The sequence below is a fragment of the Streptomyces fuscichromogenes genome (genome assembly GCF_014645815.1).
Lineage (GTDB): Bacteria > Actinomycetota > Actinomycetes > Streptomycetales > Streptomycetaceae > Streptomyces > Streptomyces fuscichromogenes.
This window is the reverse complement of sequence record NZ_BMML01000012.1, coordinates 250,298-290,694: the sequence shown is the minus strand read 5'-3', so window position 1 is coordinate 290,694 and position 40,397 is coordinate 250,298. Positions and strand designations below refer to the sequence as shown.

The window sequence follows — 40,397 nt, the reverse complement described above, 5'->3', positions numbered from 1 at the left end:
GCCAGCACACCCGCCCGCCCCGCCAGCACACCCGCCCGCCCGGCCCGCCGCCCGCCCGCAGGCGGGCCGGCAAGGGGCACCGCCGGCCGTCACCCGCCGGCCGTCACCCGCCGGCCGACGCCTGCACCCGCGTCCCGGTGAACACACGGATGTTCTCCGCGACCGCCTCACACACCTCAGCGACCTGCCCGCCGAGATAGAAATGCCCCCCGGGAAACACCCGCAAGGAGAACACCCCCTCGGTCAGCTCCCGCCACGCCATCGCCTCCTGCACACCCACCCGCGGATCGGCACTGCCCGTGAACACCGTCAGCGGACAGCTCAACGGCACACCACCCGCCGCATCCGGCACATACCGGTAGGTCTCCACAGCCTCGAAATCCGCCCGCAACGCAGGCAGCACCATCGACAGCACCTCCCGGTCCCCCAGCAGACCAGGATCCGTACCCGACAGCACCCGCACCTCCTCCACCAGCGCATCATCACCCAGCACATGCACACGCCCGTCCCCGCACACAGCAGCCGAACGCCGCCCCGAAACAATCAGCCCCAACGGCTGCGCACCCTCCCCACGCAGCACACGCGCCAACTCGAAAGCAACCACAGCACCCATACTGTGCCCGAACAACACCAACGGCAGATCATCCCAGCCACGCAACGCCTCACGCACCCCCCCGACCAGCCCCGCCACCGACGTCAACGCCCGCTCCCCCCGACGGTCCTGACGCCCCGGATACTGCACCGCCACCACATCCGCACACCCCACCAACCGCTCAGAAAACGGAAAAAAATACGACGCCGTCCCACCCGCATGCGGCAAACACACCAACCGACACAACCACCCCCCACCCAACCCACCCAACCCACCAGACCCACCAGACCCACCAGACCCACCAGAATGAAAACGCCGGACCCACGCCCCACCATCACCACCCCGACCACCCGCCATACAACACACCCCCACCCATCGACACCAACCCCGGCCACACACCGAGCTGACAACACCCACCCTCACCACCACCACTAAAGAACCCCCAAACTTCACCCCCCAACCCACACCACAACCACAACCCACCCAGCCCGGCCCGCACCGCCGGGGAATCCCTTCACGTCACGGCGCGGCGGAACTCACGGTTTATGGGTCACCCAGAGCAGTTCCGCCGGCCAGCGGTGTGCCCAGTCGGGTGGGTCGGTCTTGTTGTAGCCGTTGGGTGTTCCCGGTTCGGGCCGCGGCTCGATGAGGTCGTCGATGATGAGACCCGCGCCGCGCAGGACCCTGACCCAACCGCCGTAGGTGAGCTGATAACTACTCGCGCCATCGCCCTCGGCGATGGCGCCCAGCCCGAAGTAGTCCTGCTGCAGCGTCGTACTCACGCGGCCGGCGACTTCGTCGTAGCAGGCTTCGAACCATGGACTGGCGACGTTGAACACCAGCCGCCCGCCCCGACCCAAGACACGTGCGGCCTGTGGGACGGCCAGGTGCGGGGGAGCCCAGCTGAGCCCACCGAAGTCACAGAACACCAAATCGAAGCTGCCGGCGGCGAACGGAAGCTTTTCAGCGGCGCCTTGCACCAGCGGATAGCGGGCCGTTCCCATCGCCCTGGCCGCTGCAGCGAGTTGCGCTTCGGACAGGTCGAGCCCGACCACATTGGCGCCCTCGGCCGCGAGCGCCCTGGACCACTGGCCGGCGCCGCAGCCGAGTTCCAGGACGCGCTTACCGGTGACATCGCCCAGGGCATGCAGGTACTCGTCGGGGATCGAGTACATGCCCCACAGCCGGGGCGCGGCGCCGATTTGCGGGTCGTGCTCGTGCTGGTAGGCGCTGCTGATCCGGTTCCAGAGCCGCCGGTTGGCGGGGATGCTGTCCACGCGCCGACTCCAGCACTGCCTGCCCCGAGCGGTCAACACGATTAAGGCACCGGCCGGCGCTCAGCCACGGCCCATGTTCCGCCGGACGAGCCCAACACGACACCGTCAAAACCACCCGCGCTCCACACCACCCGAACCCCACACTCCCCGCAACACACCACACACCTCACCCACCGTCGCACCCGCAGCCAGCGCATCCTTCATCGGGAAAAGGACATTCCCACCGCCCTCCGCCACCACACCCACCGCCCGCAAAGCACCAGTAACCCGCTCAGCACAACGCCACGCCCGAACCTTCGCAAGACACTCCACCTGCCCCACCACGCCACCACCCACCCCACCCCCCACACCCCGGCCGCACCGGCACCCGCCACGCGCAAGCCCGGCACCGCGAAAACCGCCCCGGGCCGCACCCCACACGCCACCCGCCCGCTCCACCCCCTCCACAAGGCCAAAGGCGGCCCCGGCCACCTCCCCAGCCAGCCGCTCAACAGCACACAACCCGACGGACGACCGCGCCCGCAACACCGTCCGCGACACACTCCACCCGCCGTCAGCACCCAGGGAACAGGTACCGAACCGCGCACCACACAACACCCCAACACGCCCACCGAACTCACGCGCCACCAACCGGGCCCAGACCCGACGCGCGGCAAGAACCTTCGCCGCACCCTCAACAACCGTGACACCCGCCGCGAAAACAAATGACAACCGCGAAACAGCCACACCCGCATCCAGACCCCCCGCCACAGCCGCCCGCACATACGCAAGACCGTCAGCCACCGTGAAAGCAATCTCCTGCGCCGCAGACGCACCCACCCCGGCCAGCTCACAGCCGGACAACCCGGCAGACACCCAACGCGGAAGCTCAGCCGCGCAATAACACAGAACATCCGCGGCCAGCCGCACCGATGGCCCGGGCGGGAACACCCCGACACCCCGCACCACAAACCCACGCAACGGATCATTACCCACCCCACCAGCCAGCCGGCTCCCCGCCACCCCGCGCTCCTCCGCGACCAGCTGATACAGCAACAGCAACGGAGCAGCCACCGCGTCAGCAGCCAACACCACGGTCACACGGCCGAACGGCACACCCGCGAACAGCACCCGCATGTCATCAATCGAGTCGACCGCCACACCCCCCACACCCACCCCACCCCCGACACCCGGCACATCAGAATCACAGCCACGCCCCGTCGGCACATCGAAATCAACCACCAGATCCCTCACCCCCCGCCCCACGGCCCGCCGTAGAACAGCATTCGCCTCGACCACCGAACGCCGCCCGCCCCGCACATCCGACACCACCACACGCGAACCAGCCACAACCAACCACCCCACCATCCAGCACACCGTGAGCACGCCTCAGACAGCCACCCTCACCCACACCACCAAAGCCCCACCAAAGAAACCCGGACACAGAACACCGGAACATGCCGGCAGGCGATCAGGCGGCACCGACGAGGGGTGGAACGCCCGGGCCTGCCACCGGTCGGGTCCGCCGAGGCGGGCGCCGGCCCTTGTCGCGCGCGGGCGGGGCACGGGCCTCGCCCGCCGCACAGACTCGCCCCAGACCGCAGCGGATGACGCGCCGCAAGGACACCCGGGTCCGGGCCGAGCCGGTTGGGTGCACAGGCCGGCCATGCCATGCCCCTCCTCACGCGCAGGTTCCCCACTCTCCAGCGGACCCGGCCGGATCTGCGCCTGACCGGTTCCCTGCCCCTCCCCCAGTCGGCGAACACCCCGCACCAACAACCGGGCGGGCGGAGCCATCTACGCACGCCAGGAAGAGCCAGGACGAACCACGGCCCAACGACCCGGCAGCCGCGCCGCGGTCCCGGAACCCAGGACGACCCCGGCCGGGCCTCCGCCCGAACAGCCGCAAAGCATCCTCCACACCAGACCCACGCACTCCCGACCGCCCTACCTCCCGGCCCTCACTGCCAGCACCCTGCCTCTTCGCCCGGCCCACCCGCGACGCCAGGGCCCAGTAATCCCCACGTGCGGCACACCCACGGACACCCCTGGAGATTCCCATCCCCCACGCGGGCACAGCAGACAGCAGAAAGGCCGCCGCCACGCAGCCAAAGCCCGGTCGGGCCGGATAGTCTGCACCCTCATGATGCGCGTCTGGATCCTGCCGGTACTCCTCGTGACCTGCGGTGCGGCCGTCACAGCCGCACTGGTCCTCACGGGAAGCCCCGGCACAGCCGTGGCCGAGCTGCCGGTGTTCATGGCACTCGCCGTCGTGAACTCCCCCCTGATCTTCCCGAGATCCATCGATGCGCAGGAAGCAGAGCGGCGCAGCGCGGCCGACGGACAGCCAGTCGTCTACTGGCGGCCGGGCTGCACGTACTGCATGCGGCTGCGTATCAGGCTGGGCCGCAACGCCCACCGCCTGCACTGGGTCAACATCTGGCAGGACCCAGCGGCAGCCGCCACCGTAAGAACCGCCAACAACGGCAACGAGACCGTCCCGACCATCGTCATAGCAGGCCGCACGCACACCAACCCCGACCCCGCATGGGTACGCGAACAACTCCCCTCCCACACATAATCACCCAACCCCGCACACACCACATGCCGCATGCCTCCAGAGGGGCCTTCCCAACCCGCCACCGACCACACCAGCACTGCCTCAAAACAGGACCCGACCAGGCCAGACACAGCAAACCCGCTATCACATATCAACTCGTAAGGGCGGCAGGCCCGCAAGGACCTCGTGTCAGAACACATCACACACGCGCCGGCGTCGACCGCCTGAAGCGGCCTCATCCACACCCGAGGGCCGGAGCCCGGACCCCCGGGCTACACCGCCACGGTCCCCAGCTCCAGGACCGGGACAGGGACAGGGACAGGGACCAGGTACACGTGCCGACCGTTGATCACGGTCACGCTCGCGAACACCCCGGAGCCGCCCACGAGTCCGCAGGTCACCGTTCGCAGAACCCATCCCCGGGCCCCGTTCCCGGGCTGCTGTCGGCCGTGGCGGCCGCTCAGTCGGGTGGGGCAGCTGGGCCGGTGATCCGGTACCCCACGCCGGGTGTGGTGGCGATGACCGGGGGATCGCCGAGTTTGCGGCGCAGGCGGCTGACCGTCACCGTGACGGTGTTGGTGAACGGGTCGGCGTGTTCGTCCCAGACCTGTTCGAGGAGGTTCTCCGTGCTGAGAAAGGCGGGGCTCGCGTTCAGGAGGGCTTCGAGGACCGCGAACTCCTTCACCGAGAGGTCGAGTCGGCGGCCGTCACGGCCGACGGTGCGGCGTATCGGGTCGAGTTCGATGCCCGCCGCGCTCAGGATGCGCGACCGGGCGGCGGGACGGCGGCGGGCCAGGGCGCGGATACGCAGGACGAGTTCGGGAAAGTGGAAGGGCTTGGCGAGGTAGTCGTCGGCGCCCAGGGTCAGGCCGCTGACACGGTCGCCTGGTGAGTCGGCGGCGGTCAGCATCAGGACCATCACACGGCCGTCCCGCTCGGTGATCATCTGGCAGAGGGTGTCGCCGTGGATGCCTGGCAGGTCGCGGTCGAGCACGACGACGTCGTATGCAGTGCCGTCCAGCTTGGCTGCGGCGTCCAGCCCGTCATATGCCACGTCCACGGCCATGCCCTGGTCACGCAGCCCCTCGGAGACGACTTCCGCGAGGGCGCGGGCGTCGTCGACCACCAGGACTCTCAACGCGCCACGCCCGTCTCCATGCCAGGCGCCTGCACCCTCGTCCCGCCGTCCGCAGGAGGGAGGGTGACGGTGACGCGCAGGCCGCCGTCGGGGCGGGCGTGCAGGTCAAGGATGCCGTGGTGGGCCTGGGTGACGGCAGCGACGATGGACAGGCCCAGGCCGCTGCCCTGGCCGGTGCCGGTCCGGTCGGCGCCGAGGCGGCGGAAGGGCTGCGCAAGGCCTGCCACCCGCCGCTGGTCGAGGACCGGTCCGCCGGACTCCACGACGAGGGACACGGCGTCCGCGTCGTCTTCTTCGGCCCGTACCGCGATACTGATCCAGCCCCCGGGCTCATTGTGCGCGATCGCGTTGTCGACCACGTTGTCGGCCACCCGGCGCAGCAGCACCCGGCTGCCCCACACCCACGCGGAGTCGTCGATCCGGTGGGCACGCACGGTCAGCCCCTTGGCCGCGATGTCCTTCGCCCGTCCGGTCAGAGCGGTCAGCACGAGCGGACCGAGGGCGAGCCGCGCCGAGTCGGTGAACTCACCGTGCTGGGTGCGGGCCAGGACGAGGAATCCCTCCAGCAGCCGGTCCACCCGGTCCAGTTCGGTGCGTATCCGGGTGGCCAGCACGGCCATGCTCTCCGGCACCGGTCCCGGCTTGGCGAGAGCCACGTCCAGGGAGGCCCGCATTGTGGTGAGCGGGGTACGCAGCTCGTGGGAGGCGTTGGCGACGAAGAGCCGCTGGGCGTCGAAGGAACCCTCCAGACGGCCGAGAAGATCGTCGATGGTGTCGGCGAGGTCCTTCACTTCGTCGCCGGGGCCGCCGATGGCCAGGCGTTCGTGCAGGCTGTCGGCGGTGATCCGGCGGGTGGCCGCGGTCATCACGCGCAGCGGGCGCAGCACCCGGCCGGCGACGAACCAGCCGAGAGCGACCGAGATCACCGCCATCACGGCGAGCGCGATGGCGGAGCCGGCCAGGATCTGCCGGGACTGGGTGTCATGCGCCTGGGCCAACTGCTGCTCCAGACCGGCGATGCGGCCCTTCGCCCGCGCCGCCGTGACGGGCGGCTCAGCGGTGCCGCCGCCGGGGGCGGTCCGGCTGGAACGAGATCCGCCGGACGCCACCACGGCCGCGATGGCCAGCAGCGCCGTTCCCGACAGCAGGAACAACGTCACGTACAGGACGGTGAAGCGTGTACGGGCAGTGCCACGGCGCAGGCCGAACCGAGCCATCAGGCCCAAGAACCCTCGGGGCGGACCCCATGTCATCCGCATACTCCCCTCCCGTCACCGCACCGCAACACCTACCGGGCCAGGCTAAGCCGAGACACCTAACAGCGGGATGACAGCGGCCGTTCGGCCCATGTAACCCGCCCGGTCACAGGGTGGGGCCCATGAGCCATGAGAGTACGAAGGCGACGATCGAGGTCATCGGTCTGCGCAAACGCTTCGGGCCGCAGCCGGCTCTGGACGGGATGACGTTCACCGTGCGGCCCGGACGGGTGACCGGCTTCGTCGGCCCCAACGGCGCGGGCAAGTCCACCACCATGCGCGTGATCCTGGGCCTCGACACGGCCGAGGAAGGAAAAGCCCTGGTCGGCGGGGTACCGTACCGCACCCTGCGTCGCCCGCTTCGGCATCTGGGAGCACTGCTCGACGCCTCCGCACTGCAGCCGAGCCGCACCGCCCGCCACCACCTGCTGTGGCTGGCCCACTCACAGGGCCTGCCGGCCCGGCGGGTCGACGAGGTCATCGAGCAGGCCGGCCTGGGCACAGCGGCCCGCCGCAGGGCCGGTGGCTTCTCACTCGGCATGCGCCAGCGCCTGGGGATCGCGGCCGCGCTGCTCGGTGACCCGCCGGTCGTCATGCTGGACGAGCCCTTCAACGGCCTCGACCCCGACGGCATCGTGTGGATGCGCGGCCTTTTGGCGGAGCTGGCCCGGCAGGGCCGCGCCGTCCTGGTCTCCAGCCACCTGATGAGCGAGCTCGAGGACACCGCGGACCATCTCGTCGTGATCGGCCACGGCCGGGTCATCGCGGACACCAGCGTGTCCCAGCTGCTCGCCGAGGCGTCCGGCGGCCGGGTCACCCTGCGTACCTCCGCCCCCGCGCGCGCCGCCCAGGTCCTGCACGGCGCGGGCGCCATCACCGTCGCCACCGGCCCCGACACCCTCACCATCACGGGCCTGCCCGACGCGGAGACCGTGGCCCTGCTCGCCCGCAACGGGGTGCCGTTCTCCCAGGTCTCCACGCACCGGGCGACCCTCGAAGAGGCATACCTGGAACTCACCCGGGACACGGTCCAGTACCGGGGCATCCCGGCACCGGAGGCCACCCGATGACCACCGCCCCTACCTCTCGTCCCCCGGCCACCAGGCCCGCTGAGCGAGACGGGTTCCCCAGGACGCTGCACGCCGAGTGGACGAAGTTCCGTACCGTACGGGGCTGGGTCCTCGCCACGGCGGGGGCGCTCCTGGTGACCATCGTGGTCGGCCTGCTCGGCACCGCCGCCCCCGCCCCCGGCGGTCGCGGCGCCCACTCGGCCGCGTACCCGAAGGGCCCCGGCGGCGAGGCCGTCAACGACAGCTTCTACTTCGTCCACCGGACGCTCACCGGCGACGGCACCCTCACCGTTGCCCTGCAGTCGCTGACCGGTACGGCCGACACCGACACCGGAACCGACACAGACACCGGAACCGGCACCGGCACCGGCAGAACGGCCCGGAGCGCCCAGCCCTGGGCGAAGGCCGGGATCATCGTGAAGGAAGGCCTCACCCAGGGATCCCCGTACGCGGCGGTCATGGCGACCGGCGGCCACGGCGTGCGCATGCAGTACAACTACACGCACGACACAGCGGGTCCTTTAAGCAAGGCCGCCCCGGAGTACCCGCGCCAGCTGCGCCTGGTCCGCTCCGGCGACAGCCTCACCGGCTACACCTCCACCGACGGCTCCCACTGGACCAAGGCCGGCCATGCGAAGCTGCCCGGACTCGCACGCACCGTGCAGGCCGGGCTCTTCGCCACCTCACCGGAGGCCAAGCAGAACACCGCGACAGGCACAGGCTTCAGCCCTGCCGTCGCCACCGGCACCTTCGGCCGCCCCGCCCTCACCGGCAACTGGTCCCAGAGCGCCTGGCGCGGCACCCAGGTCAGCGGCGACGCAGGCACCTCCGGCAGCTACACGAACACCACCAAGGGCGACTTCACCCCAACCAGCGGCGGCGGGTACACCGTGACCGGAGCCGGCGACATCGCACCGGTCGTCGGCGGACCCGTCATGGGCGCCGGCTTCACCGTCGAGAACTTCCTCGTCGGCACCTTCGCCGGGCTCATCGTGCTGGCCGCCGTGAGCACGGTCTTCATCACCGGCGAGTACCGCCACGGCCTGTTGCGCACGACCATGACCGCAACTCCCCTGCGGGGCCGGGTACTTGGCGCCAAGGCACTGGTGGCCGGGGGCATCGCGTCCGTCACCGGCCTGATAGCCGCCGCGATCACCCTTGCCCTCGGGGAACACAGCACGCGCGGCAGAGGCTTCCGCATCCTCCCCGTCACCTCCGCGACCGAGGCACGCGTCATGGCCGGCACCGGCCTGCTCTGCGCAGCCGCCGCCGTACTCGCTCTCGCCGTCGGCACCCTGCTACGGCGCAGCGGCACGGCAATCACCCTGGTCATCGCATCGATCGTGCTGCCCTTCCTGCTCGCCACCTCCGGTGTGCTGCCCCCGGGCGTCTCCCAGTGGCTGCTGCGGGTGACCCCGGCCGCGGGCTTCGCCGTCCAACAGACCCTGCCCCAGTACGCCCAGGTCCTCAGCGTGTACGAACCCTCGACCGGCTACTACCCACTGGCGCCCTGGGCCGGCCTCGCCGTGCTGGGCGGATACGCCGCAATCGCCTTCGGCCTGGCCGTGGTGCGGCTGCGCAGGAGGGACGTATGAACCCCCTGGGCAGTACGCGACTGGCGGACACGGCGAACGGCGCGTGGCACGTGACCTTCACCCACACCCTGCACGCCGAGTGGACGAAGCTGCGCACCGCAGGGGACACAGGCAGGCTGCTCCTGCTGACCATCACACTGACCGTGGCCGTCGGCTGCGGCACCGCCAAGGCCGTGAAGTGCCCGGACACAGGGTGCGGCCAGGACCCCGTCAAGCTCGCGCTGACCGGCATCACCGTCGGACAGGCGGTCATCGCCGTCCTCGCGGTGCTGGCCATCAGTAACGAGTACGGCACCGGGATGATCCGCACCACGCTCACAGCCGTGCCGAACCGGCTCACCGTCCTTGCCGCCAAGGCGACCGTCCTCACCACAGTCGTCCTCGCCTCCGGAACGGCTGCCGTCCTGGCCTCCCTCCTCGCCGGCCGCTGCGTCCTGCCCGGCAACGGATTCACCGCCGCGCACGGCTACGCCCCGCTCACCCTGGCCGACGGCCCAACCCTGCGCGCGGCCGCCGGCTCGGTCCTCTACCTCGCCCTGATCGCCCTGCTCGCCCTCGGCACAGCAACAGCCGTCCGGGACGCAGCAAGCGCCATCGCAACCGTCCTCGGACTGCTCTACCTGTTCCCCATCCTCACCCAAGTCGTCAACAACCCCCATTGGCAACACCGCCTCCAACAGATCTCCCCCATGACCGCCGGACTCGCGGTCCAGGCCACCGTCCATCTGCGCGAGCGGCCCATCGGCCCCTGGGCCGGACTGGGCGTCCTCGCCACCTGGGCCGCAACCGCACTCATGACCGGCAGCCTGCTGCTGCACGCACGCGACACCTAACCGAACCAAACCGACCACCGCCACGGCCGACCGCGACTTCGAGCACACCGACCAACCACAAGGCTCAGCCAGCAAGCCCGCAGGCAAACACCCCCAGCCGCCCCGCCGTACCGGACACCCACCGAGACCAAAAACACCACCAACACCCACAACACGGTGTCGACCCGGAACCGACAGAACAACTCAACGCCCACGCCCACGCCCACGACAACGCCACACTCAACGCCCCAGCCCATCACCGTCGCCCTCGCCCTCGCCCTCGCCCGCTGACCGCACAGGACCGGGCCTGCCGCTCGGAGGAATGCGGCAGGCCCGGCCTCTCGTCACGCCCCCACACCGCCACCCCCGGCGCACGGCATTCGCATCCCCGCTCCGGCCTACGGGACCAGCTGGTCGTCGGCGGGACGCCGGTCCGGATGGACAGCCAAGACCGAGACGGCTGAGCGCGGTCGCCCAGTCCGTCAGGTTGTTCACCCCCGAGCCTCGTTCGGATCGCCCCCGAACTGCAGACTGATCATCTGCTTTCCGGAGTCTTGGCCCTACATCGAGTCGTATCTCCTGTTGACAGCGTCAGCAGCGTGTCGCTGACAATCGCTCGGCGCTCCGCTGACCCCGGAGTTCCTAGCTCGGGCACCAGCCGTGAAGCGGGGGGCGTGGCCCTGCTAGCGTGCCGCCGTGCCTTCGGAGATACCCCAGCTCGTTGACGAGCTTGTCGCGCAGATGAGGTCTGGTTCGGCTTCCGGCTACCAGCGGGCTATGTCGCGATTGGGGGACACCGCGCGTGCGGGAGGCTCCGCGAGTTTGACCGCCGCGGTCGAAGCTCTTGCGCCGTGGCTGCCGGGTTTGGCGGGCGACTTCGCCAAGACGGCCGTCCTGGCGGGCGCGTGCGTCGAATGGGGCGGTTCACCCTTGGCGCTGGCCAACGTGCTGCCACGGCGCGCCGCGGAGGCGATGATGCTCAACGATCTGGTCCCGGGGTGCTGGGCCGAAGCGGCTCCAGGACGGCCGCTGCCGGAGCCGGTGAGCACCAGCACGAAGCAGCTGGTGCAGGCTCTCGTCACCCTGGCCAGGCCGGAAGGGCGCCCGGACGAGGAGGACCTGACCCGGATCGCCATGTCCTGGTTCGACATGGAGGACTGGCTCAAGGCGCTGATCACCGTCTTGGGGCACGGTCCTTTCCGTGCGGTGCTGCCCACTGAGGTCAAGACCGAACTGCGGGAGTACGCAGCAGCGGTCGCCGACCGGTCGCAGCGCGCTGACTGGGTCGGAAAATTGGCTGCCGTCCTGGACGACGAGCCTCTGGTCGTCCTCAACCCCCGTGCCTGTAGGGGGTATGTCCTCACGATGAGTGGTGTCGGGGACAACTTTCAGCTGCATACCCTGCTCGCGGACCGGCTCATCGGCGACTCCGACCAAGGCATGGTTCCGGGGGTCCGCCCCGACCGCTCGTGGGTCGAGGCAGCGACGGACGCCGACCCGCACCTGGGCCCCGACAACCCGGCGCTCCGTCGCTTCCGCCTTTTCGACGGCCATGGCGCCTATGTCTCTCCGGAAGGGGTACCCGCCGACATCAAGCCGCTCGAAGGCACCCGCGTGCTGGTACTGCACCCACCGAACGCGGACTATGGCATGGGCGTCGGCCGGATCTTCCAGAATATGGTCCCCACCCTCAGCCTTGATCGGGTCCTGGGACAGGACGAAGCCGAGTACTGGCTCACCCGCATCACCCCCGCCGTCGAGAACGACTTCCTGGCTGACCAATGAATCCGCTCCGGAGCTGTCCTCGGAGTTCGAGAAGCTCACAGTGGGCCGCGGCGAGGACGTCTTTCACCCGGGCGATGTGTTGCGGCACTCGGTGGCGAGTTGCCGAGTGAGGCGGCGAACCAGGGCACCGGTGGCTGCCTCGGTGCCGCATGGGTGCCCGTCTTCGGCGACGGAATCGCCTCGCGCACCGCGAAGGGCCTCAACCTGTGGGCGCAGGACAGGGCGCTGGCAGATGAAGCCGATGGACACGCTGGCCGCCCTGGCAATCGACGTCACGCATATGGGGTTGCGTGTCTTGCGGCCTTCCTTCGGTTTGTTCTTTCACGGCTTGTGAGCTTTGCCCTGATTGCGTTCAGCGACGCTTCAGGACGTCCGGTCGTCTTGCCCACGTCGTAACTGGTGGCAGGCCGCCGGTTCTTCGAGCCGAGTGGGCGCCCCGGGCCGGGAGTTGAGGGCTTGGGTACACAGGCCGGAATGAGCCGGAGTTGGGTATGTGCCGCGATCACGAGCCACGTCCGCCGGTCCGCGGCCTCGGGGCTGCGGAGTCTGGGGCGGGTCCAGCCGAGCGCCTGCCTTTCGAGTCGAGAGGCTGTTCAAGATCGAAGTGCCGCAGGAACGCTTGCCGGCGCAGGTCGACGTCCTTGCTGGTCATGCCGGTATGGGAGGTCCACAGCCAGACGGGCAGTCGGGCAGTCGGGGACCTCTACCGGGTAGACGATCCACCGCCAGGCGGATCAGGGTGTCCTCGATGACGGGGAGTTCGCTTTCGTGGTCGATCCGCGTGCCGCGGGCGGGGAGCCTGAGGTGGATGCGGTCCCAGGCCATCGCCTGGGCGGTGCCGTAGCGGTCGGTGACCTGCACCGTCTCCGCGTCGGGCTCGCCCCAGGTATCGGGCCCGGCACAGCGGAACTCCTGGCCGTGCTTCGGCGGTCACCCAACCTGGGGATAGGACAGCGCATACTCCCCGAGCGCGAGTACCGGCCGTCGCATCACCCGGTCCGAGCGCATCCTGCCGAGGATCTCGATGGGAAGGCATTCCAGGAAATGATCCATGCTCGGGGCGTCGTAGCCGGCATCGCATACGACCAGGATGTCGTCGGTACCCGCCTCCGACGGGCCTTGGTCGATCAGGTCGGTTACCACGCGGCGGACCTGAGCCGCGGTGACTTCGGCAAGGTCGTCGTAGGAGCCGAGCCGGACCGCGTCCAGCAGCTGACACCACGACGTCCGCCCCGTCTCCAGCATGGCGACGAAGAAGTACGGCCAGCCGGGGATGAACTGGTCGCTGGAGCGTCCCGAGCGTCCCGAGCGTCCGCAGACGTGACAGGACAGGCGGTCTGGTCTCGTCTGGTCCGGTCCGGTCCGGTATTTTCTGGTCTGGTCTGCTCTGGTCAGCGCATCCGGCCGCGGCCACGCGGAGACATCGACGTCCGGGACCAGGCGCCCGCCGACGGCCTTGGGCTGCTGCAAGCATCGACACGGCCGTGCGCAGCCTGACCACGTCGATACGCCCTGATTGAGCGCGTCGTACAACGCGCCGTGCCCACGCCGGTGCTCGGCCAGCAGCGTCAGACCGGCCAGCGAGGTCACCGGGCCGTCCTCACGGAGCATCGCGTCGCACAGCTCGAACAGGGTGTCACCGCGCCGGGTCAGGTATGTGTAGCGGTCTTCCTGGAAGTGGGACGTGATGTCGAACGCCTCGTCCCGGGCATCGTGATACAGCAGAATCTCCCCTGGCGGTCCTGGGTCCGATGGATTTGGTGGGCAGCCTGCTCTGAACATCACTCAGGATCAAGCCAAGACCGCTGTCCGCGCACACCGAACTTCCCGGTGGGTGAAACCCCTCGGGAGGTCGTTCGACCCGGCTGCAAGGCCTATGCGAAGTCGGTGTATGCGAGGTGGGCTGCGCAGACTCGGCACCGGAAGAGATATGCCGTCGCCTCACCGTCCTTGTCCAGCGAGGCGAGGAAATACTCAACCTGCTCCGACGGCCAGCCCCAGCCGTTCGCCTCCCGCCGCAACATCTCCAGTACTTCCGGATAAACCGCGAGTTCGGCGGACCCAACCGGGCCCAGGAACGCGGCGCCGTCGGCGCAGTGGAAGAACCACTGGGGTTCCTGCCACGCGGTGAAGCCCGGAGTGCGCTGGTCGACCGCTGCGAAGACCTCCAGGGCCACGTCATCGCCCAGGCATGTTCCGGCCGTGAAGTGGGCGTCGAACCGCTCGGCGGCGCCGCCGTCCGCGATGCACCACGGGCACAGCCGATACGCAAGTTCGTCGGCCGCGTAGACCGGGCCCTTGTAGACATACCCGCGCTCCCGCCCACAGCAGATGCAGACCGTGCCAGAAGGCACGATCACGCCCGTGGCGACGGGGTCGGGGTGGTACGGGAATTCAGGGAGCAGCTCAGTCACAGCCCATAACCGCAGCAATCGGCTCCTGTCGGCGAAACTCGGGGACAGCGGCGAGTGGCCGCGGTGACTGGCATCATCTTGGACCAATGCTCGGGACTTGTGGATCGGTTCCAGAAGAGCACGCGGAAGGCGTACCTTCCCGAATGATCCTTTGATGGTCACCGAGTAGGCTCGCGTTCGTAGCGCGGGTCGGAAAGGCACGCCCGTGCTCAGCGTAGTCACCGACGACGGTTCCACCCAGTCCGGCTCCTTGATCGACGAGATCGTCCGCGAGGGCGCCCGCCGCATGCTGGCCGCCGCTTTGGAGGCGGAAGTCGACCAGTACATAGCCGAGTTGGCGGCTGAAACTGACGATCACGAGCGGCGGCTGGTGGTTCGCAACGGCCGCCACCTACCACGGACCGTGGTCACCGCGGCCGGGCCGGTCAAGGTCCGGGCCCCGCGCGTGAACGACCGTCGTGTCGACGGGGCCACCGGCGAACGCAAGCGGTTCTCTTCAAGGATCCTGCCGCGGTGGTGCCGCAAGTCGCCGAAGGTCTCCGAGGTGCTGCCCCTGCTCTACCAGCACGGCCTCTCCTCCGGGGACTCCGGGCCCGCGCTGGAGCAGTTCCTCGGCTCCGCGGCCGACCTGTCACCAGCCACGGTGACCTGGCTGACCAGGCAGTGGAGCGACGACCACGCTCCCTTCCAGGACCGCGAGTTGTCCCAGACCGACTATGTATACGTGTGGGCCGAGGGCCTGAGCGAGTCAACCGAGTCGTGGGCCGACCTGCTGCGCGACTGCCGCCGGCGCCGCATGGGTGACCCCGAACTGGTTGTCGGCGACGGCGCGATGGGACTGTGGAGGGCGCTGGCCGAGGCGTTTCCGGCGGCCCGGCATCAGCGGTGCTGGGCCCACAAGGCCCGCAATGTCACGAACTGCCTTCCGAAGTCCGCTCAGCCGGGCGCGACGAAGGCGAACCTGCGGACCACGAACCCCATCGAGTCGACGTTCTCCACGGTCAAGTCGCGGACCAAGGTCACCCGCGGTGCCGGCAGCCCGGCCGCGGCCCTCGCGATGGTGTTCAAGCTCGTCGAGTCCGCCCAGGCCCGCCGGCGCGCAATCACCGGAGCTCATCTGGTGCCCCTGGTCAGTGCGGGCGCCCGGTTCGAGAACGGCGTCCTGATCGCGCGAGAGGGGACAGCCGCGTGAGCGAGATCCCCAGCCCCGGCAGCCGTCGTAGCAGCGTTGAACTGCAGATTGAACGGGTCATCGTCGCATCCCTGGAACAGGCCACTGTCAATGTGCGCTGCCTGCGGGGACCGGTCCATCGCGGCGCCCGCTTCAACCGGCTCAGCGGTTCAGCCCAAGCGATCGATCTGGCGTTGACGCAGGCCGTCATCTACGGGCATCGAGTGGCAGCACTCGACACTGGCCTCACCGCCTTCGTGACGCTCCGAGGAGAAGGCGTTCAGCATCTCAAATCGGCCACCTTGGCCTCCGGGCGGCAGGTCATCGAAGGCGCCAACCCGGCGTCCTAACCCAGCGATCCACAGGAACCGACAACAACTCCCCGTACCGCGGGTGACCGTGTGCTTCTGACGTGGACAGGCAGACTCCGGATTGAGGGCCGGATCCATCGAGGCCCTGGCTGAGAGCGTGGAAGACGGCGGCAGCACGGAATGGCTATGTGATGTCTTGGCGGATGGTCGTCCCGAGGCCTATCAGCAGTTCGCGGAGGAGTACTACGAGGTCACTACGGACATCGAGGCCATCCACCACATCCATGCGCTGCAGCCTCTCACTCAGAGTGTCGTATCGGCGTTGAATCCTGACGTCGAGCTCGTTGACCTCGCTGACGATCTGGCACAGATCGGATACCCCGTTCCGGGGGCGGAAGCCACCTCCGGAACCACATGATCACAGGACAGGCCCGCCGCTTCTGACATTGATGGTGGCAGCAGCGTCACGTCGATATCTGCACCGATCTCCCTCCCCCGAAGAACAGACCGAGACTACGTCCGCGCGATCTCCTGTCGGAGTTGATGGGTGAAGCGGCGCAGGAGATCCTCCGTTTCCCTGTGCTCGGCCCTGCGAACGTCCCTGCCCTCGCTGGGCCGGGAGTTCCAGACCCGACCCGCGAGATCGGCGGCGAGTTCGACGGTGTCGTCGTCGCTGAGCCGTGTTTGCCGAAGGTAGTCGATGAGCTGGACCACGGCGGTGTTGAAGCCGACCCCGGCTTTCAGCTTCTGTTCGCGCATCCACATGCGGTCCTGTCGGCGCGCAGTGAACCAACACCCGAACACGGCCCCTGTGAGGCCGAAACCAGCCCCGATGGCCACGGACAGGATGTTCACCACGCCCCCCCATCCCACGGCTGACAGCACGTTACAGAAGTCATCGAGGGGCCACCTCGACAAGTGACCCGAACGAAACGCCTGGTGCTGTGACCGGGACGGTTCGCCGGGGTCAGCTTGATCAGTCCGATCGTGCTGGTTCCCACCGCCAGGAGGTTTGGCGAGGGAGGTCGTCGAGGTCCCCGCGGCCGGTGCACCAGAGGAGTACCTGGGTGGGGTCTCCGGGCGGGGCGGCGGGGAAGAGCCGGTTGAGTACGGCCGCACTCAGTGGTGCTGGTGGTAGCCAGTCCACGGACAGCCCCTGCGTGATGTCGTGAGTGTGCAGCAGGGTTTCGGCGACGCCCATCGCCGCGAACCCCTCGGGGTCGCACGGACCCCAGTGCCAGGCGCGCAAGGTCGGGTCGGCTGTGGACAAGGCGCTGCTGAGCAGTCCGCCGCAGGCGGTGACGGCCTGGAGTACCGCAGCCGGTGAGGCCGTGGGGCGGACGTTCAGGTCGAAGGGGAGGTAGGCGTCGGTGGGCTGTGCTGCCAGCTGTCCTGCGTAGGCCGTCAGGTCGTGGCCGATGTGCGCTGCTGTTTGCCAGCAGGTCCATTCGAGCGGCCCCGCCGGCACCGTCCAGTCCTCGGCGGTATGAGGGCTGAGTGTCCGCAGCATCTCTGCCACGGCGGCGTCGACATCCTGGTGGTTCATGCGGAACTCCTCGCGGTTCGTGCGACGGGTGCCTTCGTTCACGTGAAGTAGCAGCGTTTGAGCACCGGTTTGGACGGCGTTGGCGATCTTGAGCGTGCGGATGTTCACGCGAAATGACGTCACGGTCGTACGGTGCCGACGGAGTACGGCAGAAGGGGACCACCCTCTTGATCATCAGTCATCAGGCTCTCCCGAAGTGCGGATGCTGTCGGTGGACTGGGAGGCCAAGCAGTGGACGACGACCATTGGTTCGGCTGGCCGGAACGGTGGGTCGGTACGGACTGCGCCGTGCGGACGGCCGTGGGCGCGATCCTGCGGGAGGTCAAGAACGGGTTCAGGTACGACGAGGTCCCTTGGCGGCGGTTCCCGCACTTCTACGGCCCGGGCGAGGAGATCCCCGGACTCCTCGCGACGCTGCGGAACCGCAGACGCCGAAGCCGCCGACAGGGCCTTGCAGCAGCTCGGCCTTGCAGCAGCTCTGGACGAATCTTCACCACCAAGGCGGCACGATCGCGGTAGGGGCGCTGGCGGTGCCATTCCTGCTCCGGATCGCAACGACCGGGTACCCCTGGCTCCGTGCCTGAACCCTTCGCCTGATCGCCAAGATCGGCCGGTGTCAGCGCATGGGGGACGGATCGCGGGAAGGCCTGCTTCATGTCGCCGAGGAGCCGTTGATGAGCGAGGGCAGCACGGGGTGCCCGGTGGACTGGACGATCCAGGCCGCCCGGCTGGCCCTCACGGGCGACCTGCACCTTCTGCTCCCTCTTCTCTCCGGCCCCGACCCCGAGGTCCGCTCCGTGACCGCCTACGTCCTGGCGGCGGCGACCGGCGACCTTTCACACGTCTCCTCGGCTCTGCAGTGCAGGCTGGCGAAGGAAGACGATGCGGTGGTCCGGGTGAGCCTGGTTCTGGCGGTCGCCCAACTCGCCCGCGAACACCAGAATGACCACGCTCCCAGGTGGGCCCGGGATCTCTGGTCGGATCCCAGGTGACCGCCCGAGGTCCGTATCGGCGCCGTCCTGGCCTGGCTGTGCCTGGTCACCGCCCCGCCCCCGACGAACTCCGCACCCTTCTCACCGGCCCCCGCACTCGTCAATACGACGCCCTGCTACAGCCGGTGCCACGGCTCGCCTGGGTCGACCCCTCCGGCGTCGGGCTGCGCAGTTCCATCGACGAAATGCCCCCGACGAACATCCCCGGAACATTGCTTGATGGCCCACTGCTCTGGGGTGGAGAACCATCAAGCTGAAGCACAGCGGTCAGCTGACCTTGGCGGTGATTCAGCCCGCGCCCGGGTGCCGGCGAGGCTCTGGCCGAGCGGGCGCCGTCGCCGGCTGAGAGCGGGAGCGGGGTGCTTGCGCGGTACTTGGGACCGCACAAGCACGTCTCATGCGCCGGTGACACCGTCGATCTGCTCGCGAATGAGATCAGCATGACCGTTGTGACGCGCGTATTCCTCGACCATGTGCAGCATGATCCAGCGCAGGGAGACCCCCTGATCGCCCAAGAAACCCGCCTCCTGTTCGGACAGGCGACCGGAATCGTCCAGCGACGCGTCAGCGATCAGCTCACGGCCTCGGGCGACCTCGGACTGCCAGGCAGCCGTCGCCTCGTCGAGCCCCCGGTCCGGCCGGAGCGCATAGCCGTCGACGTTGCTCTCCCCGAAGACTGGCGGCACATCCTGACCTGCGAATACACGCTGAAACCAGTTGCGTTCCACCTCAGCCACGTGCTGAACGAGCCCGAGCAGCGTCATCGACGAGGGTGACACCGCGGCAAGCCGTAATTGATCATCCTTGAGGCCCGAACACTTCAGGGCAAGAGTTGCACGGTGAAAGTCCAGCCATGCCTCCAGCATGGCGCGCTCGTCAGCATGTGCGGGTGGGATGGGCCGTCCGTCCGGTGTCGTGTTCATCGGCACACCATGGCAGCAACCGCCCTCGCCCACGGCCACCTTCGCGACGAAGTCCTTGATGAGCAGGTGCTGTGCCGACGTCACGCCGTACCGGTCGATGTGGTCGAACACGACCTGGTGGTCGCGGGAGGCGCGGGAGCACCAGGCCAGGAACTGATCACGGGTCAGGTGCTTGGGGACCGCCTCCTGGTCCACGAAGGCTTCCGGGTCCGACGTGTGTGCCGGGCAGGGAACGGGCAGCACAGCAGGCGCCTGCGAGCCGGCCGGCTCAGGGCCCGGTGTCCTGGCCCGGGAGAGCAGCAGGCTCGTCAGCAGGACTGTCCGGCAGCCGGTATCGCGGCCTTTGCCGACACTGCGGTAGCCCGTGCCCAGAACCTGCGCCCTTCACACGCCCGCACACCCACCTCCCCCGATCAGGGTGTTTGACCAGCAATAGCCCGGTCCGCGTCTCCCCCGCCCGACACCGTTGTGCCAGTGACGGGATGCCAACCACGCGCCCCGCACGACCATGAGGAGACACATGCGAGCAAAGACGGCCCTCACCGCCGGCGCACTGGCGCTCACCCTCGCCGCCGGTGCCGGCTGGGCCGCCCAGGCAGCCCCCGAGCACGCCCCCGCCACCAAACCCGCACACACCCGCGTCATCGACGGCTATCAGATCGTCACCCTCCCCAACGCCAACGTCCCGAACTTCCAGCGAAGGACCGTCTTCTGCCCGACCGGCAAGCACGTCATCGGCGGAGGAGCCGAAGCCCAGGGCAACGATGCCATCCTCGTCGGCAGCTTCCCCACCTCGGACGGACGGGGCTGGATCGCACTCGGGCGACAGAACGCCTACAGCAGCGTAGGCATCAGCGTCTACGCCATCTGCGCTTACTGATCCGGCCCACCATCTCCCCACGCCGCAAACCCGGCGGCGGGCACCGCACACCGGGCTCGGCGGCATGACTGTCCGAGCTTTCGAAAGTCGTGATGCGGGCTCGTGCCGGCCGCGGTGAGGGAGGCTGCCGGGAAGTGCTGGCCCACCGCTACGGAGGGAGGCGACGGGCCAGCACTTCCCCTGCCACAGCAGGCACCCCGTCGTACGGCATGACAGCGAAACGAAACCACCGCTGCGATCACCGGCTTGGACGTGGCCGCGGGCGAGGAAGACGATGCACCTGGACGAACTCCGGGACGGCGGTCTTTCAGGCCGTCATTCAGGCGGTCTTTCAGTGGTCCGCGACGTGACCGATTGCCGGGAGCACTCAGGCTCCTGAACTTGACTGAGTGATGTCGGAGCCGGTCGCCTGACGGGAGAGGCCCGTGTCCGTTCGAAGGGATCACCGGGGTGCCGACCGCACGCCGTCACGCCCGGGGCTACGAACGGCTCATCCAGCACTCGGAATCGCTGATCCGGCCGGCCCGCCTCCCGAGAAGCCGCATGGGACTGATCTTCCTCAAGGACAGTGTCATGTCCTCGGCCTGCCCCGGCTCAACCCGCGATGTCGACCAGTCCTCCCACCGGAGAACGAACTGAGACTACGTCCTGGCGGTCTCCCGCCGGACCTGGTGGGCGAAACGGCGCAGGAGACCCGACGCGCCGGAGCGGCGGCGAGCTCGGCGGTGCCGTGGACCAGCTCGGCAGCGGCAGGCTGGATGTACGGATCGGGGGCGTCTACGCACTGTGGCGGATCGCCGACCATTCCGTCCGCGATCACGAGGCGGTCGTCTCCATCATGGCGGCGTACCTTCGTGCGCACCTGCCCCGGCCGCCGCGGGAGCCGGGATCTCCGGCGGCGGAGGCGTCGATCAATTCGGTGCGGCCCTTGGAGACCCGCGGCGCGGATGCTCAGACGGCGCTGACGTGTCTCGGGGTTCTTCGCCGGGAACCGCGACCGGACTGGCTGAACGTCAGCCTCACCGACCTGCGAAGAGCCGACTGTGACGGGCTGTGGCTGACCGGAGTCAACCTTGACGGCGCGTGCCTGGAGGCGGCAAGCGTCTACCAGGTCGACCTGAGCAAGGCGTCACTCATAGCGGCCAATCTGCGGCATGCCGAACTCGGAACCTCGATCCTCCACCAGGTCCGCTGTATCGAAGCCGATCTGCGCGGCGCGCACCTGGTCAAGGCCGATGTGCGGGAGGCGGACTTCTCGCGTGCGGACCTGCGGGAGGCGAACCTGCGCAAGGCACGCGCCCAGGGTGCGGTGTTCGCCGGTGCGGACCTGCGGTTGGCCGACCTCCGAGGCTGCGACCTCAGCGGCGCAGACTTGCGGCAGGCGAAACTGGAGGGTGCACTGGCGAGTGACCTCACGGTCTGGCCGGCCGGGATCGGCGGTCGGACGGCCGGAGTGGTCGTCACCGCGGACCCTGGCGCCGAACCGGACAACCTGCTGCCGGCCGCCGCGCTAACGAGACAGGCCCCGCCACAGCAGACGCCATTCTTTTGGCGAGCCGAGCCGGTCTGGTCGAAATAGTGGATCACCGGAACCCGGTTCCCGCCCGCCGAGACGCACACACCTGGCCCACGATGAGAAGGGCACCAAGCCCAGGCGCACTGGTGAGTGAGATGTCACGGCAGACTGGGCCCATGGACGCAGGTCTCGCAGCCGTTCTGGGTGCCGCCGTCGGCTCCCTCGCAACTCTGGGCGCGGCAGTCGTCAACGGCCGGGTGCAGGCTCAGGCACAACAGGAACAGTGGCGCCGTCAGCAACGCCGCGACGCATGCGCCGACTACCTCAGCGCACTCCATGACCGCGACATCGCCATGGATGCCATCCTCGACGCACTGCGCTCAGATCAACCCGACCTGTCCGACGTCGATGAGAAAATCCGCCGCTTCATCGGCCTGGCCCGCGAGGTGCACCGCACTGCTGAGATCGTCATCCTTGAGGGTCCGGCTTCCCTGGCCAACGTTGCTCAACGAGTAACCCACGCCTCCAGCGACCTTGCGCAGGTCATGCGGCGGATGGCCGACGACGCCCGCGCGGGAGACACCACCCGCAAAGCCGAGGACACCGCCCTCGCTGCCGAACGAGAACGAACCCTCTACCAAGCGATCAAGGACTTCCGCCTCGCCGCACGCGACACCATCGACAGCACGAACTGATACCGATCACCCACCCTGGCCTGGGCCAGACGGCGTCGAAGTTCGAGGTTCTCGCCGTGGGCCGCCTCCAGGACCTTCCGGGGCCAAGTGGCCGCCTGACGGTGGTACTGCAGCTGTTGCGAAAGGCGGCCGCTCAGCGCGCACACGGCCGCTGAGGTCGAGGACGGTTCTTCGGTAGCGGCCCGGCGTACCCCGGGAACCTGGCCTTGCTTCGAGCGACAGCGTCAGCGCGCCGTAGACCGGCCGCTCGTCAGCTGCGGCGCAGTCACAGGCACCATCGAAGATACGGCTCTCCCAGCGCCACCGGTCCCCACCCGGATACGCAGTCAGACCACCGTTGCAGTTGCCGGTCACGAACTGCGAGCGGTAGACGCCGTCTTCCGCCAGCCTGCGAAGGATCGGACGCTCGGCCACCAGGCGGTCGGGATGGAAGTTCATCGTCAACCGCATCCGCGAATCGAGTGGACGCCCGACCGACGGGGCCGCCACATGCCGCAGGGCCTTCTCCTGCGGCGACCAGGAACCGTCATCACCCATCCGCGCAGTGTGCACGAACGCCTCCCGGCACGGCACCCGGAATATCGGGACCTCGCGCCACCGAGCCGTGGTGCGGATAGTCGTCCCCCGTCGCCTTGAAGGCGACGTCCGGCCTGCGCAGCAGACCTGTGGTCCAGCGAGCCGAACGGGAAGCGGTTGGCCACCAGGCCGAGATCCCGAACCGCGACTGGAGTTGGGGCACGGCGACGGCCCGGCAGCGACTCGTCCACCGTCTCGGCACCGTCAGCCAGATGACCGCTGACGGCAGTGAGCTCAACGGCCTGGGAAGACTCGCCGCGGCCATCAAGAGCGCCATGCTCACCCGATGGCCCGCGCTTCAACCACTGCCCCGACAAAGGCCGTAAGGGCACCAGCCCGCAACCTGGCCTACGATGTGGCCTCGCACCGCACGCCATGGATTTGCGACGCTCTGTGATCACTGGCGTGACCTGCCGAGCAGATGATTCGGGTGGAACTCCGGCTGCTCGGGCAGCGCGGTCGCGCATTGGCCCCAAGTCGGTTCGGACAGCCGTGAGGGCAACGCGGGCACTGTCAGCACCGGCGCATCAGCGACCGGGTCATCGCCGACAAGCTCCCGCGGATGCCGCGCTTCGGCTGCTCTGACAACTCATCTCGATTAGCTGTCAGAGTCGGTGGAATGTGCTGGCCGGACTGCTGTGGCAACGGTTGAATGCCGCCATGGAGAACACCTGGACCCCAGCTCATCAAGCAGTGGAGGACGAGGACGCAGAGACGTTGGCCCAGTTGTTGGCCCGGGGCGTTGACCCAGATGAGGTGTGCGACAACATGACGCTCCTGACGCACGCCATCGACATGGAGGGCGACGGCGCGCTGCAAAGCGGCAACCCGCTGACTGTGCGTACCGCTGCAGTACTGCTGGCCTTCGGTGCCGACCCGAAACTCCCAGACCCGGACGGGAAAACACCCATGGACCTCGCCCTTGACTACGGTCACGACCTGGCGGCCAAGCTGTTGCAGGGGCACATCAGCGAGTGAGGCGGCGCAGGCAGATGACGGTGCAGGCGATGACGCCGTAGGCACGGGCGGCCGCACTGAACGACTTCGTCGTGCCCCTTTTCATTTCATGGAGCGATTCTCGTGGCTCAGGATGCCAACCGTGTTCACCGGGCCGCACAGGTGGCGGAGGGCGGCGGTGCCCGAGGGATCGTCCCGGTCGAGGCACGACCGCCCCGGGACGACGAGGTGCGGGTCGACGTGGTGGCGAGCGGGATCTGCGGCGCCGACATCGGCGCGCTCGACGTCCGTGCGTCGAGCGTGGTGCTGCATGCCGAGCACGTCGTCCTTGCCGTACCGCCCGCGCTCGCCCTCTCGCACATCGAATTCGATCCGGAACCGCCCCCGGACCTGGCCCGCCTCGCCCGGAGGACTCCGGTGTGGATGGTGACGGTCGCCAAGGTCGTCGTCCGCTACTCCACCGCGTTCTGGCGCGGCGAGTAGCTCGCCGGGGCGGCGTTCAGCAGGACCGGTCCGTTGCAGGAGTTGCACGACATGCCGGGGTCTGACGGGCGGCCCGCCGCGTTGTTCGGCTTCGCTCCGGCCCAGGTCGTCGGCCCCGGCATCGAACAGGCGCTGACCGCGCGGCTTTCGCAGCTCTTCGGCGCCCGTCGTGCATCGCCTTCGCGAGAACTCCCTGTTACGAGGCGGCCTTCCGGTACGCCGGGCACATCGAGGGCGCTCTGGCCGCCGCCGAGCGAGCGGCGCATGCCGTTCTGTCCACGCCCTCTGGCCGCACGGCCGCCCCCGTTCCGTGACCAGGACAGCCGCTGAACGCGGAAGAGGTGAAGCCATGCATGAGATCGAAGCGCTGCTGCGCGAGTACGACCGCGCCCGTGCCTACACCGACGACCTGTGGATGGACCTCATTCCCGACGAGGTGTCCTGGCGCCCGCACGAGAATTCCAGCGCCATCGGCTGGCATCTCGGGCGCCAGGCCCACGTCGCCCACTTCGTGATCCGCAACCTCACCGCGGCCGGGCCCAGCCCGGACCCGGAACTGGACGGACTGATGGACTCGGCGAATCCGGAGAAATTCCGCGGAGCCCTGCCCTCCGTCCGGCGACTCACGGACTTCCGCACCACCGTCGCCGAACGCGTGCACGCCCGCACGGGCGACATCGCCGCAGGTCGGGTCGGCGCCCCCCGCACAACTCAGCATCGTCGCAACTCACTTGCTCACGACGCTCATCAACCACGAGTACCAGCACGAGAACCAGCATGCCCAGTGGATCAGCGAGGTGCGCGGCAACGATCTCGGGCACGTACTGCCGCCGGATCCCGACTGCGTACATGTCCGGCGCATCGACGGCTGCATCGCCGGCGCCACCCGGCGGCCCGAGCTCCGGTCTCGTCGTCGCGGCCGCCTGCTCCCCGGTCCTCGCCCTGACCGGCGGCGTCCCCGCTCTCGCCGTCCTCCCCGCGATCGCCGTCAGCGCGAGCCGCCGATGAGCCGACCCGGCCCGCCTGCCGGTGCCATCCTCACCGTGGACGGCACCGGCCTGATCTGCGTCACCCTCCGGAGCTCGCTGGCCTGGACCAGACGAGGTCGTCCCGTATCTGACCATCGCCCAGGTGAGCCGCTGCTCTGCTGGGTCTTGGTGTGGGCCAGAGAAGGCGTTCACAGCCACCCTTGCCGGACTCCGCAGGTTTTCCCGCGCCCCAGGTCAAGAGCGCACCTACCATTCACGGGAGGAGTTCCTCGGTCTGTGATCCGCGAGGTCCGCATGCGGGCAGGCCGGCGCCGGAGCGGAGGTCACTCGCGTACGTTCGCCAGCTCCAACGCGCTGCGGCGCAGGGAGAGGCCGGCCGAGGCGACCGCCGAGATCACGGCAAGCAGCGCGCAGGCGCCCAGGGCCGCCGCGAGCGTCGCCCACGGGATCTCGACGGACGTCCGCACCGAGAGCAGGCCCAGCGCGCCCCACATGCCCACCAGGTTGAGCCCGGCGACCAGCGCTCCCAGCAGTCCGCCGACCATGACCACCATCAGCGCCTCGGCGCCCACCAGCCGTAGGACCTGCCACCTGGTGGCGCCGACGAGCCGCAGTGCAGCCAGCTCACGTACCCGGTCGGAGGTCGCCATGACCATCGTGTTGGCCAGTGAGATACCGGTGTAGAGGAGGGCGATCCCGAGCACCAGGAAGAAGCCCGTCCGGGTCGTCCGGTCGGTCTCGGGGTGCGTCGCACGCACCCAGGCGTCCTTGGTGAGGACCTCCGCGCCCGACGCTCGCACCGCCTGACGCAGACCGGCGGCCACGGTGGCCGGGTCGGCACCGGCCGCAAGGCGTACGTCGACCCGGTCGACCGGCGCCGCGGGGGCGTTGCGCGGGGTGACGTAGACGCCGTTGTTGCCGGTGCCGATGGCCATGACCGCGGCGATCTTCAGGGACTTCCTCGTGCCGTCACCGAGCCATACGTCCACCCGCTCGCCCACGGTGTGTTTCTCCCACTCCTCGTTGACGATGATCGAGTCGTCGTCCAGATCGCCCGTCTTCCCTGCGGCGAGCGGGAGACGGGCCGTTGCCGCGAGCGGTTCCGGCTCGGCGGCCCTGGCATCGGATCTGATGAGCGCCACGCCGTCCTCCAGGACGTACACGGCGGTCGACGAGCTCGCCGAGACCTTGGCGCCGGACACGGCCCGAAGCCGCCGCAGCGTCGCCTCGTCGAAGCCGGCGTCGCCCGCCGGGGCGACCACGAAGTCGGCTGCCGTCCGATCGCGCACTTCGGTTGCCTTCGCCTCGTTGAGGGTGGCGGTGGCGCCGAGCAGCGAGCCCGCCAGCGCGACCGTGACCAGCACGGGCGCCGCGACGGCGGTGGTGCGGCGGACTGCGGTGGCGGCGTTCTCCCGCACCAGCATTGCGCCGGGGCCCGGCAGTTGGGCCGGCAGCCAGGCGATCAGGCGGGTCAGTGGCCGCACCAGCACCGGCGCGAGCAGCGCGACCGCGGTGATCAGCAGCATGGGTCGGCTCACGTAGGTCTTGCGCTGCAGCAGGTCGCCCGGGTTCGTCACCAGGGCCAGGCTCAGGGTCACGACGGCGGTGATCAGCAGGGCCGCGCCGAACAGCCAGCGGCCCCATGTCATCGGTCGGGTGTCGACGGACGCCTCGCGCAGTGCCTCGGTGGGACCGGTGCGTCCGGCCCGCCAGGACGCGGCCAGCGCACCGCACAGGGCCACCAACAGGCCCGTCCAGAACGCCAGGTGATAGGGCCAGGTGTAGTCGCCGATGGTGAACCAGCGGGGCGCGAGGCTCTCGTCGACCGCCCACTCGGCGAGTTCGGGAGCCCCGTGGGAACCGAGCACACAGCCGGTGGCCGAGGCGAGCACACCGACCGCGAGCGCTTCGTGCACGACCATGCGGCGGATCTGGCCCGGGGTCGCCCCGGCGGTGCGCAGCAGCCCGAACTCACGGCGCCGCTGGCCCACGGCGAACGCGAAGGTCGAGGCCACCACGAACACCGACACGAACCCGGTGACACCGCCGGCCGTGCCGAACATGGCGTTCATCGCGGTGAGGGCCTTGCTGTCCCGGTCGGGGTCGGGGTCGGCGTACCGGCGCGCGTCCCCGGTGAGGACCTGGACGCCCTCGCTGCCGCGCACCGCCTCGCGCACGGCCGCCGCATCGGCGTCGACCACGAGTTGGAGACTGCGCGGCGACAGTGCGGCGGCACCGGCGTCGGTGTAGAACACGGCGTTCTCGAAGCCGAGCCCGCCCACGGTGCCGACGACGCGCACGGTGCCGCTGTCGGTCCGTACCCGGGTTCCCGGACGGGCCCAGTCACCGCTGACGACGACCTCGTCCGCGGCCCCGGGCGCGCGTCCCGCGTCGAGCTCGTACGGTGCGAAGGCTGCGGTGGACCAGGGGTGGCCCACCAGATCGGCGGGCCCGCCCTCGGCCCGTACGGCGAACGACCGGTCCTCGACGACGGTTCCGAGGTCGCGCAGCTTCGCGATCGTGTCGGCGGGCACGGGACGCGGCTGCGCGAGCTTCTGGGTGCGGTCGCCGATCGAGGTGGGCACCTCGATGGTGTCCTGGCCCTTGACGACGACCGGCGCGACGGCGAACCGCTCCGGCCCTCGGTCAGGTGCATCCAGCGAGGACGCCAGGACCAGCCCCATGACGGCGATCAGCGCCACGCCCACGGAGAGGGCGACGAAACTGCCGACGAAGGTGACCCAACGGGTGCGCAGGGAGCGCAGCGTGGTGCTCAGCACGGCGCCGCCTCGAGCTTGGTCATGCGCGACGCGATGTCCTCGGCGGAGGCGCCGGTCAGCTCGCCGTTGACACGGCCGTCGACGAGGAAGACGACGCGGTCGGCGTGGAAGGCGGCGACAGGATCGTGGGTGACCATGATGATCGTCTGGCCGTCCCGGTCCACCATGCCGCGCAGCAGGGTCAGCACCTCGCGGCCGGTCCGAGAGTCGAGCGCGCCGGTCGGCTCATCGCCGAACAGCACTTCGGGACGGGTGATCAGGGCGCGGGCCAGGGCAACCCGCTGCTGCTCACCGCCGGACATCTCCGTCGGCCGGTGCCGCGTCCGGTCGCCGAGTCCGACCTGCTGGAGCGCGTCTCGCACCTGGGCCTTCTTCGGGCGGCGGCCGGCCAGCCGCAGCGGCAGGGCCACGTTCTGCTCGGCTGTCAGCGAGGGCAGCAGGTTGAACGCCTGGAACACAAAGCCGATGCGCTCGCGGCGCAGCAGGGTCAGCCTGGTCTCGCTCATCGTGGTCAGCTCCGTGTCGCCCACGATGACCGAGCCCGACGTGGGCCGGTCCAGGCCCGCGGCGCACTGCAGCAGGGTCGACTTGCCGGACCCGGACGGGCCCATCACGGCGGTGAACGTCCCCCTCGGGAAGGCGAGCGACACCTGGTCGAGGGCGGTGACGGAGGTCCCGCCCGCTCCGTACCGCTGGGTCACGGAGCGCAATCGGATCGCGTCGTTGTTCATGTGTTCTCCCACCAGTACCTGCTCCTCGGCTCGTTGGGTCCTCCACGAAACCGCGGAAGCCCCGCGTGACGCAGTACGGCCTGAACGAGACTTGGAGTAGTGCCAGGCCTACCCCCGAGACGGACCCTGGACCGATGGCACCGGACCGGTGGGGCCGCTTACGGTCATGCACATGCACCCTGGAAATGTGTGGCAGGCCATGTCTCGGCCGGGCTTCCTGCTGTCGGCCTGGCCCTGGCGCGCCGCCGCGTATCTGCTCACCGGCGCGGTGACCGGCTTCGCCACTCTGGTGGGGATCGTGACGCTGGCAGTGGTCTGCGGTGCGCTCGCCATCGTCCTGGTGGGGCTGCCCCTGCTCGTCGTGGTCGCCCTCAGCGGGATCCCGGTGGCAGGGGTGGAGCGGTGCAGGCTGCGCCTGACCGACCGCAACCCGTTGGCCAGTCGGCACCAGGTGCCGGCCGCGCCGGGGCTCTGGGCCTGGCTGACCACCCGGCTGCGTGAACAGGGGACCTGGCGGGAGCTCGGGTACGCGCTGCTGTTCGCCGGGCTGCTGTGGCCGGTCGACGCCCTGGCCATCACGGTCGCCCTGCTCTTCCCGCTGTCCATGGTCGCCACCCCGCTGCTGATGGCCACGATCGGCGACGGTCACGAAGCGAAAGTGCTCAAGCAGTGGACGGTCACCACCTGGCCGGCCGCTTTCGGCGTCGCCGTACTGGGCCTGCTCCTGACGGGCCTGGGCGCATACGTGCTCGGCGCCACCGCGGGCGCCCGCGCTGAGCTGGCCCGGCTGCTGATCGCCTCCCGCGAGGGCGAGCTCGGTGCCAAGGTGGTCGAACTGGCCCGCTCCCGCGCCCGGTTGGTGAATGCCTTCGAGGCGGAGCGGCGTCGTATCGAGCGCGATCTGCACGACGGCGCCCAACAGCGCCTCGTGGCCCTGATGATGGTCCTCGGGCTGGCCCGCCTCGATGCCCCGCCCGGACCGCTCACCGACCAGCTCATCAGGGCCCACGAGGAGGCGGGCAAGGCTCTCGCGGAACTGCGCGAGCTCGTTCAGGGCATCTGTCCCAAGGTCCTGACGGACTACGGCCTCCAAGCCGCGGTCAGCGACGCCGCCGACCGCTGCGTGATACCCGTCGACGTAGACCTCGAACTGCCGGGCCGGCCAGCCGAGGCGGTCGAGTCGGCGGCGTACTTCGTGGTCTGCGAGGCGCTGGCCAACGTCGCCAAGCACAGCCGGGCCCACCGCGCGCAGGTGAGCGGCGGTCATCGCGACGGACGCCTGTTCCTCGAAGTGCGCGACGACGGCTGCGGCGGCGCGGACCCCTCGGCGGGCAGCGGCCTCACCGGTCTCGCGGACCGGGTATCGGTCCTGGATGGCAGACTTGCCCTGACCAGCCCCCCGGGTGGACCGACTCTGTTGCGTGTGGAGTTTCCTTGCGAGTTGACCGAGGCGGCCGACCACTCCGCGTAGTGCTGGCCGAGGACAGCGTGCTCCTGCGGGAAGGACTCATCGGCCTGCTCAGCCGCTTCGGCCACGAGGTGGTGTCGGCTGTCGGGGACGCGCAGGCACTGGTTGCCGCCGTCGAGGAGCATGCCCCCGACATCGTGGTGACGGACGTACGCATGCCGCCCGGTTTCCAGGACGAAGGGCTGCACGCGGCAGTGCGGCTGCGCGAGAAGCGCCCCACTCTTCCGGTCCTGGTCCTCAGCCAGTACGTGCAGCGGACTTACGCCGCCGAGCTCCTGGACTCCGGCGACGGATCTGGCGTCGGCTATCTACTCAAGGACCGAGTGGGTCAGGTCGAGGAGTTCGTAGAAGCGCTGCACAGGGTGGCGGACGGCGGGACAGTGGTCGACCCCGAGGTGGTGCGCCAGTTGCTGCGCCGCCGCCGCGATCCGCTGGAGCAGCTCACCCCGCGCGAACACGAGGTGCTGGCACTGATCGCCGAGGGCAGGTCCAACGGCGCGATCGCCAAGGAGCTGGTGGTTTCCGAAGCGGCGATCGGCAAGCACATCGGCAACATCCTCACCAAGCTGGACCTGCCCCCAACGGACAGGACCCATCGCAGGGTCCTGGCCGTCCTTACCTATCTGCGCGCCTGACCCACCGAAGGCACCGAGCCGCCGTGCCTGCCAGACATCAGCAGCAAGATACGGCGGCGACACAAGCCCGTGCCGCCCGGCGAACTCGCACGGTTCCTGTCCACACCGAGCAGGCGTCCCACCTGGTCACCGAGGAGCTGGTGGCCGGCAGGGCTTCTTCGACTTCTACCGCACCAAGGTCTCGCCGAGGCTGCGGAACTGAGGGACGGACCGCAGCGCGCTCGTCGTGATCAACATCTACGCCCCTGAGGACGCCGAGCGGGTCGTACCCGTGCCGGTGGATCTGATCGGCCGGGCCGGGACTCTGCTGCGGCTCCTGGACGTCGGAACGGTGGTCCTGACCGGTCAGGTCACCGAGCAGTGCGTCCGCTGGACATGACGGAGCGCAACATGGGCGCCCGGATCGTCCTCGCGACGGTGGTCGAATTCCGGCATGCTCGGTGACCCGGCCAGGTCGGTGCCCCTCAGTGTCCGAGAACTGGTGCTGCAGGATCCGGTGGCAGGCGGCGGAGGACCACCCCGTCGAGTCCGTCGAGTCTTCGCTGCTCAGGGTCGGGTCCGAGCCCTACGTCGGCCCACCAGTCGGCGCCGTCCTCCAGATAGCGCAGCAGGATGCCCTCGCGCAGGGCCCAGGGGCAGATCAGTACGGTCTTCACGCCGCTCAGTTTCATCGCGGTGTGCCCGACGATCGCTCCCGCGAGGCTCTGCCGGGCCCGGGGCGCCGAGATTCCCGGCAGCCCGGCCCGCTCGGCCACCGGCAGGGCCGCCAGCCGGGCGATCGCGCGGCGCAGTTCGCCCCGGTCCAGGGTCCGTTCGGCGAACGGGCCGTCCCGTCCGGGCGCGGCGCCGCACAGCCGGGCCAGCTGCTGGAACGTGCGTGAGGTGGCGACGACGGTGTGCGGATGCTCCCAGCGGATCCGGGCGGAGGCGTCGCGCAGCTGATGACGCACGGTGCGGCGCAGGGCCAGCAGTTCCTTCTCCGACGGAACCTCGCCGTCGCCGAGGAACTCGTTGGTCAGCCGGTTCGCACCGAGCGGCAGGGACACGGCGAACTCCGGCATCCGGCCCCGCCCGAAGGCCACTTCGAGGGAGCCGCCTCCGATGTCGAAGACGGCCAGCGGTCCGGCCCGCCAGCCCATCCAGCGCCGTACACCGAGGAAGGTGAGCTCGGCCTCCACCTCGCCGGGCAGTACACGCAGACGTACGCCCGCCTTCTCGGCCACGGCTCGCAGTACGGCTGCGCGGTCGGGGGCGTTGCGTACGACGGCGGTGGCGAACGCCAGCGGTTCCGGGGCACCCCAGCGGGCGGCGATCTCGGCGGCTCTGCGGAGGGCATTGACCAGTTCTTCCGTGGCCCGCTCGCCGAAGTGGCCGTCCGGCCCAACTTGTTCGGACAGGCGCAGCTTCCACTTCGCGGTGTGCACCGGCAGCGGTACACCGTCCGCCGCGTCCGTCACAACGAGCCTGACCGTGTTCGAGCCCGCGTCCACCACGCTCAGTCTCATGCCCTGTGCGTACCCAGGGCCGCCGGTGTGATGCGGCCCGTACACAGCAAGGATCGGCCATATCACCACACGGCCGATCGCCCCCGCAGGTGACCGGTCGCACGAATCCCGAACACCGTACCGCCCGCCGGCCACAGCTCCTCCGCCGGAAGGCCGGTGACGATCTCGTGGCGTACGACCTGTTCGTGCACCGCGCAGGCCGAAACAGGGAGCGTGCGACTGATGACAGGAGTCTTCACGCAGTGTGATGGGCAGGCGATGAATCGCCGGCGGCACACGGGTACCGTGCCGCCGCCCAGCAGCGCCACGCTGCGCCGGTACGCCGACCAGCTCCAGCGCCCGTTCGACGCGCTCGGGAGCCGGTTCGCCCTCGCGACGAGCACGTGCTCCATCACGTCGGCAGGGACGCACCGTAGTGCGCAACGGGCAGGTACCCCAGGGCGGCCGAGGCGGCAGCCCTCTCGATGAACGTGATCAATGTCGGCTTGTCGGACCACTGCGACGGCATCCGCAGAAGCGACACCATGCATCCGGTCTGCTGGTGCAGGTGTGGGCTCGGTCACACGGGGGACTTGGTGGGTAAGGCGGGTTCAGCAGCGTTCCCCTGGGGACTGGCCCGGCCCAGGCTTCTCTGGTTCAGCCGAAGTGCCGGGGGAGCCGCTCGCCCGGGGTCACGACAGGGTGCCCTCCTCGCAGACCCGGCGGGCGACCTCGCGCAGCTTGATGTTGTTCGCCTGGGAGTAACGGCGCAGGACGTTGAACGCCTCCTCCTCGGTGAGGCGGTGGCTGCCCATGATGATGCCCATGGCCTCACCGATGGTGTGACGGGTGGCGAGAGCCTCTTCCAGCTGGGCGTGGGTACGGGCGGCGGAGAAGGCGACCGCCGCATGGGAGGCCAGCAGCCATCCGGCCAGCTCGCTGGCCTGGGTGAACGCGCCGGGCTCGCGTGAGTAGAGGTTCAGCGCGCCGAGATCTTCCTCTTCGGTGAACAACAGGAAGCCCATCATGCTGCCGATGCCGAGCCGGTGTGCCTGGGGGGCGTAGGCGGGCCAGCGCTGGTGCTCGGTGGTGAGGTCGGAGATGCGGAAGACCCTTTCGCCCTGCGAGGTCCGGGCGGCGTCGTAGCACGGTCCTTCGCCCAGCCGCTGCTGCAGCCGGTCGCTGTCGGTGACCAGCTGGTGGGTGGGGGCGAGTGTCTCCACCTGCGAGTCGTGCAGCACGAGGATGCCCGCCGCGTCACAGCCCTCGACCAGTTCGGTGGCCGACGCGGTGATCCGCCTCAGCGTGGCATCGACCGAGTCCTGTGCCAGAAGATCCCGCGCCATCGACGCCATCTGCTCCGCGAACCGACCCCAGTCCACCGTCGTCCTCCGCTACTCGTCACGTCTGGACAAGCCTCATGACCAGCTTTTCACGCGAGGCCCGCGATCACCTCGCAGCCGGATACCTGTGGCGGACCGGAAGACGACTCAGGGCGCTTGCTGGAATCCGGTCGCATCGGGCCCCAGGGCGGGTGGCCGTTCGTGAGCATCGACCAGCGCGGAGCCGCAACCGCCCACCCGCCGTCACCCCCCGTCGCGGCGCGGACAGCGGACAAGCGGATCGCCAGACCGGAGATCGAATCGCTTGGGTCGGCACTCCGAATGAAAGCGCCCCGCCGGCCCCTCAGCTCCGTGCCCGCCCTGGGCAGCGGACGGGGCCGACGGCTCCCACGACGCCCTCGCACAGGCCCACGGCGGAGCACTGGTCAGCGCGGACCTCGTCGCCTTCCTGGAGTCCTCCCTCGTGGGACGGCAATGTCAGTCTCGGTCAACGTCTCGTGAATCTTTTACAAATCTGTCGAGTCTCGTGCGTCCTGCGTCCGTACTGCCTCGTAGCCCCGTCCCTGGACGGCTCTATGACCTTCAGGAGGTCCAGTGCGCTTCTCGTGGAATGTGACGGGAGCTTTCGTCATCGGCGGTGCCATGAGTCTTGCGCTCGCGGCGCTCGTCTACCCGGGTGCGTTGGGGGCCGGTACGGCGTCCGCCTCTTCCGACCCCGTCATCGCCCAGACCCAGTGGGGTCCGCTGACCGAGGCAGATCGGGACTTCGTCGTGAAGGTCCGCGCGGCCGGGCTGTGGGAGTACCCGGTCGGCCAGATCGGATTGCAAAAGAGCACCACGAAGGCCGTTGTCACCGCGAGCCGGCACCTGGTCGACGGTCACGCCGCGCTGGACACGACCTGCCGCAGGATCGCGCCCCTACTGAACATCACGCTGCCCAATGTGGCGAGCCCTCAGCAGCAGGCCTTTGTGTTCACCCTGACGGCCGACAGCGGCGATCAGTTCGACGCGGACTTCGCCAACATCCTGAGGATGACACACGGATCCATCTTCAACACGGTGGCGAAGATCCGCTCCACCACCAAGAACACGCTCGTCCGCGCCTTGGCAGACCAGGCCAATGACACCGTGCTTGATCACATCACCGTCATGGAGAAGACAGGTCTGGTCAACTTCGATCAGACTCTCTTGAAACAGACCAGCGCGCCCACGCTGCCTGCGTCCGACCTGACCCCGCCTCCGCCGTCCTTCGGTGAGCCCGTGGTGGTGCTCACCCCACCTCCGAGCGCCACTTCCACTTCGGTGGACATCGGCGCGATCACGGCAGGCGAGGCGGGTGGCGGCGCAGTTCCCGGTTCCGGCTCGACCACGGGTTGAGAACACGTCGGACGCCGTTGAAGGGACGGACCCTCTACCGTCGGGCGCACCGTGCGACGCCCAGGTGCCCCGCTTCCAGGCCGGAAGCGACTTCCCGCCGTTGTCAGGAGGGCGGCACGGGCTGGCGCTGACCGGGAGTTCGGTGCAGGCCGGGGCCGTGCGACGGCTGGCCGGCGAACACGACGCGCAGGCGACCGTCGGCGCACTCCGTGCGGTCGAGGACGCCTTCAGCAGGTCGCTGGTGCCCGGCGTGGACACGCCGCCGGGTGCATTCCGCACAGCGATCGCGGGTCGCAGTTCCGGTCACGGAAGATCGTCCGGGCGCTCGACGGCAACGGAACGGCCGGATCGACAGGAAGGGCAGGAAGGGTCGGGGCGGCAGGCGACAACGCTGCCACGGAGTCCTTCTCCAGCCTCCTGCAGAAGAACGTCCTCGACCGTCACGCGGGCACCAGGCCGTGTGACCGAACCTGTCGCCCAGACCTGCGGCGACCCGCCGGACACCCCGTCGATCGGTATCGCACAGCAGTCATCGCCTCGGTCGTGAAAACGGCGGTCACCTGGGTGATGCAGACACGCGTCGTCGAGCTCAACCGCCACGACAGCGAGGCGGGGCGAGGCCGTCGTTCCGTGTCGGCGAGGACGCTGGTGTCCAGGCGTGCGAGGAGGTCGGCGGGGTCCGGGTACACGGCGTGAGTGCTGGCCTCTTCGAGGTCCACGTGGGGGATGCCGCCGGACAGGACCGCCGCCGGGGTCACTCCGTCCCGTACGGCCGCCTTCATGTCCCAGACGCTGTCACCGACGAACAGGGCTCGTTCGCTCGGAACACCGGCGTTTTCCCTGGCCTGCCTTGGCTGCCACCGCAGTCGCCTGCTTGGAGAGGGAAGGCGGACAATGATATACAAACTGATCGCCTGCTGAGTGTCAGAGTACCGAGCCATGTGCCCACTCGGGTACGGAGTTGCGTGCTCAGTGGTTGAGCAGGTCACGGAAGGCCACCGAGCTCAAGAAGCGCTGGCCGGGCAGCGGTAACCGACCCGGCAATGTGTGGACTAGGAGCCGACGGGCCGGAGTCGTTCACCGTTCGCGCGAGCGACGACGAGGTCGCCGTTCTCGAAGCTGACCCGATCGCCAACTGCCAGGAACAGAGGGCCGGCCAGCTCGAAGACGTATCCGTCATCGGTATCGAGTTCGTTCACGAGCACCAAGCGCGAGGCGGCTGTGGTCCCATCGGCGATCAGACGCATGACTGGATGGTCCCAGGCGACCGCGGCCGCCGCGAAGGGGATTGCTCAGGCGACGTCGGCGTCCCCGCCGATGGCGGCGAGTCGGTTCGTCAGCAGGCAGCCGGACCCGCTGACCGGGACGACTTCGCAGTGGTGGAGGAGCCGGTCGAGGATCGCGGTGGCCAGGACCTCGTCCACCACGAGGACGCCTGGCCCGCGGAAGCCGCACGAGTCCTGGCCCGGGGCGCTCCGCATGGGGTTCACCTGTCGTCGGCGTTCAGATCACGCGGTGGCCGCAGGCCGAGCTTCTCCAGCAGCCGCAACTCCTCTGAAAGGTCGATGCGGCGCTCGGCGATGGCAGGGGCAGGCGGATTCTCGGCAAGCAGCCGGGCCACCCCGTCGAGGAGAACCTGGGGGCGGTGCAGCCCTGCCTTCGGTTCGACCACCCGACGAGCGGGCAGCCCGGTCAGATCCGTCAAGTGGCCCTCCGCTCCGGGCAGGTGCGGTCCGGTCAGCAGCAGCCCGCCGGCAGTCGCCTGCCGGAGGGTCTCCGGCGGTACTTCACCCAGCACCTGCTCCACGAGGCCCGCCACCGGCTGACAGGCAGGGGCCACGGCGGCGCGCAGTTCGGTCGGCGACAAGGTGACCGAACCCGGCTGCGGAGGGAAGACACGATCCTCGGTGATCACCGACCCGTAGACGGGCCCGGGGCCGGGGCCGGGCACCGTTGACGACGGCGCGAACACGCCGCCGTGAACGAGGGCCGCCCACGCCTGCTCCAGGCCGGCGTCGAGCCGGTGCTCGTCCCGCAGGTGCTCGACCACCGCCTGGGCCAGACCTCGCGTGCCACCGGTCGCCAGACCACCGGCGATCGCCTCGCGCCCGGCGACGACAGCGACCGAGGTGCGTAGCCCGCTCTATCCGACCTGACGGCGACTCATGGAGCCGGATTGGCTGCGATGTTCGCGGATCGGTCCGGAACGGAGGCAGGCACGGCTTCCGGGTGACCATGAGGTGTCGAGTCGCTGATCACCGCAAGGGAAGACCGTGCCTGGCCGCTCATCATCGCCCATCCCTGCCGGGGGCTGGGCCGGCTCGCTGCTGCCCGGCCTCCCGCGCTGGGGAACGCCCCGGCCTGCTGGGCTGCCTCGCGGTGGCGCCTGATCTGTGCGGGCAAAGGGCCGCCGCCATCCTCTCGTCTTCGTCCTCGCACTGGCCGCTTGCGCCGCCCTGACCGGCGCGAGACCTCTGACCGCGATCGCCGAGTGGGCCGCACGGCGAGCCTGACTGCAGTCGTGGATCCCATCCCCGGTTTTGAACACGTTCAACTCTATGGTCTAGGCTCACCCGAGACGAAGGAGGGGGAGCCGATGAAGATTGTGATTCCCGGGGGTACCGGACAGGTCGGCGCGGTCCTGAAGCGCGCACTGGACGCCGCCGGCCACGAGGTCGTGATTCTCACCAGACGCCCCGGGCGTGCGGGCGAGGTCCCATGGGACGGTCGGACCCTGGGGTCATGGACGGCGGCGGTGGACGGCAGCGATGTCGTGATCAATCTGGCCGGACGCACGGTGAGTTGCCGATACACGGCGGCCAATCTGCACGAAATGATGGACTCCCGGGTCGACTCCACCCGGGTCGTGGGCGCCGCGATCGCGGGCGCTGCCCGACCGCCCCGGGTCTGGCTGCAGATGAGCACCGCCACGGTGTACGCGCACCGCTTCGACGCCCCCAACGACGAGGCCACCGGTGTGATCGGCGGTACCGAACCGGGCGTGCCGGACTACTGGGCGTACAGCGTCGAGATCGCCAAAGCCTGGGAGCAGGCTCAGCAGGAGGCCGAAACGCCGGCCACGCGCAAGGTCGCTCTGCGCTCGGCCATGGTGATGAGCCCGGACCCCGGCGGGGTCTTCGCCGTCCTGCTGGGACTGGCCCGCCTGGGTCTCGGCGGCCCGGTCGCCGGTGGAGCGCAGTACGTGTCGTGGATCCACGAACACGACTTCGTGCGCGCGGTGGAGTTCTTGATCGACCGGGAGGACGTCGCAGGGCCGGTGAACCTGGCGGCTCCCCGTCCGCTGCCGCAGCGCGCATTCATGCGCACCCTGCGCTCCGCGTGGGGTGTACCGGTGGGTCTCCCCGCGACCAAGTGGATGGCCGAGGTCGGCGCGTTCGCTCTGCGTTCCGACACCGAACTGCTGCTGAAGAGCCGCCGTGTCGTCCCGGGCCGACTGACCCAGCTGGGCTTCGACTTTCAGTACGCACAGTGGCCGCAGGCCGCGGACGAGCTGGTGCGCCGGGTACGCAAACGGGCCGGAGGCGGTTCCGCGGCACGCCGGTGAACGGAATCCCGGACGGCGGCCGATCCGGCCGGCCGCCGAAGCGGAATGAAAACGCTTCTTGGCTCCTGGTCTGGCGCATGCGAACCCCGACATCATGGGTCTAGCTGGTTGTCCTGACGGGTGCACTGCTGTGCCCGTGGTGTCGGCCGCTGAGCTCGGCGTCGAGTGTCTCCTGAGCCACACGCATGGCATCGGCGTACACGGGGTACTGCAGCCGCTTCCAGATCTCGCCCTCAGAGACGTCCTCAACGTAGCTGACCACCCACCAGATGTTGCCGAAGGGGTCCTTGATACGCCCTCCGCGCTGTCCGAAAGCGTCGTCGGACAGGGAAGTGACGACATGGCCGCCGGCTGCGACGGCTTGTGAGAACGCGCCGTCCGCATCGGCGACGAAAACGCGCAGCAGGCTCGGCATGGTGGGCCAGTCCGCGTGTCGGTCGAAAGCCAAGACGACGGTGTCGCCGACTCGGATCTCGGCGTGACCGATCAAGCCGTCCTCGGTCGACACCCGCCCGAGTTCCTCGCCCCCGAACGCCTGGGCAACGAAGTCGAGGAAAGCCCCCGTGTCGTCGGTGACGACCCAGGGCGCAACGGTGGTGTAGCCCGCCGGCGTTGTGCTGGTCTGCTCGGGCATGGCGGTCCCTTCGCTGATGTTGGTTGGCGGCAGTGACGATAGGAGTGAGCTAGGTCAGCTTCTGACCTAGACAGTGAGCTTGGGTCGCGACGAGCGCCACCCGCCTGCGTATCGCCCGTGCGGCAGCGTCCGAGCGGCGCGACTCCCGCCCCGGAACCGTTCTTTCTGCCACCACGTCACAAGGTCATGAAGCGGACCTCTCTCCTCGCCTCCACGGCCCTTGCGACGGTCGCCCTCTCCACCACGTCCGTCGCCCAAGCCGACAACGACGGCCCGCACACCGCGCCGCCCGCCCTCACCGGTGTCCAGTGGCACGCCCGCACCGTTACCATCGACGGTGTCGCTCACCCCGTGCCGAAGGGTTCCCGTGCGGGGCTGATGTTCGACGCCGACAAGCCCGCCGTCACCGGCCACGACGGTTGCAACGGCTTCTCAGGCAAGGCGGTCGTGGACAGTGACCGGTCCGCAATCACCTTCGGCAGCGAGTACGCGTCGACGACGATCGCCTGCTACCCGCCCGACCATGTCGACGTCATACCCTCCGCCGGCACCTACAAGGCTCAGGTAACGGCCCGCACCCTCACCCTCACGGGCCCGGCCGGCCAGGTCATCACACTGACGCGGTGAGGCGGCGCCCCGGCCGAATCCGCCTCCCGGACCTACTACGACCAGAAGATCGCCCAGGGCAAACTCCACGCTCAGCCCCTGATCCGCCTCGCGAACCGCAGCCGTCGGCCAGAGTCACCTTCCCGGCCTGTTCGCGAGAAGAACGACTCGATCGGCTTCGACGTCGAAGCCGAGCACCGGATGGCCATAGTCGCCCTCCGGGTCCATCAGCACCGGCTTGCCCAGGCGCCGCCCGA

General features: G+C 69.3%; 41 protein-coding genes and 4 pseudogenes (1 of these 45 cut by a window edge). 22 read left to right on the top strand and 23 right to left on the bottom strand.

Going from position 1 to position 40,397, the window contains the following annotated elements:
- Positions 1 to 103 precede the first annotated feature (103 nt).
- The 3 genes from IEZ11_RS26700 to IEZ11_RS26690 all read right to left on the bottom strand — a co-directional run bounded on the left by IEZ11_RS26700 (position 104) and on the right by IEZ11_RS26690 (position 3,216).
- The gene (locus tag IEZ11_RS26700) at positions 104 to 949 is read right to left on the bottom strand and encodes a thioesterase II family protein (protein ID WP_189265404.1); all 846 of its coding nucleotides are present in this window, start codon (positions 947 to 949) and stop codon (positions 104 to 106) included.
- A gap of 179 nt (positions 950 to 1,128) precedes the next feature.
- Positions 1,129 to 1,869 carry a class I SAM-dependent methyltransferase gene (locus tag IEZ11_RS26695; RefSeq protein ID WP_189265403.1) on the bottom strand — a complete coding sequence of 247 codons (741 nt, stop codon included), beginning with the start codon at positions 1,867 to 1,869 and terminating at the stop codon, positions 1,129 to 1,131.
- A 105-nt stretch (positions 1,870 to 1,974) separates the two neighbouring features.
- Positions 1,975 to 3,216: a methylmalonyl-CoA mutase family protein gene (locus IEZ11_RS26690; protein ID WP_268239928.1), complete on the bottom strand. Its 1,242-nt coding sequence runs from the start codon at positions 3,214 to 3,216 to the stop codon at positions 1,975 to 1,977.
- A 775-nt stretch (positions 3,217 to 3,991) separates the two neighbouring features.
- Here IEZ11_RS26690 and IEZ11_RS26685 point away from each other — a divergent pair.
- Entirely contained in the window at positions 3,992 to 4,429 is a 438-nt protein-coding gene (locus IEZ11_RS26685) for a glutaredoxin domain-containing protein (RefSeq protein ID WP_189265401.1), read from the top strand.
- Between the two features lie 439 nt (positions 4,430 to 4,868).
- Here the strand turns inward: IEZ11_RS26685 and IEZ11_RS26680 are convergent, their stop codons facing one another.
- Both IEZ11_RS26680 and IEZ11_RS26675 read right to left on the bottom strand, forming a co-directional pair.
- Positions 4,869 to 5,546, bottom strand: a complete 678-nt coding sequence (locus tag IEZ11_RS26680; protein ID WP_189265400.1) for a response regulator transcription factor — start codon at positions 5,544 to 5,546, stop codon at positions 4,869 to 4,871.
- Complete coding sequence (locus IEZ11_RS26675; protein ID WP_229713376.1) at positions 5,543 to 6,706, bottom strand: HAMP domain-containing sensor histidine kinase; 1,164 nt, start codon at positions 6,704 to 6,706, stop codon at positions 5,543 to 5,545. Before IEZ11_RS26675 ends, IEZ11_RS26680 begins: the two co-directional genes overlap by 4 nt.
- Positions 6,707 to 6,924: 218 nt before the next feature.
- On the opposite strand from IEZ11_RS26675, the gene IEZ11_RS26670 reads away from it, so the two are divergent.
- The 4 genes from IEZ11_RS26670 to IEZ11_RS26655 all read left to right on the top strand — a co-directional run bounded on the left by IEZ11_RS26670 (position 6,925) and on the right by IEZ11_RS26655 (position 12,064).
- Entirely contained in the window at positions 6,925 to 7,872 is a 948-nt protein-coding gene (locus IEZ11_RS26670; RefSeq protein WP_189265398.1) for an ABC transporter ATP-binding protein, read from the top strand.
- Positions 7,869 to 9,467 (top strand): ABC transporter permease subunit, encoded by a 1,599-nt coding sequence (locus IEZ11_RS26665; RefSeq protein ID WP_189265397.1) that lies wholly within the window; start codon positions 7,869 to 7,871, stop codon positions 9,465 to 9,467. The genes IEZ11_RS26670 and IEZ11_RS26665 overlap by 4 nt, the downstream gene beginning before the upstream one ends.
- Positions 9,464 to 10,300 carry an ABC transporter permease subunit gene (locus tag IEZ11_RS26660; protein WP_189265396.1) on the top strand — a complete coding sequence of 279 codons (837 nt, stop codon included), beginning with the start codon at positions 9,464 to 9,466 and terminating at the stop codon, positions 10,298 to 10,300. Before IEZ11_RS26665 ends, IEZ11_RS26660 begins: the two co-directional genes overlap by 4 nt.
- 801 nt (positions 10,301 to 11,101) lie before the next feature.
- Positions 11,102 to 12,064 (top strand): hypothetical protein, encoded by a 963-nt coding sequence (locus tag IEZ11_RS26655; protein WP_189265395.1) that lies wholly within the window; start codon positions 11,102 to 11,104, stop codon positions 12,062 to 12,064.
- A gap of 272 nt (positions 12,065 to 12,336) precedes the next feature.
- On the opposite strand, the pseudogene IEZ11_RS26650 reads toward IEZ11_RS26655, so the two are convergent.
- Both IEZ11_RS26650 and IEZ11_RS26645 read right to left on the bottom strand, forming a co-directional pair.
- Positions 12,337 to 13,786: pseudogene (locus tag IEZ11_RS26650) on the bottom strand (transposase).
- A 152-nt stretch (positions 13,787 to 13,938) separates the two neighbouring features.
- Positions 13,939 to 14,478 (bottom strand): CbrC family protein, encoded by a 540-nt coding sequence (locus IEZ11_RS26645; RefSeq protein ID WP_189265394.1) that lies wholly within the window; start codon positions 14,476 to 14,478, stop codon positions 13,939 to 13,941.
- 205 nt (positions 14,479 to 14,683) lie between these two features.
- Between IEZ11_RS26645 and IEZ11_RS26640 the strand changes: the two genes are divergently transcribed.
- The 3 genes from IEZ11_RS26640 to IEZ11_RS26630 all read left to right on the top strand — a co-directional run bounded on the left by IEZ11_RS26640 (position 14,684) and on the right by IEZ11_RS26630 (position 16,378).
- Positions 14,684 to 15,670: a transposase gene (locus tag IEZ11_RS26640; RefSeq protein ID WP_189265393.1), complete on the top strand. Its 987-nt coding sequence runs from the start codon at positions 14,684 to 14,686 to the stop codon at positions 15,668 to 15,670.
- Positions 15,667 to 15,999 (top strand): hypothetical protein, encoded by a 333-nt coding sequence (locus IEZ11_RS26635; protein WP_189265392.1) that lies wholly within the window; start codon positions 15,667 to 15,669, stop codon positions 15,997 to 15,999. Before IEZ11_RS26640 ends, IEZ11_RS26635 begins: the two co-directional genes overlap by 4 nt.
- A gap of 118 nt (positions 16,000 to 16,117) precedes the next feature.
- Complete coding sequence (locus IEZ11_RS26630; protein WP_189265391.1) at positions 16,118 to 16,378, top strand: hypothetical protein; 261 nt, start codon at positions 16,118 to 16,120, stop codon at positions 16,376 to 16,378.
- A 95-nt stretch (positions 16,379 to 16,473) separates the two neighbouring features.
- On the opposite strand, the gene IEZ11_RS26625 is transcribed toward IEZ11_RS26630, so the two are convergent.
- On the bottom strand, positions 16,474 to 16,818 hold the full coding sequence (locus tag IEZ11_RS26625; protein ID WP_189265390.1) for a hypothetical protein: 345 nt from the start codon (positions 16,816 to 16,818) through the stop codon (positions 16,474 to 16,476).
- A gap of 118 nt (positions 16,819 to 16,936) precedes the next feature.
- Positions 16,937 to 17,629, bottom strand: coding sequence for a maleylpyruvate isomerase N-terminal domain-containing protein (locus tag IEZ11_RS26620; protein ID WP_229713375.1), 693 nt, complete (start codon positions 17,627 to 17,629; stop codon positions 16,937 to 16,939).
- A 551-nt stretch (positions 17,630 to 18,180) separates the two neighbouring features.
- Here IEZ11_RS26620 and IEZ11_RS51105 point away from each other — a divergent pair.
- Complete coding sequence (locus IEZ11_RS51105) at positions 18,181 to 18,498, top strand: hypothetical protein (RefSeq protein ID WP_229713374.1); 318 nt, start codon at positions 18,181 to 18,183, stop codon at positions 18,496 to 18,498.
- Positions 18,499 to 18,893: 395 nt separating this feature from the next.
- Here IEZ11_RS51105 and IEZ11_RS26605 read toward each other — a convergent pair whose 3' ends face one another.
- Entirely contained in the window at positions 18,894 to 19,421 is a 528-nt protein-coding gene (locus tag IEZ11_RS26605; protein WP_189265429.1) for a DinB family protein, read from the bottom strand.
- Between the two features lie 520 nt (positions 19,422 to 19,941).
- On the opposite strand from IEZ11_RS26605, the gene IEZ11_RS26600 reads away from it, so the two are divergent.
- The 3 genes from IEZ11_RS26600 (at position 19,942) to IEZ11_RS26590 (ending at position 22,512) form a co-directional block, all read left to right on the top strand.
- Positions 19,942 to 20,301 (top strand): hypothetical protein, encoded by a 360-nt coding sequence (locus IEZ11_RS26600; RefSeq protein WP_189265389.1) that lies wholly within the window; start codon positions 19,942 to 19,944, stop codon positions 20,299 to 20,301.
- 730 nt (positions 20,302 to 21,031) lie between these two features.
- Positions 21,032 to 21,880 carry a pentapeptide repeat-containing protein gene (locus IEZ11_RS26595; RefSeq protein WP_229713373.1) on the top strand — a complete coding sequence of 283 codons (849 nt, stop codon included), beginning with the start codon at positions 21,032 to 21,034 and terminating at the stop codon, positions 21,878 to 21,880.
- A 113-nt stretch (positions 21,881 to 21,993) separates the two neighbouring features.
- Complete coding sequence (locus IEZ11_RS26590) at positions 21,994 to 22,512, top strand: proline dehydrogenase (RefSeq protein ID WP_189265387.1); 519 nt, start codon at positions 21,994 to 21,996, stop codon at positions 22,510 to 22,512.
- A gap of 225 nt (positions 22,513 to 22,737) precedes the next feature.
- Here the strand turns inward: IEZ11_RS26590 and IEZ11_RS26585 are convergent.
- Positions 22,738 to 22,950, bottom strand: a pseudogene (locus tag IEZ11_RS26585) (DUF3626 domain-containing protein); the annotation flags it as partial.
- Positions 22,951 to 23,748: 798 nt separating this feature from the next.
- Here IEZ11_RS26585 and IEZ11_RS26580 point away from each other — a divergent pair.
- From IEZ11_RS26580 to IEZ11_RS26570, 3 genes are all read left to right on the top strand, one after another.
- Complete coding sequence (locus IEZ11_RS26580) at positions 23,749 to 24,066, top strand: ankyrin repeat domain-containing protein (RefSeq protein WP_189265428.1); 318 nt, start codon at positions 23,749 to 23,751, stop codon at positions 24,064 to 24,066.
- A 102-nt stretch (positions 24,067 to 24,168) separates the two neighbouring features.
- A complete protein-coding gene (locus IEZ11_RS51100; protein WP_229713372.1) occupies positions 24,169 to 24,528 on the top strand; it encodes an FAD-dependent oxidoreductase in 360 nt (119 codons plus the stop codon).
- Positions 24,529 to 24,877: 349 nt separating this feature from the next.
- Positions 24,878 to 25,474 carry a DinB family protein gene (locus IEZ11_RS26570; protein ID WP_229713371.1) on the top strand — a complete coding sequence of 199 codons (597 nt, stop codon included), beginning with the start codon at positions 24,878 to 24,880 and terminating at the stop codon, positions 25,472 to 25,474.
- A 366-nt stretch (positions 25,475 to 25,840) separates the two neighbouring features.
- On the opposite strand, the gene IEZ11_RS26565 is transcribed toward IEZ11_RS26570, so the two are convergent.
- Entirely contained in the window at positions 25,841 to 28,297 is a 2,457-nt protein-coding gene (locus IEZ11_RS26565; RefSeq protein ID WP_189265386.1) for an FtsX-like permease family protein, read from the bottom strand.
- On the bottom strand, positions 28,291 to 29,028 hold the full coding sequence (locus IEZ11_RS26560; RefSeq protein ID WP_189265385.1) for an ABC transporter ATP-binding protein: 738 nt from the start codon (positions 29,026 to 29,028) through the stop codon (positions 28,291 to 28,293). The genes IEZ11_RS26565 and IEZ11_RS26560 overlap by 7 nt, the downstream gene beginning before the upstream one ends.
- Before the next feature lie 199 nt (positions 29,029 to 29,227).
- Here IEZ11_RS26560 and IEZ11_RS26555 point away from each other — a divergent pair, with 199 nt between their 5' ends.
- The 3 genes from IEZ11_RS26555 (at position 29,228) to IEZ11_RS26545 (ending at position 31,510) form a co-directional block, all read left to right on the top strand.
- Positions 29,228 to 30,499 (top strand): sensor histidine kinase, encoded by a 1,272-nt coding sequence (locus tag IEZ11_RS26555; RefSeq protein ID WP_189265427.1) that lies wholly within the window; start codon positions 29,228 to 29,230, stop codon positions 30,497 to 30,499.
- Positions 30,499 to 31,131: a response regulator transcription factor gene (locus tag IEZ11_RS26550; protein WP_189265384.1), complete on the top strand. Its 633-nt coding sequence runs from the start codon at positions 30,499 to 30,501 to the stop codon at positions 31,129 to 31,131. Before IEZ11_RS26555 ends, IEZ11_RS26550 begins: the two co-directional genes overlap by 1 nt.
- A gap of 226 nt (positions 31,132 to 31,357) precedes the next feature.
- A complete protein-coding gene (locus IEZ11_RS26545) occupies positions 31,358 to 31,510 on the top strand; it encodes a hypothetical protein (protein ID WP_189265383.1) in 153 nt (50 codons plus the stop codon).
- A gap of 85 nt (positions 31,511 to 31,595) precedes the next feature.
- On the opposite strand, the gene IEZ11_RS26540 is transcribed toward IEZ11_RS26545, so the two are convergent.
- The 4 genes from IEZ11_RS26540 to IEZ11_RS26530 form a co-directional block, all read right to left on the bottom strand.
- Complete coding sequence (locus IEZ11_RS26540; RefSeq protein ID WP_189265382.1) at positions 31,596 to 32,636, bottom strand: Ppx/GppA family phosphatase; 1,041 nt, start codon at positions 32,634 to 32,636, stop codon at positions 31,596 to 31,598.
- A 62-nt stretch (positions 32,637 to 32,698) separates the two neighbouring features.
- Positions 32,699 to 33,028 carry a hypothetical protein gene (locus IEZ11_RS52255; RefSeq protein ID WP_189265381.1) on the bottom strand — a complete coding sequence of 110 codons (330 nt, stop codon included), beginning with the start codon at positions 33,026 to 33,028 and terminating at the stop codon, positions 32,699 to 32,701.
- Complete coding sequence (locus IEZ11_RS52035; RefSeq protein ID WP_268239927.1) at positions 33,028 to 33,162, bottom strand: hypothetical protein; 135 nt, start codon at positions 33,160 to 33,162, stop codon at positions 33,028 to 33,030. Before IEZ11_RS52035 ends, IEZ11_RS52255 begins: the two co-directional genes overlap by 1 nt.
- A 145-nt stretch (positions 33,163 to 33,307) precedes the next feature.
- Positions 33,308 to 33,970, bottom strand: a complete 663-nt coding sequence (locus IEZ11_RS26530) for a GAF and ANTAR domain-containing protein (RefSeq protein WP_189265426.1) — start codon at positions 33,968 to 33,970, stop codon at positions 33,308 to 33,310.
- 618 nt (positions 33,971 to 34,588) lie between these two features.
- Here IEZ11_RS26530 and IEZ11_RS26525 point away from each other — a divergent pair.
- Positions 34,589 to 35,335, top strand: coding sequence for a DUF4142 domain-containing protein (locus IEZ11_RS26525; protein WP_229713381.1), 747 nt, complete (start codon positions 34,589 to 34,591; stop codon positions 35,333 to 35,335).
- A gap of 270 nt (positions 35,336 to 35,605) precedes the next feature.
- Positions 35,606 to 35,788 (top strand): annotated as a pseudogene (locus IEZ11_RS26520) (IS3 family transposase); the annotation flags it as partial.
- Between the two features lie 182 nt (positions 35,789 to 35,970).
- Here IEZ11_RS26520 and IEZ11_RS51090 read toward each other — a convergent pair.
- The 4 genes and pseudogenes from IEZ11_RS51090 to IEZ11_RS26500 form a co-directional block, all read right to left on the bottom strand.
- A pseudogene (locus IEZ11_RS51090) lies at positions 35,971 to 36,180 on the bottom strand (HAD family hydrolase); the annotation flags it as partial.
- A gap of 207 nt (positions 36,181 to 36,387) precedes the next feature.
- Positions 36,388 to 36,582, bottom strand: coding sequence for a hypothetical protein (locus IEZ11_RS26510; RefSeq protein WP_189265380.1), 195 nt, complete (start codon positions 36,580 to 36,582; stop codon positions 36,388 to 36,390).
- A 45-nt stretch (positions 36,583 to 36,627) separates the two neighbouring features.
- Entirely contained in the window at positions 36,628 to 36,816 is a 189-nt protein-coding gene (locus tag IEZ11_RS26505) for an ATP-binding protein (protein ID WP_189265379.1), read from the bottom strand.
- 5 nt (positions 36,817 to 36,821) lie between these two features.
- Positions 36,822 to 37,385, bottom strand: coding sequence for a hypothetical protein (locus tag IEZ11_RS26500; RefSeq protein ID WP_189265378.1), 564 nt, complete (start codon positions 37,383 to 37,385; stop codon positions 36,822 to 36,824).
- Positions 37,386 to 37,931: 546 nt separating this feature from the next.
- On the opposite strand from IEZ11_RS26500, the gene IEZ11_RS26490 reads away from it, so the two are divergent.
- Complete coding sequence (locus IEZ11_RS26490; protein WP_189265376.1) at positions 37,932 to 38,900, top strand: TIGR01777 family oxidoreductase; 969 nt, start codon at positions 37,932 to 37,934, stop codon at positions 38,898 to 38,900.
- A gap of 100 nt (positions 38,901 to 39,000) precedes the next feature.
- Here the strand turns inward: IEZ11_RS26490 and IEZ11_RS26485 are convergent, their stop codons facing one another.
- Positions 39,001 to 39,534, bottom strand: a complete 534-nt coding sequence (locus IEZ11_RS26485; RefSeq protein ID WP_189265375.1) for a VOC family protein — start codon at positions 39,532 to 39,534, stop codon at positions 39,001 to 39,003.
- Between the two features lie 186 nt (positions 39,535 to 39,720).
- Between IEZ11_RS26485 and IEZ11_RS26480 the strand changes: the two genes are divergently transcribed.
- On the top strand, positions 39,721 to 40,161 hold the full coding sequence (locus IEZ11_RS26480; protein ID WP_189265374.1) for an META domain-containing protein: 441 nt from the start codon (positions 39,721 to 39,723) through the stop codon (positions 40,159 to 40,161).
- Positions 40,162 to 40,275: 114 nt separating this feature from the next.
- On the opposite strand, the gene IEZ11_RS26475 is transcribed toward IEZ11_RS26480, so the two are convergent.
- Positions 40,276 to 40,397, bottom strand: the final stretch of a protein-coding gene (locus IEZ11_RS26475; protein WP_189265373.1) for a hypothetical protein. The gene runs 364 nt beyond the window's last position; 122 of the gene's 486 nt are visible here — the last part of the coding sequence; the start codon falls outside the window, past its right edge; it ends in the stop codon at positions 40,276 to 40,278.

Coding starts and splice junctions, on each gene's coding strand:
- IEZ11_RS26700 (WP_189265404.1), bottom strand. CDS start 949: ATGGCGGGTGGTCGGGGTGGTGATGGTGGGGCGTGGGTCCGGCGTTTT.
- IEZ11_RS26690 (WP_268239928.1), bottom strand. CDS start 3,216: ATGGTGGGGTGGTTGGTTGTGGCTGGTTCGCGTGTGGTGGTGTCGGAT.
- IEZ11_RS26685 (WP_189265401.1), top strand. CDS start 3,992: ATGATGCGCGTCTGGATCCTGCCGGTACTCCTCGTGACCTGCGGTGCG.
- IEZ11_RS26670 (WP_189265398.1), top strand. CDS start 6,925: ATGAGCCATGAGAGTACGAAGGCGACGATCGAGGTCATCGGTCTGCGC.
- IEZ11_RS26665 (WP_189265397.1), top strand. CDS start 7,869: ATGACCACCGCCCCTACCTCTCGTCCCCCGGCCACCAGGCCCGCTGAG.
- IEZ11_RS26660 (WP_189265396.1), top strand. CDS start 9,464: ATGAACCCCCTGGGCAGTACGCGACTGGCGGACACGGCGAACGGCGCG.
- IEZ11_RS51105 (WP_229713374.1), top strand. CDS start 18,181: ATGAGCGAGGGCAGCACGGGGTGCCCGGTGGACTGGACGATCCAGGCC.
- IEZ11_RS26605 (WP_189265429.1), bottom strand. CDS start 19,421: ATGAACACGACACCGGACGGACGGCCCATCCCACCCGCACATGCTGAC.
- IEZ11_RS26600 (WP_189265389.1), top strand. CDS start 19,942: ATGCGAGCAAAGACGGCCCTCACCGCCGGCGCACTGGCGCTCACCCTC.
- IEZ11_RS26590 (WP_189265387.1), top strand. CDS start 21,994: ATGGACGCAGGTCTCGCAGCCGTTCTGGGTGCCGCCGTCGGCTCCCTC.
- IEZ11_RS26580 (WP_189265428.1), top strand. CDS start 23,749: ATGGAGAACACCTGGACCCCAGCTCATCAAGCAGTGGAGGACGAGGAC.
- IEZ11_RS26570 (WP_229713371.1), top strand. CDS start 24,878: ATGCATGAGATCGAAGCGCTGCTGCGCGAGTACGACCGCGCCCGTGCC.
- IEZ11_RS26560 (WP_189265385.1), bottom strand. CDS start 29,028: ATGAACAACGACGCGATCCGATTGCGCTCCGTGACCCAGCGGTACGGA.
- IEZ11_RS26555 (WP_189265427.1), top strand. CDS start 29,228: ATGTCTCGGCCGGGCTTCCTGCTGTCGGCCTGGCCCTGGCGCGCCGCC.
- IEZ11_RS26540 (WP_189265382.1), bottom strand. CDS start 32,636: ATGAGACTGAGCGTGGTGGACGCGGGCTCGAACACGGTCAGGCTCGTT.
- IEZ11_RS52255 (WP_189265381.1), bottom strand. CDS start 33,028: ATGGAGCACGTGCTCGTCGCGAGGGCGAACCGGCTCCCGAGCGCGTCG.
- IEZ11_RS52035 (WP_268239927.1), bottom strand. CDS start 33,162: ATGGTGTCGCTTCTGCGGATGCCGTCGCAGTGGTCCGACAAGCCGACA.
- IEZ11_RS26530 (WP_189265426.1), bottom strand. CDS start 33,970: ATGGCGTCGATGGCGCGGGATCTTCTGGCACAGGACTCGGTCGATGCC.
- IEZ11_RS26510 (WP_189265380.1), bottom strand. CDS start 36,582: ATGCGTCTGATCGCCGATGGGACCACAGCCGCCTCGCGCTTGGTGCTC.
- IEZ11_RS26505 (WP_189265379.1), bottom strand. CDS start 36,816: ATGCGGAGCGCCCCGGGCCAGGACTCGTGCGGCTTCCGCGGGCCAGGC.
- IEZ11_RS26490 (WP_189265376.1), top strand. CDS start 37,932: ATGAAGATTGTGATTCCCGGGGGTACCGGACAGGTCGGCGCGGTCCTG.
- IEZ11_RS26485 (WP_189265375.1), bottom strand. CDS start 39,534: ATGCCCGAGCAGACCAGCACAACGCCGGCGGGCTACACCACCGTTGCG.
- IEZ11_RS26480 (WP_189265374.1), top strand. CDS start 39,721: ATGAAGCGGACCTCTCTCCTCGCCTCCACGGCCCTTGCGACGGTCGCC.